This is a genomic window from Rhizobium sp. N122, from assembly GCF_002211295.1.
Taxonomy (GTDB): Bacteria; Pseudomonadota; Alphaproteobacteria; order Rhizobiales; family Rhizobiaceae; genus Rhizobium.
On sequence record NZ_LOKU01000026.1, the window covers coordinates 1 to 55,947 of the forward strand.

54 protein-coding genes and 1 pseudogene (1 of these 55 only partly in view) are annotated in these 55,947 nt (G+C 63.1%); 27 read left to right on the forward strand and 28 right to left on the reverse strand.

Translation table 11 applies throughout. From position 1 onward, the window contains the following. A pseudogene (locus ATY75_RS34030) lies at positions 1–127 on the forward strand (IS481 family transposase); the annotation flags it as partial. Between the two features lie 610 nt (positions 128–737). Here ATY75_RS34030 and ATY75_RS19450 read toward each other — a convergent pair. After that, on the reverse strand, positions 738–1,472 hold the full coding sequence (locus ATY75_RS19450) for a LuxR family transcriptional regulator (RefSeq protein WP_064836977.1): 735 nt from the start codon (positions 1,470–1,472) through the stop codon (positions 738–740). Positions 1,473–1,674: 202 nt separating this feature from the next. After that, positions 1,675–2,472 carry an IclR family transcriptional regulator gene (locus ATY75_RS19455; RefSeq protein ID WP_064841271.1) on the reverse strand — a complete coding sequence of 266 codons (798 nt, stop codon included), beginning with the start codon at positions 2,470–2,472 and terminating at the stop codon, positions 1,675–1,677. A gap of 104 nt (positions 2,473–2,576) precedes the next feature. Here ATY75_RS19455 and ATY75_RS19460 point away from each other — a divergent pair, with 104 nt between their 5' ends. The 5 genes from ATY75_RS19460 to ATY75_RS19480 all read left to right on the forward strand — a co-directional run bounded on the left by ATY75_RS19460 (position 2,577) and on the right by ATY75_RS19480 (position 6,632). After that, positions 2,577–3,338, forward strand: coding sequence for an SDR family oxidoreductase (locus tag ATY75_RS19460; protein ID WP_088938800.1), 762 nt, complete (start codon positions 2,577–2,579; stop codon positions 3,336–3,338). Beyond that, positions 3,338–4,252 carry a 2-dehydro-3-deoxygalactonokinase gene (locus ATY75_RS19465; RefSeq protein WP_088938801.1) on the forward strand — a complete coding sequence of 305 codons (915 nt, stop codon included), beginning with the start codon at positions 3,338–3,340 and terminating at the stop codon, positions 4,250–4,252. The genes ATY75_RS19460 and ATY75_RS19465 overlap by 1 nt, the downstream gene beginning before the upstream one ends. A 13-nt stretch (positions 4,253–4,265) precedes the next feature. Beyond that, positions 4,266–4,907 (forward strand): 2-dehydro-3-deoxy-6-phosphogalactonate aldolase, encoded by a 642-nt coding sequence (locus ATY75_RS19470; protein ID WP_088938802.1) that lies wholly within the window; start codon positions 4,266–4,268, stop codon positions 4,905–4,907. Next, positions 4,904–5,791 carry an SMP-30/gluconolactonase/LRE family protein gene (locus ATY75_RS19475; RefSeq protein WP_088938803.1) on the forward strand — a complete coding sequence of 296 codons (888 nt, stop codon included), beginning with the start codon at positions 4,904–4,906 and terminating at the stop codon, positions 5,789–5,791. Before ATY75_RS19470 ends, ATY75_RS19475 begins: the two co-directional genes overlap by 4 nt. A 232-nt stretch (positions 5,792–6,023) precedes the next feature. After that, positions 6,024–6,632, forward strand: coding sequence for a PRC-barrel domain-containing protein (locus ATY75_RS19480; protein ID WP_064836967.1), 609 nt, complete (start codon positions 6,024–6,026; stop codon positions 6,630–6,632). A gap of 153 nt (positions 6,633–6,785) precedes the next feature. On the opposite strand, the gene ATY75_RS19485 is transcribed toward ATY75_RS19480, so the two are convergent. Both ATY75_RS19485 and ATY75_RS19490 read right to left on the reverse strand, forming a co-directional pair. Next, positions 6,786–8,150 (reverse strand): EAL domain-containing protein, encoded by a 1,365-nt coding sequence (locus ATY75_RS19485; protein ID WP_088938804.1) that lies wholly within the window; start codon positions 8,148–8,150, stop codon positions 6,786–6,788. 182 nt (positions 8,151–8,332) lie between these two features. Then, entirely contained in the window at positions 8,333–10,057 is a 1,725-nt protein-coding gene (locus ATY75_RS19490; RefSeq protein ID WP_088938805.1) for a response regulator, read from the reverse strand. 184 nt (positions 10,058–10,241) lie between these two features. Here ATY75_RS19490 and mutL point away from each other — a divergent pair, with 184 nt between their 5' ends. Both mutL and ATY75_RS19500 read left to right on the forward strand, forming a co-directional pair. Beyond that, on the forward strand, positions 10,242–12,059 hold the full coding sequence (mutL, locus tag ATY75_RS19495; protein ID WP_088938806.1) for a DNA mismatch repair endonuclease MutL: 1,818 nt from the start codon (positions 10,242–10,244) through the stop codon (positions 12,057–12,059). Between the two features lie 68 nt (positions 12,060–12,127). Then, positions 12,128–12,358, forward strand: a complete 231-nt coding sequence (locus ATY75_RS19500; protein ID WP_064841270.1) for a DUF2093 domain-containing protein — start codon at positions 12,128–12,130, stop codon at positions 12,356–12,358. Between the two features lie 85 nt (positions 12,359–12,443). Here ATY75_RS19500 and lpxK read toward each other — a convergent pair whose 3' ends face one another. From lpxK to ATY75_RS19530, 6 genes are all read right to left on the reverse strand, one after another. Continuing rightward, positions 12,444–13,487, reverse strand: a complete 1,044-nt coding sequence (lpxK, locus tag ATY75_RS19505; RefSeq protein WP_088938807.1) for a tetraacyldisaccharide 4'-kinase — start codon at positions 13,485–13,487, stop codon at positions 12,444–12,446. Positions 13,488–13,671: 184 nt separating this feature from the next. Then, positions 13,672–14,394 carry an HAD family hydrolase gene (locus ATY75_RS19510; RefSeq protein WP_088938808.1) on the reverse strand — a complete coding sequence of 241 codons (723 nt, stop codon included), beginning with the start codon at positions 14,392–14,394 and terminating at the stop codon, positions 13,672–13,674. A 9-nt stretch (positions 14,395–14,403) separates the two neighbouring features. After that, positions 14,404–15,723, reverse strand: coding sequence for a lipid IV(A) 3-deoxy-D-manno-octulosonic acid transferase (gene waaA / locus ATY75_RS19515; protein ID WP_088938809.1), 1,320 nt, complete (start codon positions 15,721–15,723; stop codon positions 14,404–14,406). 171 nt (positions 15,724–15,894) lie between these two features. Beyond that, a complete protein-coding gene (locus ATY75_RS19520) occupies positions 15,895–16,137 on the reverse strand; it encodes a DUF4170 domain-containing protein (protein WP_088938810.1) in 243 nt (80 codons plus the stop codon). 61 nt (positions 16,138–16,198) lie between these two features. Next, complete coding sequence (locus tag ATY75_RS19525) at positions 16,199–17,008, reverse strand: 3'(2'),5'-bisphosphate nucleotidase CysQ (protein ID WP_088938811.1); 810 nt, start codon at positions 17,006–17,008, stop codon at positions 16,199–16,201. 178 nt (positions 17,009–17,186) lie between these two features. After that, on the reverse strand, positions 17,187–18,533 hold the full coding sequence (locus ATY75_RS19530) for a TldD/PmbA family protein (RefSeq protein WP_088938812.1): 1,347 nt from the start codon (positions 18,531–18,533) through the stop codon (positions 17,187–17,189). Between the two features lie 119 nt (positions 18,534–18,652). Here ATY75_RS19530 and ATY75_RS19535 point away from each other — a divergent pair, with 119 nt between their 5' ends. The 4 genes from ATY75_RS19535 to ATY75_RS19550 all read left to right on the forward strand — a co-directional run bounded on the left by ATY75_RS19535 (position 18,653) and on the right by ATY75_RS19550 (position 22,883). Continuing rightward, positions 18,653–20,467, forward strand: coding sequence for a monovalent cation:proton antiporter-2 (CPA2) family protein (locus ATY75_RS19535; protein ID WP_088938849.1), 1,815 nt, complete (start codon positions 18,653–18,655; stop codon positions 20,465–20,467). A gap of 82 nt (positions 20,468–20,549) precedes the next feature. After that, positions 20,550–20,957, forward strand: a complete 408-nt coding sequence (locus ATY75_RS19540; protein WP_088938813.1) for a hypothetical protein — start codon at positions 20,550–20,552, stop codon at positions 20,955–20,957. A gap of 86 nt (positions 20,958–21,043) precedes the next feature. Then, the gene (locus ATY75_RS19545; protein ID WP_088938814.1) at positions 21,044–22,417 is read left to right on the forward strand and encodes a PepSY domain-containing protein; all 1,374 of its coding nucleotides are present in this window, start codon (positions 21,044–21,046) and stop codon (positions 22,415–22,417) included. A gap of 13 nt (positions 22,418–22,430) precedes the next feature. After that, the gene (locus tag ATY75_RS19550) at positions 22,431–22,883 is read left to right on the forward strand and encodes a copper uptake system-associated protein (protein ID WP_088938815.1); all 453 of its coding nucleotides are present in this window, start codon (positions 22,431–22,433) and stop codon (positions 22,881–22,883) included. A 9-nt stretch (positions 22,884–22,892) separates the two neighbouring features. Here the strand turns inward: ATY75_RS19550 and ATY75_RS19555 are convergent, their stop codons facing one another. The 3 genes from ATY75_RS19555 to ATY75_RS19565 are packed head-to-tail and all read right to left on the reverse strand — an operon-like array spanning position 22,893 to position 26,374. Further along, positions 22,893–23,774 (reverse strand): patatin-like phospholipase family protein, encoded by an 882-nt coding sequence (locus tag ATY75_RS19555; RefSeq protein WP_088938816.1) that lies wholly within the window; start codon positions 23,772–23,774, stop codon positions 22,893–22,895. A 13-nt stretch (positions 23,775–23,787) separates the two neighbouring features. Further along, entirely contained in the window at positions 23,788–24,348 is a 561-nt protein-coding gene (gene rsmD / locus ATY75_RS19560) for a 16S rRNA (guanine(966)-N(2))-methyltransferase RsmD (RefSeq protein ID WP_064836941.1), read from the reverse strand. Next, complete coding sequence (locus tag ATY75_RS19565) at positions 24,329–26,374, reverse strand: pseudouridine synthase (RefSeq protein ID WP_088938817.1); 2,046 nt, start codon at positions 26,372–26,374, stop codon at positions 24,329–24,331. The genes rsmD and ATY75_RS19565 overlap by 20 nt, the downstream gene beginning before the upstream one ends. Positions 26,375–26,464: 90 nt before the next feature. On the opposite strand from ATY75_RS19565, the gene ATY75_RS19570 reads away from it, so the two are divergent. Beyond that, a complete protein-coding gene (locus ATY75_RS19570) occupies positions 26,465–26,902 on the forward strand; it encodes a nucleoside deaminase (RefSeq protein WP_088938818.1) in 438 nt (145 codons plus the stop codon). A 264-nt stretch (positions 26,903–27,166) separates the two neighbouring features. On the opposite strand, the gene ATY75_RS19575 is transcribed toward ATY75_RS19570, so the two are convergent. Further along, entirely contained in the window at positions 27,167–27,796 is a 630-nt protein-coding gene (locus tag ATY75_RS19575; protein WP_088938819.1) for a hypothetical protein, read from the reverse strand. Between the two features lie 131 nt (positions 27,797–27,927). Then, the gene (ileS, locus tag ATY75_RS19580) at positions 27,928–30,927 is read right to left on the reverse strand and encodes an isoleucine--tRNA ligase (protein WP_088938820.1); all 3,000 of its coding nucleotides are present in this window, start codon (positions 30,925–30,927) and stop codon (positions 27,928–27,930) included. A 343-nt stretch (positions 30,928–31,270) separates the two neighbouring features. On the opposite strand from ileS, the gene ATY75_RS19590 reads away from it, so the two are divergent. Together ATY75_RS19590 and ATY75_RS19595 are read left to right on the forward strand one after the other, a co-directional pair. Further along, complete coding sequence (locus ATY75_RS19590; RefSeq protein ID WP_088938822.1) at positions 31,271–31,534, forward strand: type II toxin-antitoxin system Phd/YefM family antitoxin; 264 nt, start codon at positions 31,271–31,273, stop codon at positions 31,532–31,534. Beyond that, positions 31,531–31,989: a type II toxin-antitoxin system VapC family toxin gene (locus tag ATY75_RS19595; RefSeq protein ID WP_088938823.1), complete on the forward strand. Its 459-nt coding sequence runs from the start codon at positions 31,531–31,533 to the stop codon at positions 31,987–31,989. Before ATY75_RS19590 ends, ATY75_RS19595 begins: the two co-directional genes overlap by 4 nt. A 23-nt stretch (positions 31,990–32,012) precedes the next feature. Here ATY75_RS19595 and ATY75_RS19600 read toward each other — a convergent pair whose 3' ends face one another. Together ATY75_RS19600 and ATY75_RS19605 are read right to left on the reverse strand one after the other, a co-directional pair. Further along, entirely contained in the window at positions 32,013–32,996 is a 984-nt protein-coding gene (locus ATY75_RS19600; protein WP_088938824.1) for a bifunctional riboflavin kinase/FAD synthetase, read from the reverse strand. A gap of 31 nt (positions 32,997–33,027) precedes the next feature. Further along, entirely contained in the window at positions 33,028–33,876 is an 849-nt protein-coding gene (locus ATY75_RS19605; protein ID WP_088938825.1) for a TIGR01459 family HAD-type hydrolase, read from the reverse strand. Between the two features lie 284 nt (positions 33,877–34,160). Between ATY75_RS19605 and groES the strand changes: the two genes are divergently transcribed. The 3 genes from groES to ATY75_RS19620 all read left to right on the forward strand — a co-directional run bounded on the left by groES (position 34,161) and on the right by ATY75_RS19620 (position 37,330). After that, positions 34,161–34,457 carry a co-chaperone GroES gene (gene groES, locus ATY75_RS19610; protein WP_003545797.1) on the forward strand — a complete coding sequence of 99 codons (297 nt, stop codon included), beginning with the start codon at positions 34,161–34,163 and terminating at the stop codon, positions 34,455–34,457. 71 nt (positions 34,458–34,528) lie between these two features. Then, a complete protein-coding gene (gene groL, locus ATY75_RS19615) occupies positions 34,529–36,169 on the forward strand; it encodes a chaperonin GroEL (RefSeq protein WP_065092133.1) in 1,641 nt (546 codons plus the stop codon). A 714-nt stretch (positions 36,170–36,883) separates the two neighbouring features. Next, positions 36,884–37,330, forward strand: coding sequence for a hypothetical protein (locus tag ATY75_RS19620; protein ID WP_088938850.1), 447 nt, complete (start codon positions 36,884–36,886; stop codon positions 37,328–37,330). A 179-nt stretch (positions 37,331–37,509) separates the two neighbouring features. Here the strand turns inward: ATY75_RS19620 and ATY75_RS19625 are convergent, their stop codons facing one another. Next, on the reverse strand, positions 37,510–38,220 hold the full coding sequence (locus ATY75_RS19625; RefSeq protein ID WP_088938826.1) for a glutathione binding-like protein: 711 nt from the start codon (positions 38,218–38,220) through the stop codon (positions 37,510–37,512). A 211-nt stretch (positions 38,221–38,431) separates the two neighbouring features. Here ATY75_RS19625 and ATY75_RS19630 point away from each other — a divergent pair, with 211 nt between their 5' ends. Then, positions 38,432–38,845 carry a DoxX family protein gene (locus tag ATY75_RS19630; RefSeq protein ID WP_003588305.1) on the forward strand — a complete coding sequence of 138 codons (414 nt, stop codon included), beginning with the start codon at positions 38,432–38,434 and terminating at the stop codon, positions 38,843–38,845. Between the two features lie 82 nt (positions 38,846–38,927). On the opposite strand, the gene hisG is transcribed toward ATY75_RS19630, so the two are convergent. The 3 genes from hisG to hisS all read right to left on the reverse strand — a co-directional run bounded on the left by hisG (position 38,928) and on the right by hisS (position 42,439). After that, entirely contained in the window at positions 38,928–39,623 is a 696-nt protein-coding gene (gene hisG / locus ATY75_RS19635) for an ATP phosphoribosyltransferase (RefSeq protein WP_088938827.1), read from the reverse strand. After that, on the reverse strand, positions 39,620–40,741 hold the full coding sequence (locus ATY75_RS19640; RefSeq protein WP_088938828.1) for an ATP phosphoribosyltransferase regulatory subunit: 1,122 nt from the start codon (positions 40,739–40,741) through the stop codon (positions 39,620–39,622). The genes hisG and ATY75_RS19640 overlap by 4 nt, the downstream gene beginning before the upstream one ends. A 174-nt stretch (positions 40,742–40,915) precedes the next feature. Next, complete coding sequence (gene hisS / locus ATY75_RS19645; protein WP_088938829.1) at positions 40,916–42,439, reverse strand: histidine--tRNA ligase; 1,524 nt, start codon at positions 42,437–42,439, stop codon at positions 40,916–40,918. A 134-nt stretch (positions 42,440–42,573) separates the two neighbouring features. Here hisS and ATY75_RS19650 point away from each other — a divergent pair, with 134 nt between their 5' ends. The 3 genes from ATY75_RS19650 (at position 42,574) to ATY75_RS19660 (ending at position 44,188) form a co-directional block, all read left to right on the forward strand. Then, a complete protein-coding gene (locus tag ATY75_RS19650) occupies positions 42,574–43,329 on the forward strand; it encodes a hypothetical protein (protein ID WP_088938851.1) in 756 nt (251 codons plus the stop codon). Between the two features lie 59 nt (positions 43,330–43,388). Further along, entirely contained in the window at positions 43,389–43,751 is a 363-nt protein-coding gene (locus ATY75_RS19655) for a hypothetical protein (protein ID WP_088938830.1), read from the forward strand. A 77-nt stretch (positions 43,752–43,828) separates the two neighbouring features. Continuing rightward, positions 43,829–44,188, forward strand: a complete 360-nt coding sequence (locus tag ATY75_RS19660) for a DUF305 domain-containing protein (protein ID WP_088938831.1) — start codon at positions 43,829–43,831, stop codon at positions 44,186–44,188. Between the two features lie 207 nt (positions 44,189–44,395). Here ATY75_RS19660 and ATY75_RS19665 read toward each other — a convergent pair whose 3' ends face one another. Continuing rightward, the gene (locus tag ATY75_RS19665) at positions 44,396–45,445 is read right to left on the reverse strand and encodes an aldo/keto reductase (protein ID WP_088938832.1); all 1,050 of its coding nucleotides are present in this window, start codon (positions 45,443–45,445) and stop codon (positions 44,396–44,398) included. Positions 45,446–45,717: 272 nt separating this feature from the next. Between ATY75_RS19665 and ATY75_RS19670 the strand changes: the two genes are divergently transcribed. Then, positions 45,718–46,422 carry an HAD family hydrolase gene (locus tag ATY75_RS19670; RefSeq protein ID WP_088938833.1) on the forward strand — a complete coding sequence of 235 codons (705 nt, stop codon included), beginning with the start codon at positions 45,718–45,720 and terminating at the stop codon, positions 46,420–46,422. Between the two features lie 28 nt (positions 46,423–46,450). Here the strand turns inward: ATY75_RS19670 and ATY75_RS19675 are convergent, their stop codons facing one another. Further along, the gene (locus tag ATY75_RS19675) at positions 46,451–46,957 is read right to left on the reverse strand and encodes a hypothetical protein (RefSeq protein ID WP_088938834.1); all 507 of its coding nucleotides are present in this window, start codon (positions 46,955–46,957) and stop codon (positions 46,451–46,453) included. After that, a complete protein-coding gene (locus ATY75_RS19680) occupies positions 46,954–47,583 on the reverse strand; it encodes a DNA-3-methyladenine glycosylase I (RefSeq protein WP_088938852.1) in 630 nt (209 codons plus the stop codon). The genes ATY75_RS19675 and ATY75_RS19680 overlap by 4 nt, the downstream gene beginning before the upstream one ends. Before the next feature lie 253 nt (positions 47,584–47,836). On the opposite strand from ATY75_RS19680, the gene ATY75_RS19685 reads away from it, so the two are divergent. The 3 genes from ATY75_RS19685 (at position 47,837) to ATY75_RS19695 (ending at position 50,205) form a co-directional block, all read left to right on the forward strand. After that, positions 47,837–48,586, forward strand: coding sequence for a L,D-transpeptidase (locus ATY75_RS19685; protein ID WP_088938835.1), 750 nt, complete (start codon positions 47,837–47,839; stop codon positions 48,584–48,586). Positions 48,587–48,721: 135 nt separating this feature from the next. Then, positions 48,722–49,408: a L,D-transpeptidase gene (locus ATY75_RS19690; RefSeq protein ID WP_064836904.1), complete on the forward strand. Its 687-nt coding sequence runs from the start codon at positions 48,722–48,724 to the stop codon at positions 49,406–49,408. A gap of 122 nt (positions 49,409–49,530) precedes the next feature. Further along, positions 49,531–50,205 (forward strand): outer membrane beta-barrel protein, encoded by a 675-nt coding sequence (locus ATY75_RS19695; RefSeq protein ID WP_088938836.1) that lies wholly within the window; start codon positions 49,531–49,533, stop codon positions 50,203–50,205. Between the two features lie 95 nt (positions 50,206–50,300). Here ATY75_RS19695 and ATY75_RS19700 read toward each other — a convergent pair whose 3' ends face one another. The 4 genes from ATY75_RS19700 to ATY75_RS19715 form a co-directional block, all read right to left on the reverse strand. After that, positions 50,301–50,741, reverse strand: a complete 441-nt coding sequence (locus ATY75_RS19700) for a hypothetical protein (protein ID WP_088938837.1) — start codon at positions 50,739–50,741, stop codon at positions 50,301–50,303. 39 nt (positions 50,742–50,780) lie between these two features. Then, positions 50,781–52,091, reverse strand: a complete 1,311-nt coding sequence (gene glcF / locus ATY75_RS19705) for a glycolate oxidase subunit GlcF (protein WP_088938838.1) — start codon at positions 52,089–52,091, stop codon at positions 50,781–50,783. 283 nt (positions 52,092–52,374) lie between these two features. Continuing rightward, complete coding sequence (locus ATY75_RS19710; protein ID WP_088938839.1) at positions 52,375–53,577, reverse strand: FAD-binding protein; 1,203 nt, start codon at positions 53,575–53,577, stop codon at positions 52,375–52,377. Beyond that, the gene (locus ATY75_RS19715) at positions 53,574–55,013 is read right to left on the reverse strand and encodes an FAD-linked oxidase C-terminal domain-containing protein (RefSeq protein ID WP_088938840.1); all 1,440 of its coding nucleotides are present in this window, start codon (positions 55,011–55,013) and stop codon (positions 53,574–53,576) included. The genes ATY75_RS19710 and ATY75_RS19715 overlap by 4 nt, the downstream gene beginning before the upstream one ends. A 142-nt stretch (positions 55,014–55,155) precedes the next feature. Between ATY75_RS19715 and ATY75_RS19720 the strand changes: the two genes are divergently transcribed. Further along, positions 55,156–55,947, forward strand: the 5' portion of a protein-coding gene (locus ATY75_RS19720; RefSeq protein WP_064836890.1) for a LysR family transcriptional regulator. The gene runs 105 nt beyond the window's last position; the window shows 792 of its 897 coding nt (coding positions 1–792); its start codon is at positions 55,156–55,158; its stop codon lies beyond the right edge, outside the window.

The following is a 55,947-nucleotide window of genomic DNA, read 5'->3' on the forward strand; positions in this document are numbered from 1 at the left end:
CGCCGCCGACCTGCCGCTCTGGCTCCACCGTTACAATTGGCATCGCCCGCACGGCAGCCTACAATCCAAACCGCCCGTCAGTAGACTCGGCCTGATCAAGGACAACCTGTTGAGGCTCCACAACTAGAGCGCCGCGCGTCTTTCAAGACCCACAAAGAGCGCTGTAGCACTTTGAATTACTGCATGATTTCAGCCTTCATCGATTCCGATCAAGACTGATATCATGCAGTAGAGATAGTGGAGACGGACGCCTTCGCCAAACAAAATCATCGGCGGGAAAATCGATTTGCCGGCCTGCGAAAAGCGCCCGGGGAGAACGGGCAATCCGTTGCGGCCATCAAGTCCGCCGGGCTTTCGCCCTGATGGCCGCAACGGTCTCCCCGAGAACCGGCGCAATCCGGGGCGAACTAGCGCAAGCCGACAAAAAGGCCAGCGAAAAATGAAGAGGGAAGGCCAAACGGCGCGCAGCCGTGCAAGCGGCGGTGCCAAAACGCAACAGCCGCCGCCGACACCGAGGGCTTGGGAAAGCGGCATCGGCGTCGGGCAGCGGTGCGCGGCCGCGCCATTTCCTGGCGCTGGTCCAAGTCCCCTCTGGGCCTTTGCCAAAAGAGAAGCAGAAAGCGTGCCAGACGGAAAATCGGCGGAAACGGCACAAACGCGGCGTGGGACGGCCCCCCACGGCAAGCATATGCCCAAGCACTGGGCGACCGGCGAAAACCCGCAGCGCCTTTTGCACCTTATTTGATCAGGCCGATCCGCAGCGCTTTGGCGACCGCCTGGGTGCGGTTGACCGTATCGAGCTTCTTGGTGGCGCGGTTGAGGTAATGATTGACCGTGTGCTCGGAGAGGGTGAGGATTTCGGCGATTTCGGCACTGGTCTTGCCCGCCGCCGTCCAGTTGAGGCAATCGATTTCCCGGTCGGTCAGCGTGTCCGTCATGCGGGTATCGAGGTTGCGGATCTCGGCGAGCCGGTCATAGACATGGATGGAGATATAGCAGAGCTCCCGCATCTCAGCCGGGCTGAAGGGCTCGCGGTCGCCGGCGAAAGAGATGGCGCCGCGCACGCCGGATGGCTCATGCGTCGGGAAATAGGCACCGCGCATCATCCGGAAACGTTCGAACAGCGAGGCGACGAGAATAGACTTGCCGTCGTCCCGCGACCAGTTCTCGCGCGACATGTCGTAGAAGAAGGGCCGCGCCGATGTTCTCAGCCGCCTCAGAACCGGGCTGTTGACCAGCAGGCTCTCCTGGTCGTAGAGCGCCAGAAGCTCGGCCGGCCAGCTGGTGATGACGGTGCTGCCCTGAATATCCAAGGAGGTGATCGGCGGCAGGTTGAGCACCAGGAAGGCACGGCTGCGATAGGCTTCCGTCACGCGTTTCAGGAAACGGAAGATATCGAACTGGGTCTTCAGGCCGGCTATTTCCTGAATGTAGTCGTCGTCTTCCGGGGATGTTTGCGACAAGGGTGCCATCACATTTCTTCATCTTCGGCGCAACGGCCGGCTCGATTGCATCGGGGAATGACGATCGCTGACTGGATCAAACGGAGCCGGCCTCGGCATGCAGCGTTCGGCCGGCAGGTGGTTAATCGATTTCGCGGACTATTTGCAGTTGTCGTGATTCGCCGGCAAATCTCAATATCGCCCTCATCATAAGCATGCTCTCTGATTGCATTTAGCGGCGCGGGCCGAGCCGGATGCGCATGCCTTCCATGATCCTTCCAGCTGCCAGCTGAACTGGAACGGCCCATTGGCGCAGAAGTTCCATCGACAGGCGATAGGCCGGGCCGGTAATCGAAATGCCCCCGATAAAGGTTCGATCCTGCGACCAGACGGGAGCGGCGACGCAGCGGATGCCGGCCTCATGCTCCTCGCGGTCGAAGGCATAGCCCTGGTCGGCGATCTCGCGGATTTCGGCAAGCAGCGAGTCGGCCGAGACATGGGTCGAGGCGGTAAAGCTGGTGAAGCTCAGGCCGGCAAGCAGATCGGTGAGCAGATCGGCCGGAAGCAGCGAAAGTGCGGCCTTGCCGACGCCGGTGCAGTAACAGGGGGAAGCGTTGCCGATCTGCGAATACATCCGCACCGGCTGCCGGCCGTCGACCTTATCGAGATAGATGATCGACTGGCCCCTTAAAACGCCGAGATGCACCGTCTCGCCGGTCGCCTGCTGCAACTCGGCGAGGTGCGGTTCGGCAATCAGACGGAATTCGTTGCGCGCCCAGCTGCGCGCGGCAAAATCGAGCAGGCGCAGGCCCGGCGCATAACGGCCGTCGCCGTCAAGCTCGAGCAGCCCCTCCTCCACCAGATGGCTCAGCTGCCGATGCAAGGTGCCGCGCGGCTGGCCGGCACGCGCCAGGATATCGGTGAAACGCAGCGGCGCATCGGCATGCGTGACGAGATCGAGCAGAACCATCAGTTTGCCGAGCGTGCCGGTCTCACGGCCCTGCGCCATGCTTTCGCTATTTGAAGTCATCGTCTCGTCCGCCCTTGACAGCAAGGCCAGCATAATTCGATAATTCCATATAGTCAAATTGAGTTCCAGATAATGGAACATATGAAATATCAAGGGCGACCGCGATGTCGGCACAATTTCCGGAGTTCAGAGAACGAACCGTGCTGGTGACCGGCGGGGGAGCAGGCATCGGCGCTGCCATCGTCGAAGGCTTCGCCCGCCAGGGCGCCAAGGTCTCGTTCATCGATATCGCCGAGGCCGCCGGCCAAGCGCTCGCCGAAAGCCTGTCGCGGGAGACGGCGCATCCCGTCTCCTTCCACCATGCCGACTTGCGCGACATCGAGGCGATCCAGCGCACTGTCGAGACCGTCGTTGCCAGCTCAGGGCCGATCCGGGTGCTGGTCAACAACGCCGCCTGGGACGACCGCCATGAATTCGACGCGGTGACCGAGGCCTATTGGGACAACAACCAGGCGATCAACCTGCGGCATGTATTCTTCACCTCGCAAGCGGCGGCGCCATCGATGCGGGCGGCCGGCGGCGGGGCGATCATCAATATGTCGTCGATCGCCTTCAAGCTGAACATGGGCGGTTTTCCCGCCTATGCGGCGGCGAAGGCCGCGGTCGTCGGGCTGACCAAGAGCATGGCCGGCCGGCTAGGGCCGGAGAATATCCGCGTCAACTGCATCCTGCCCGGCATGGTCGTCACCGAACGGCAGATGCAGCTGTGGCTGACCGAAGAGAGCATCGCGCGCTCGGTCGAGCAGCAGTGCCTGAAGGTCGCGCTCAAGCCCGACGCGATCGTCGGTCCCTGCCTGTTTCTTGCATCCGACTGCGCGGCCGGAATGACCGCCCAGTCCCTGATTGTCGATGGAGGCATTCTGTAATGGCTAATCCCGCTTATGTCGCGGTGGACTGGGGCACCAGCAGCTTTCGGCTCTGGCTGATCGCCGGGGACGGTAGCATCCTTGCCGAGCGCCGCAGCGGCGAAGGCATGACCAGTGCTGCAAAAACCGGCTTTTCCCAAGTGCTGGCAGGCCATCTCGCCGCCGTCGAGGCGCCGGAACAGCTGCCCGTGATCGTCTGCGGCATGGCCGGCGCCCGGCAGGGCTGGGTCGAGGCCGGTTATATCGACGTGCCCGCACCGCTCGCCTCGGTGCTGACGGCGGCGGTCTCTGTGCCGGGAGAAAGCCGCGACATCCGCATTCTGCCGGGCCTTGCCCAGCGGGATATGGCGACACCCGACGTCATGCGCGGCGAGGAAACCCAGCTTCTCGGCGCGCTCGGCACGGCAAGCGCGGGCGCCCAGGCGGTCTGCATGCCCGGCACCCATTCGAAGTGGGTACATGTGGGCGACGGCAAGGTCACCGGCTTTTCGACCTTCATGACCGGCGAGCTCTTCGACGTTATCAGCAAACACACGATCCTGTCGCATGCCGTTGCCGGCGCCGAAGAGCAGCCGGCTGATGCAGCGGCCTTCGAGGCGGCGGTATCGGCCGCTTTCCAGCGCCCAGCCCTTGCCTCCAATCTGCTGTTTACCGCCCGCTCGGGCCAGCTCCTGCACGGGATCTCGGCCGCATCAGCGCAAGCCCGGCTCTCCGGCACCCTGATCGGCCTCGAAATCGCCGGCGCGCTGCAGGATGCGGCCAACTCAGGCATCACCCTGGTCGCTTCCGGACGCCTGCAGGCGCTCTACGAACAGGCCTTCAGAACTCTCTCCCTGACCTTCACCGCCATCGATGCGGACGCCGCCGTGCGCCGCGGGCTTTCGGCCGCTGCCGAAGCCATCTGGCCGAATTGAGAAAGCCGACACGATGAACCGTATCCCCTTCCCCGACATGAAGCGTCCGCTGATCGCCATCCTTCGCGGCATCCGGCCCGACGAAACCGAAAGCGTCGTCGGCGCCTTGATCGACAACGGCCTGACGGCGATCGAGATCCCGCTGAATTCGCCGGACCCGTTCAAATCGATCGAGATCGCCGCCAAGATGGCGCCGGCCGAGGTGCTGATCGGCGCCGGCACGGTGCTGACGGTCGAGGCGGTCGACAGCCTGCATACGGCCGGCGGCACGCTGCTCGTCACGCCGAATGTCGAGCCCGAGGTGATCATCCGGGCACGCCAATACGGCATGGTGACGATGCCCGGCGTCTTCACGCCGACGGAGGCGCTCGCCGCCGCGCGCGCCGGCGCCACCGGTCTCAAATTCTTTCCGGCGAGCGTGCTCGGGCCTTCCGGCATCACGGCGATCCGGGCAATCCTGCCGCCGGAGCTGACGATTGCCGCCGTCGGCGGTGTGTCGGACAAGAATTTCGGCGATTATACCAAGGCCGGCATCTTCGCCTTCGGCCTCGGCACCAGCCTCTACAAGCCGGGAATGACCGCGGCGGAGGTTGCCGAGCGCGCCAAGGCGACCATTTACGCCTATGATGCAGCCATTGGGAGCGTGAGCGTATGACCGATATCTACGAGTTCGAGGGCAAGACCCTTTGCAACACCAATTCCGTTCTCGGCGAAGGCCCGACCTATGATCCGGACAGCAATACCGTCTGGTGGTTCAACATCCTCGGCAAGGAACTGCATGAGCTCAATCTTTCCAGCGGCGCCAAAAAGGTGCATCCGCTGCCTGCCATGGCGAGCGTGCTGGCCCGTATCGACGCCGGACGGCAGCTGATCGCGACGGAGGAAGGACTTTTCGTGCGCGATGTGGCGAGCGGCAATCTGACCTTCTATGCCGCACTCGAAAACGACCGCCCGGAAAACCGCTCGAACGACGGCCGCACCCATCCCTCCGGTGCGCTGTGGATCGGCACGATGAGCAAGCGGGCGGAAAACCAGGCCGGCGCCATCTATCATGTCGCCGGCGGCAAGGTGACGAAGATCTTCAATGGCATCAGCATCCCGAATTCGATCTGCTTCTCGCCTGACGGCACGATCGGCTATTATACCGACTCCCGTCTCAACCGGCTGATGCGCGTCATGGTCGATCCGCACACCGGCCTGCCCTCCGGCGAGCCGATCGTGCTGGTCGACAGCGCCGACGAACCCGGCGATATCGACGGCTCGGTGGTCGATGCCGACGGCTATATCTGGAACTCGCGCTGGGGTGCCGGAGTCGTCGATCGTTACAATCCCGACGGGCTGCGCATCTCGCGCTACAAGGTTCCCGCCGTCCAGCCCTCCTGCCCCGCCTTCATCGGCGTTAATGCCGACCGGCTGGCGGTGACCACCGCCTGGGAAGGGCTCGACGAGGATGCGCGTTCGGCGCAACCCAGCGCCGGCGCGCTGCTCGAACTCGGCATCGATGTCAAAGGCGTGTTCGATCCCGTCTATGTGATCTGACCGGCAGATCTGAACTTGCCTGCAAGCAGCCATCAGAGGCGTTCCCGACCGGGAGCGCCTTTTCCTGTTTTGGTGGGGTGACACGATAAAAGTTCCGTGAAAATCGAGAAATTTTCCGTGTTTTCAATCGGAACCAATCGGCGCACCAGTCATTGTCCTTTCGAACCGGCGTGGCAATAACACCCACGTTGCCGGGTCAGCGACCACTCTAGGAGATGAAGGTAGGTTCGAAATGACACGCAAACTCTTGACGACCGTTGCCGCTGGCGCACTGTTTGCCACGGCTTTCGCACCGGCGGCATTCTCGCAGGCGGCCCCGCAGCCGGCGGATCCAGCCGCGCCGACACAGGCGGCACCCGCCGATCCGGCAGCACCGAAACCGCCGGTCACCCCTGATGTGACCAAGCCCGCAGGCGATGCGGCACAGGCTCCGGCTCCGGCACCGACGGCAGACACGGCCCAGGCCGGTTATATCACCGAGCAGGCCCCGGACCAGATCAGCGCCAATACCTATATCGGCCAGTCGGTCTATAACGGCAACAACGAAAGCATCGGCAGCGTCAATGACCTGATCATGAAGAAGGATGGCGGCCTGGTCGCCGCGATCGTTGGTGTGGGCGGCTTCCTCGGCATCGGCGAAAAGAACGTCGCCGTCCCGATGGACAAGATCACCGTCGCCCAGAACACCCAGGACGGCAGCGTCAAGCTGACGACAAGCGAAACGGCTGAATCGCTGAAGGCCGCGCCTGAGTTCAAGACGCTGGCCATGCAGTCAGCCGAAAAGGCTCCGGCTGCGACCGGCACCGATACCACGGCAACCGGCTCGACTACGCCAAAGTAGGCAGAGCTGAAGTCAATTGGCGCCAAGGCTGGGGCCAAGCAAACCGCGCGGTAGTATAGCGTAGGCGATGGCGCTCCTGGGGGCGCCATCGTTTTTGCCGCACCATTGGCCAGAGCGTGATGTAAACCGCTCACACTTTGCGGCATCACTGCCCTATGCGCTGACACGCTCCACCATCGCTGGATCGTAGTAATTCTCGTGCAGGAAACGCAGCGTGGCGATGCCGTCGGCCGGCCGGCCGAAGTGATAGCCCTGACCCATGCCGCAGCCGAGCGTGCGCAGCTTCACCGCCTCGGCGTAATCCTCGATGCCCTCAGCCACCACTTCCAGTTCCAGGCCGTCACACATGGTCAGGATCGCCTTGATGATGTGTTCGGAGGCACGGTCGGAATTGATGCGGGAGACGAAGGCGCGATCGATCTTGATCTTGTCGAAGATGAAGTCGCGCAGGCGCCCGAGGCTCGACTGGCCGGTGCCGAAATCGTCGAGGGAAATGCGCACGCCGGCGGCGCGCAGATCGGCGATGATGCGGTGGGCGGTATCGGCCGAGCTCATCACCGCCGTCTCGGTAATTTCAAGTTCCAGGCGATGCGGATCGAAGCCGACGCGGCCGAGGATCGACAGGACGCTGCCGCTGGTGCCCGGATCCATCAGCTGGGCCGAGGAGAGATTGAACGACAGGAAGAGTTCGCGCGGCCAGGAGAGGGCTGCTTCCGCCGCCTTGCGCAGCAGCGCTTCCGACAGCGCATCGATGAAGCCGCGCTCTTCGGCGAGCGGCACGAAGACGCCGGGCGAGACGAAGCCGAGATCGGGATCGTTCCAGCGGGCAAGCGCCTCGAAGCCGACGACCTGATTATTGGAGAGCGAGACGATCGGCTGGAAATGCACGTCGATCGCGTCCGATATGATGGCGTTTCTGAGCGCCTGTTCCAGCTGCGTCGCGCGTTTCATTTCCTGGGCGATCTCGCGCGAATAGACGGTGATCTGGCCGCGGCCGCGGCGCTTGGAGCGGTAGAGGGCGGTTTCGGCGCTCTTCAGCAATTCCTCGCAATCTTCTCCGGCGAACGGGTAGATGGCAAAGCCGAGCGAGGCGGAGAGACGGACGTTGCGGTCGCCGAGGTCATAGGGAGCCGACAGCACTTCGCGGATCATCTGGCCGAATTTCTCGGCACTCGCCCGCTCGAAAATCAACGGCAGCACGAAGGCGAATTCATCGCCGTCATGGCGGGTAACCAGCGCGCCATCGGGGATGCAGGCTCTGAGGCGATGGGCGACCTGGCAGAGGATTTCATCGCCGGCGGTGGAGCCGAAGAGATCGTTGATCGGCTTGAAACTGTCGAGATTGGCGATACCGATGGTGAAGGGGGCCGGATCGTTGGCGCGCTCGGACGAGATCTGCAGGACCTTTTCCCGCATGCGATTGCGGTTTCCCAATCCGGTCAGCGGATCGGTATAGGCCATTGCCTGAAGCTCATTCTGACCGACGGTCAAGAAAGCCATGTCCGCCGATTTCATCATCCACCCGAGCTTTCCCGCGCCATGCAAAGAATGACCGGCATGTCTTAACAATTTGATAGTAAATCAGCTTGCATTGGCGTCGAACCACCCCAGAATCCAGGAGTTGACGGGCGGTCCGGCCAAATTTCTTTGTTTTTATGCAGGCCCTTAGCCTGGAAACGCTTTACATGCGCTGAGATGCATCAGCCGCGCGCTCGCATGACCTCATCCATCAGATGCCGCTGAAAGACGGCCTCGAGCATATCCGGGCTGACGGGTTTCATGATGACATCGTCCATGCCCGCTTTGACGCATTCGGCGCGGTCTCGTTCGAAGGCCTGGGTGAGCACGCCGATAATCGGCGTGCGGCCTCCCCCGCCGGTTTCCTCCATCTGCCGGATGAGGCGGGCGGCCTCGAAGCCGTTGAAGCCCGGCAGCGAAATATCCATCAGCACGATCTGCGGCCGGTGCTCGGCCCAGAGGCGCACGGCCTCGTCGCCGGTCGCCGCGATCATATGGCGATAGCCGAGGCCTTCGAGGATCTGCGAAAAAACTATCTGGTTGATATCATTGTCTTCGGCAACGAGAACCTGCAGGCCGACGACGTCTTCGGAAATGCTGATTTCCCAATCCGTATCCGCACCGGCGCCGCTGTTGCGGCTGTTGCGGTTGAAGTGGCGGGCGATCTGGAAGGTGAGCTCGTTGGCGATCTGGAAACCGTCCATGACAAGCGCCGGGATGCCGTATTGCTCTGACAGTTCGAGGCAGCGCATGCCCATCTGGTTGTCGATGATCAAAAGATCGAGCGAGATGCCGGAGGAGCTGGCGATTTCCAGGAACCGCTCCTCCTCGTCCTCGCCGCGGACCGCGCAGGATTCGAACCCGTATTTCGACAGCGTCCGCAGCGCGGCGGTCTCGGCGGCGAGGTCGGCGGTGACGACCAGGACCTTGCGGCCGGAGAAATTCTCCGGAACGATCGCTTCCATCGCCGCCGGCTCGCGGCGCTCGACGGCGCTCGGCACCGGAACATAGGCACGGCGATAACTTTGATTGCTCGAGGTGGTGATCGCCGAGGCCCGGCCGAACTCGTCGAGATCGGCGCCGTCGCGCGGCAGGTCCTGCATGGTCGACACCAGGAAATAGCGGCCCGGCTTGCCGATGCGGTGCTTGCGGCTGACGATGTCGCGCTCGATGCCGTCGCGGGAGATCTGCCGCTGGCGGGAGATGGACATCTCGCCGGTCTCCAGCACATGACGGTCGCTCTCTTCGAAGCGCTTGGCGATCTCTTCCGAAAAAAGATCGCTGCTCTTGCGCCCGAGCACCTCGTCGGCAGTCGTCTGATATTTCTCGCAGAAGGCGAGGTTGACCGCGACATAGGTGAGGTTGCGGTCCTTGACGAAGAGCGGGAAAGGCAGGTTGTCGAGAATGTCCTCGGTGAGCTGCACCCGTTCCAGATCCGAGCGCCATTGCTCTTCGCGCTTCTTGTCCTCGGAAATATCGGAAATGATGGTGACGCCGTAACCGCCGGGCAGCCTGCGTTTGGCGAAACGGACCCAGCTGTCGGCGCCGTGGCGCTCGACGGATTCGAAGCGCTCGCGCCAATGCGAGGCGATCTTCTGCGACAGCCAGTCCTCGCGGCTGAGCGAGCCGCGCTGCTTCACGTCATATTGCTGGCGAATGCCGGTGTCGTAGACCGCGCCGAGGAAATCGCGAAGCCGCGTGCCGGGCTTCAGCATCTCCAGGGGCAGCGGGAAGAATTCCAGCGTTTGGCGGCTGGCGAAAATCAGATGATCGTTCTTGTCATAGATGATGAAAGCTGCCGAAAGGCTGTCGCACACCACATCGAAAAGCCCCGTCTGCAGATCGGCCCCGGCGGAAATCCCGTCGGCTTCCGATGATGGGTCCGCCTTTTCGAAGCCGGCACTCATGCAATTGCGTCCCACATCTGTTCGATTTCGAAAGCTTCCGGAGGTATGTGAATAGAAATGCCATTTTTATGTTAAAACCGGCTTAACATTACCTATCCCCGAATTTGGCGGAGGCCGGAACTACGCTTTGGGAAAGTATATCGAAAGCCCTTCCCTCCGCCCCGCGAATCCTCGAAAATAGCCCATGGCCATCAGACAGCTTTCCGAAACGCTCATCAACCAGATCGCCGCCGGCGAAGTCATCGAACGGCCGGCGAGCGCGGCCAAGGAACTGATCGAAAACGCGCTCGATGCAGGCGCCACGCGCATCGAGATCGCCACATCGGGCGGCGGCAAGGCACTGCTGCGGGTCAGCGACAACGGCTCGGGCATGGACGCGGCCGATCTGGAGCTGGCGGTCCGGCGCCACTGCACCTCGAAGCTTTCGGACACGCTCGAGGATATCCGCACGCTCGGCTTCCGCGGCGAGGCTCTGCCCTCGATCGGCTCGGTCGCCAGGCTCAGCATCGCCAGCCGCAGGCGCGACAGCGCCGGCGGCCACGAGATCGCCGTCAACGCCGGCAAGATTGCACATCTACGCCCGGCGGCCGCCAATCCCGGCACGATCGTCGAAGTGCGCGACCTGTTCTTCGCCACACCCGCCCGGCTGAAATTCCTGAAGAGCGAAAAGGCCGAGGCTGGCGCCATTACCGAGATCGTCAAGCGCATGGCGATCGCCTTTCCCGCTGTGCGCTTCGTGCTGTCGGGCTCGGACCGCACGACGCTGGAATTTCCGGCGACCGGCGACGATCATCTGGCGCGCATGGCGCAGGTGCTCGGCAAGGACTTCCGCGACAACGCCATCGCGCTCGACGCCGTGCGCGAAGAGATTGCGCTGACCGGCTTTGCCGGCGTGCCGACCTTCAACCGCGGCAACTCCGCCCACCAATATGCCTTCGTCAACGGCCGGCCGGTGCAGGACAAGCTGATCCTGTCGGCGATCCGCGGCGCCTATGCCGAGACAATTCCTTCCGGACGCTATCCGGTGGCGGTGCTGTCGATCAGCCTCGATCCGGCCCTCGTCGACGTCAACGTGCATCCGGCCAAATCCGACGTGCGCTTCCGCGACCCCGGCTTGGTGCGCGGCCTGATCGTCGGCGCCATCCGCGAGGCTCTGGCGCGCGACGGCAGCCGGGCGGCAACGACCGGTGCCAGCGACATGCTGCGCGCCTTCCGTCCCGGTTTTCAGTCCTATGCGCAGCGGCCGCAGACGGCATGGTCGGCCGAGACCTCGCCCTCCCGGCCCTACCAGCCGGCAAGCGGTCTCGGTGAACGACCGCAGGCCTCCTTCGACGGGCTATCGATGCCGACGGCGCGGGCCGAACCACAGTTTTCACCGCAGCCGGCGGCATCCGCCAGCCCCTCTGCCGAAACAACCGGGCGCTATCCGCTCGGCGCCGCACGGGCGCAGATCCACGCAAACTATATCGTCGCCCAGACCGAGGACGGGCTCGTCATCGTCGACCAGCATGCCGCCCATGAGCGGCTGGTCTTCGAGGCGATGCGCAAGGCGCTGCATTCGAAGCGGCTCGCCTCGCAGGTGCTGCTCATTCCCGAGATCATCGACATTCCGGAAGAGGATTGCGACCGGCTGATGCAGCATGCGGCCGAGCTTTCGGAGCTTGGCCTGGCGATCGAACGTTTCGGCCCCGGGGCGATTGCCGTGCGTGAGACGCCGGCGATGCTCGGCGAGGTCGACGCCCATGGCCTGATCCGCCAGCTTGCCGACGAGATTGCCGAATGGGACACGGCGTCGGGCCTGTCGGCCAAGCTCGAATATGTGGCGGCGACCATGGCCTGCCACGGATCCGTGCGCTCCGGCCGGCGGCTGCGGCCGGAGGAAATGAACGCGCTGCTGAGAGAAATGGAAGTGACGCCCGGCTCCGGCCAGTGCAATCACGGCCGGCCGACCTATATCGAATTGAAGCTCAGCGATATCGAGCGGCTTTTCGGCAGAAGCTAAAAAAGCTGGAAAAGCCGCCCTTGCGGGAGTATGGCAGACGGATGATAGGGCTGCAGGGAACGGAGCGCATGAATTTGTTCGAAGGGCACGGAAACCGCGAGGCGAAGATCCGCTATCTCGATGGCGATTTCCAGATTGTCTCGCCCGGCTCCTATGTCATTTGTGCGATGACCGGAAAACAGATCCCCCTCGACGAGCTGCGTTACTGGAGCGTCGCCCGCCAGGAACCCTATGCCGACGTGATCTCGGCGATCGAAGCCGACAAACGCGCCGGCGTATTGCCGAACCAGCGGCGATAAAGCGCGTCGCGATCTTTCAGTTTAGCTCCTTGCGCTTTAACTCTTTGTTTTCACGCATGTCGTTGCCGCAAAAGCGCTGCGCGCTTTAGCTTTTCGCCTTCATCTCCCGCAGCCGCCGCTCGCGGCAGGCGACGATCGCCCGGTCGATGATCAGGCTCGGGGCGAGGTGATCCTCGAAGACCATGTCGACCTCGATCACCCGGCACTTTTCGGCAAGCTCTGCCGCTTTGCCGGGATGGCCGGAGAGGCGGACGAAATCCTTGGATGTCGTGACGATCGCGAGACCCTGACGCTCGGCGGTCGTCAGGATGTCGTCAATCTCCTCCTCGGTCAGATGCTCGTGGTCGCCGAAGGACTTGGCGACGGTGATTTCGGCGCCGCGCGATTCGACCGTTCGGAAGAATTTGGCGGGATCGGCGATGCCGGCGAAGGCTAGCACCTTCATGCCGGCGAGCGTATTGTCGCCGCGCACTTTCAGCGATGCGGTGAAATAGGGCTTTGCGGCGCGCGCCGCCATGCGGACGATCCGGTCGGCGGCATTGCCGCCGCCGACCTTCAACAGCGCCGTCGCAGACCGAAGCTGCTGGCGGATCGGGGCGCGGACCGGGCCGCCGGGCACGATATGGCCGTTGCCGAGGCCGCGGGTCGCGTCGATGACCAGCAGGGCATAGTCGATCGCCAGCCGGGCGCTCTGGAAACCGTCGTCCATGATGATGAGATCGGCGCCCTCCGCCACCAGGCGCTGAGCCCCATCGACGCGCCGGCGGGAAATCACCGTCAGCGCTTCCCGGGCAAGCAGCAGCGGCTCATCGCCGACGGCAACCGCCCGGTGGTGATCGGGATCGACCATCGTGGTCACATCGAGCGAGCCGCCGTAACCGCGGCTGAGAAAGCCGGGTTTCAGCCCTTTCGCCTTGGCTGCGCGGGCGATCGTCAGCGCCGTCGGCGTCTTGCCGGCGCCGCCGACGGTGAAATTGCCGATACAGATGACCGGAATGGCAACGGAGGCGCGGCGCGCATGGGCCATGCGGTGGCCGGCGATGCGGCCGTAGAGAAAGGAAACCGGCAACAGCAGCCAGGCCCGCCAATCGGCTTTCCTCCACCAGAACGGCGGCGCTTCGGATATCATCTTGCCGTCCCGCTCCCCTGCCCGCCATTGTTGCGGCCAGACCCCTGCTTTTTTCGACAGGCCGGATTGAGAAGCCAAAACCGATGAAAATGCAAGTCTTTACCGACCGAAGCATGTCGCGCAAAAGTGTGCGCGGTTTTGCGATCACGACATGCGTAAAACAAAACCTGAAGCGCGACGCGCTTTAGGCAGGCTGCAGATCCGGCAGCAGCATCTCGATGGCGGTGATATCGTCGAGCACATGATCGGCCGCCGCGGCAAGCGAATCGCGCGACCCGGTGCCGGTCAGCACCGCAATCCTCAGCCCCGTCCCGGCATTCAGGCCCATGTGCAGATCGTGATTGTTATCACCGACCATCGCCACTTCCTCAGGCGAAAGACCGGTCGCGGCGCAGAAACCGAGCACCATGCCCGGCTCCGGCTTGACGCCGAAACCGCTGTCGTAGCCGGCGATATAATCGACATAGCGGGCAAAACCGAAACGCTCCGCCGTCTGGCGGATCGAGCGTTCATTGTCGCTGGAAGCGACGCCGAGTTTGAAGCCGCGGCGATGCAGCCGCGCGAAGAAGCCGGCGAGATCGGTCACCGGCACGGAAAATTCGGCGGCGCCGGCAAAGAGGTCGTCGAGGCGAAGCGTCAGTTCGCCGACATCGACCATCGAGCCCGCGGCAACCAGACCCTCGGCAATCTGGCGGGTATTGCCGGCGGCAAGCAGGCTGTCGGGAACGATATGGCCGGTTACCGGATCCATGCCGCAGGCCGCCAGCAGCCGGTCGGCGAGAAGCGGGTCTCCTTCGGCGGCGATGCGGGCAAGCTCGCGGTTTACCGGCAGCCAGCTCTCGTCATAGTCGAGCAGCGTGCCGTCCTTGTCGAAGAGAATGCCTTTGATAACGGACGCTGCCGCCATGCTCTATCCTCAAACCTGGGCCACGGCCTTGGGCAGCAGCCGCGCCTTGACCGTCAGCGGATTGATATAGGGTTCCAGCCCCTTGACGGTCGCAGTCAGCGCCCCGCGCATCTCGTGCACGGCGGTGATGCCGGCGTCGATCATGTTGCGGCGGGCGTCGTCATTGGTCAAAAGGTAATGCACGCCCTTGGCCAGCATTTCGGTATCGCGCACCATGCGGGCGCTGCCGCTGCGGGCAAGCTTCTGATAGGCCTCGCGGAAATTCTGCACATGGCCGCCCGAGAGAACGGCGCAGCCGAGCATGGCGGGCTCCAGCGGGTTCTGGCCGCCTTCGGCAAAGAGCGAGCGGCCGACGAAGGCGATTTCCGTAAGCCTCAAATAGAGGCCCATTTCGCCGATCGTATCGCCGAGGAAGATATCGACATCGGCCGACAAGACATCGTCGCGGGTGCGGCGGGCGACCTTCAGCCCCTGCTTGACCAGGGCCGCCTCGATCTCGTCGCAGCGCTCGGGATGGCGGGGCACGATGATCGTCAATTGCCGATCGCGCTCCCTCAGGGCCCGATGGACGATGGCGGCGGCATTCTCCTCGCCGTCGAAGGTCGAGATCGCCGCCCAGGTCATGCGGTCGCCGATCTGCTTCTTGTAGCGGGCGAGGACAGCGCTGTCATAGGGCGGTGCGTCGGTATCGACCTTCAGATTACCGGAGGTGATGACGGGAACGGCGCCGAGATCGCGGAAACGTTCGGCATCGATATCCGACTGGGCGATGACGAGGGCCAGATTCTCGAACAAGGCTTCGGCGATTGCCGGGCGGCGGCGCCAGCGGGCGAAGGAGCGATCCGACATGCGGGCATTGATCAGGATCTGAGGGATGCGGCGGCGGCCGAGCTCCAGCACCGTTGCCGGCCAGATCTCGGATTCGGCGATGATGGCGCAATCGGGCTGCCAATAATCGAGGAAGCGGCTGACCGAGGGCTTCAGGTCGAGCGGCACATATTGGTGGATCGCGTCGCTGCCAAGGCGCTCGGCGGCGAGTCTCGCGGAGGTGATGGTGCCGGTGGTCAAAATCACATGGATGTCGCGGCGGCGGATTTCGCGGATCAGCGGGATGACGGCATTGGTTTCGCCGACACTCGCGGCATGGAACCAGACGAGCGGGCCCTGCGGCCGGTTGGCGCTCGGATAGCCGAAGCGTTCCAGGCGGCGCGCCCGGTCTTCCTTGCCCTTGGCCGTGCGGTAGGTGATATAGAGGCCGACGACAGGAGAGGCCACTGTTCCCGCCAGACGGTATGCGCTCAGACCGAAGCGCGCCATCCGGGAGCTCATCGCGCCAGTCTCCGATCCAAGATCGACATCAAACCCATTCCCTCATTATCGTTGCGGCCGCAATGACCGATCAATTTGTTCAGAATGCGTCAAACGATCCGGATCGACCGGCGCCCGATGCACGAAAGGCCGCCCGCCGAGCGGTCGATCGGCCGACGGCACCTGCCAGGGTCAGTTGCCCTTGGCCTGCGGATCGAGCAAACGATGCATGTGGACGATGAAGTAGCGCATATGCGCATTGTCGACCGTCTGCTGCGCCTTCGACTTCCAGGCCGTCAGCGCCGTGGCATAATCCGGGAAAATGCCGACGATATCGAGACCCTTCAGATCGCGGAACTGGACGTCATCGAGGCTTTCCAGTTCGCCGCCAAAAACGAGATGCAAAAGCTGCTTCTTGTCACCGGAGTCAGTCATTTTTTGTTCTCTTTCTGCTATTCTCCTCCGCCATCCCATCTGCGGGATTTTGACGGAAACGTCAACTGTCTCGTCGTCCCGCAAAGGCCGCGAGGAACTCGCCGATGCGGGGCGTCGGCGCTGCGCAGAGGATATTGTGGGTCACGTCGGCACTGTTGTAGACGACCGGCCTGCCTTCGAGATCGACGAGGCGGCCGCCGGCGCAGCTAAGGATCAGATCGGCGGCGGCGAGATCCCAGTCATGCGAATTGCTTTTGACGAAGGTGGCTTCGAGGCGACCGTCCGCCACCATGGCGATGCGATAGGCCAGCGAGGGAATGTGTTTCTGGCGGCTGACCCGATCGCGAAATTCAACCGGAAAGGTCTTCAACAGGTCCTCGCCGATCGCCAGACGGCTCGGTTCCTCCGGTCCCGCGGCGGAGACGATGAAGGGCACGCCGTTCTTCAGCGCGACGCCGCCGTCGACGGCCTCATAGAGTTCCTCGAGCGCCGGGGCATAGAGCACGCCGGCGACCGGCCGGCCGCGATGAACGACCGCGACGCTGACGCACCAGACCTTCTGGCCGCCGAGAAAGGCGCGTGTGCCGTCGATCGGGTCGACGATGAACAGCGTCTCGCGCAGGAGGCGGCCGGCATCATCGTCGGTCTCTTCGGACAGCCAGCCATAATCCGGCCGGGCCTTGCGCAGAATGGTTTCGAGCGTCTTGTTGGCGGCGAAATCGGCGGCACTGACGGGCGAGCGGTCGCCGTTTTTCCACCAGACCTCGGGAGATTGGTTGAAGAAGCCGAACGCGACCGCCCCGGCCTCTTTCGCAGCATCGGCGATCAGCGTGAGATCGCTCTGCCAGCGGGCCTTTTCCGTATCGCTCATCGCATCAATCCGTCCAACTTTCGTGTGAGCATGATGTCGTCCGAAAACCGCACACACTTTTCGGCATCATGCTCTAAAGCGCGTCGCGATCTTTCAGATTCGCTTGCCACGCTTTAGGTCTTTCCTTTTTCCGCATGTCTTTATCGCAAAACCGCTGCACACTTTTGCGAGACATGCTCTAGCGCCCTGCCAGCGTCATGCCTTCGATGGCGAAGGTCGGAGCCGCGACGCCGAACTTGCGGTCGATGTCGTTTGCCGGCGTCAGGCGCATGAACATCTCCTTGAGGTTCGAGGCGATCGTCACCTCGGAGACCGGGAATGTCAGTTCGCCGTTCTCGACCCAGAAGCCGGTGGCGCCGCGGCTGTATTCGCCGGTGATCATGTTGACGCCATGGCCGATCAATTCGGTGACATAAAAACCATTGCCGACGTTGCGGATCAGCTCCTCCGGCGTGATATCGCCGGGTTCCAGCGCGAGGTTGGTGGAGGACGGCGAGACGGCGGTGCCGCCGCGCACGCCGCGGCCGTTGGTCTGAAGACCAAGTTCGCGCCCGGTCGAGGTCGACAGGAACCAGTGTTTGAGGACGCCGTCCTCGATCATCACCAGCCGCTCGCCCGATACACCCTCGCCGTCGAAGGGGCGCGAGGAGGGGCCGCGCACGATCAGCGGATCGTCGGTGATCGACAGGCCCGATTTCAGCACCTGCTGCCCTATCCGGTCGCGCAGGAAGCTGGACTTGCGGGCGACGGCGGCACCATTGATCGCGCCGGCGATATGGCCGACGAAGCCGCGGGCGACGCGCGGATCGAAGATGACGGTGACGTCCTTGGCGGTCGGCACCTGGCGCGGATTGATGCGCTTGACCACCCGTTCGCCGGCGCGGCGGCCGATTTCAGCGGGATCGTCGAGCTCGGCATAATAGAGCCGGCTGTCGAAATCATAATCCCGCTCCATGCCGGTGCCTTCGCCAGCGATAACGCTGACGGAATGGCCGAAACGCGAGGCCATGTAGCTGCCTTCGAAACCGTGCGAGGTGGCGAGAACCAGGCCGCCCATGCCGGCCGAGGCGCCGGCGCCGGAGGAATTGGTGACACCCTTGACCGCAAGGGCCGCGGCCTCAACGGCAAGGCCCGCCTCGCGCAGCATCTCGGAGGAGACCTCGGTGGTATCGAGCAATTGCAGGTCGGGATAGGATTTCGCAAGGCTCGCCTCATCCGCGAGGCAGGCGAAGGGGTCTTCCGGCGAGACTTTGGCCATGGCGACGGCACGTTCGGCAAGCGCCTGCAGATCGAAGCCCGGATTGGCCGAAACGCTGGCGACGCGCTTGCCGATGAAGACGCGCAGCGAAAAATCGTCGCTTTCGGAGGATTCCGTGCCCTCGACCTTGCCGAGGCGGACGCTGACCGATTGCGAGCGCGATCGTACGACGACGGCATCGGCGGCATCGGCCCCTGCCTTCCTGGCCAGATCGATCAATTGACTTGCGCGGGAAAGAAGTGTCGAGGAATCGATTTCTGAGGACATGATTTGGCCTTTCCTTCGGCTTCCATTTATTGTGCACTCTCCCAAGCATCAAGGCCGCCGCCGCCGATTCTTTGTCGGGGCTGCCGGCCTGTTTCCCGCCGTCGAAAGAAATCGCCCTGATGTCCGCGCCCAATGCCTTTTTTTCCGAAACGATCCTGCTGCTCGGCGGAGCGGTGGTCGCCGCGCCGATCTTCAAGAAGCTCGGGCTCGGCACGGTGCTCGGCTATCTCGCAGCCGGCATCGTCATCGGTCCCGTCTTCCATGGCATCACCGATGGCGAACAGATCCTTGCCGTCGCCGAGCTCGGCGTCGTCTTCCTGCTCTTCATCATCGGGCTGGAACTGAAACCCAGCCGTCTGTGGCAGATGCGGCGCGACATTTTCGGCCTCGGCACGGCGCAGGTGGTGGTGACCGGGCTGGCGCTGACCGCACTCGCCTGGTTTTCTCAAGTGCTCGACTGGCGCGGCAGCATCGTCGCCGGCTTCGGCCTGGCGCTGTCTTCGACGGCCTTCGCCATGCAGATCCTCGAGGGCGACGGCGACGTCAATACGAGATACGGGCAACGCTCCTTCTCGATGCTGTTGTTCCAAGACCTGGCGATCGTGCCGCTTTTGGCGCTGATCACCGTGCTCGATGGCGGCGGCAAGAGCAGCCATGCGCCGCTTGCCGATTTCGCAGTCGCCGTCGGCGCGGTCGCGGCGATGGTCGTCATGGGGCGTTACCTGCTGACGCCGCTCTTCCAGATCATCGCCAGGACCGGCGCGCGCGAGGCGATGATTGCCGCGGCCCTCTTCGTCGTCATGGGATCGGCAAGCCTGATGCAGCTCGCCGGGCTTTCGATGGCGATGGGCGCTTTTCTCTCCGGGGTGATGCTCGCCGAATCCTCCTACCGGCACGAGCTGGAGGCCGATATCGAGCCCTTCCGCGGCGTTCTGCTCGCCATCTTCTTCATCGCCGTCGGCCTGTCGCTGCAGCTCGACGTGCTCGCCGAAAACGCGCTCTTCGTCATTGTCGCCGTACCAATCGTCATGGCCGTCAAGGCGATCATCATCTATGGGCTCTGCCGGGTCTCCGGCTCCCCGCACGACGATGCGATACGCATTGCCTTCCTGCTGCCGCAGGGCGGCGAATTCGGCTTCGTGCTGTTTACCGCGGCGGCAACCGTCGGGCTGATGGCGGCGAGCACGGCATCGCTGCTGGTAGCGATCGTCACGCTGTCCATGGCGCTGACGCCGATCGGCGCGGCTCTTTCGAAGCGGCTGCTCAGCGGCGATGAGCATGAGGAGTTGAACGAGGACTTCGAAGGTGCGGGCGCCGATGTTCTGATGGTCGGCTTCTCGCGTTTCGGCCAGATCGCCGCCCAGATCCTGCTTGCCGGCGGCCGCAGCGTCACCGTCATCGATTTTTCGGCGGACCGCATTCGCCAGGCCTCCGCCTTCGGATTCCGCATCTATTTCGGCGACGGGGCCCGCAAGGACGTGCTGCGCTCGGCCGGCATCGACCGGGCAAAGATCGTCCTCGTCTGCACCCAGAAGAAGGAGATCACCGACAAGGTGGTCGAGCTGGTGCAGGCGGACTATCCGCACACAAGGCTCTATGTGCGCTCCTACGACCGCATCCATTCGATCGAGCTGCGCAACAAGGGTGTCGATTACGAACTGCGCGAAACCCTGGAATCCGGCCTGCTGTTCGGGCGGCGGACGCTGGAGGCGCTCGGCGTCTCCGAAGTCGATGCCTATGAGATCGGCGAGGATATCCGCAAGCGCGACGAGGCGCGGCTGGTGCTGCAGGTGTCCGAAGGGCTGCAAGCGGGCCGCGACATGCTGTTTTCCCATCCCGTCCGCCCCGAACCGCTGGTCAAGCCGAAGCGCGCCGCCGATCCCTTCGAGGACGATCCGCTGGCGGGAACGGTGGATGCGACGGCGGAGGCCTGATCGCCGCTGGGCCGGTTTGTTAAATTGACGCATTGAATATGCGCTCGGCGGCGTCTATCAGCAGACGATCGGAGAGGGACAGTTGATCAGACGGGCGAGCCAGATCGAGCAATGGGCACTGCGCATCCTGTGCGCGGCCGCGCTGGTTTTTGTCGCATTCGCCCATCAGGCTCCCGTCGCAGCCCCCGGCGAGTCCGGTCCGGCCGAACTCGCCCAATATGTGCTGCCCGACGGAACGCTGCCGTCGCTTTGCGTCACCGTCAGCGACACTTCCGATCAAGGCCAGCACGACAAAACCCATTCGCATGGTTGCGAGGCCTGCCGGATCGGCGCCTCGATCCTGCTGCCGGCGCCGGCTGATGTCGCCGGTGCTCCGATACCCTTTGCGGTCGCAGTCGAACGGCCGATCCGGCCCGAAAGCGTCCCTCGCCGGCTTTTCCCGCCCAATAGCGGTCCCCGCGCTCCGCCTTCCGATCCGATCCTCGCCTGAACCTCGTGTTGCGGCAGGCGCCGTGACGCCTTTCAACGCCGGCCGAGCTGCCTCCCGCAGCCGGCCGCGGATACGGATCCATCCTCATGTCGACTATCGCTGCCGCCGGGCCGGCGGAAGACGCCGCCAGCGGCGTTTCGCTCTACCGCGCCATCTGGCGCTGGCATTTCTTTGCCGGACTTCTCGTCATACCCTTTATGCTCAATCTGGCCGTGACCGGATCGCTCTATCTCTTCAAGGACGAGATCAACAACAGCTTCTTCGGCTACCGTTATATCGTCCAGCCCTCCGGCCAGGCGCTGCCGGCGGAGCGGATCGCGGGAATCGCCGCTGCCGCCGTGCCGGGCTCGGCGGCGACCTCCTACAAGGAGCCGGCCGGGCCTGAGCGATCGGCCATCGTCACCGTCGCCAGCGATGCCGGCGCGATGCTGGTCTTCGTCGACCCTTATGCCGGCAAGGTGCTCGATGTGGTCGAATCGACCGACGAGTTCAACTATGTCGTCAAGCGCATCCACAGCCTGGCCTATTTCGGCGGTATAGCGAACCGGCTGATTGAGATCACCGGCGGCTTTGCCATGGTGCTCGTCGTCACCGGCATCTATCTCTGGTGGCCGCGCAGCCAGACGGGCGGTGTCGTCAGCGTGCGGGGAACGCCGGGCCGCCGGGTTTTCTGGCGCGACCTGCATGCGGTGACGGGCGCCTTCGCCGGCGTGTTGATTTTCTTCCTGGCGATAACAGGGATGCCGTGGTCGGGCTATTGGGGGGCGAACGCCAATGCCTGGCTGACCGAACACGGCCTCGGCTATCCCGTCCAGCTCTGGGACGACCTGCCGAAGTCGCAGAAGGTCACCGAGGATATCCTGCCGAAGAGCGGCTGGATTGTCGAAAAGGCGCCGGTTCCGCTTTCCGATATCGCCGCAGCGCAATCGGCCAAGCCGATCGGCCTCGACAAAGCCGTGGAGATCGCCAGGCGGCTGGGCATGGCGCCGGGCATCGACGTGGCCATTCCCGCCGACGAGACCGGCGTCTACACCGCCTCGCTCTATCCCGACGATCTCGCCGACGAACGCACCATCCATATCGATCAGTATTCCGGCAAACCGCTGATCGACATCGGCTTCAACCAATATCCGTTCCTCGGCAAGGCGATCGAGTGGGGCATCAATGTCCACCAGGGACAGGAATGGGGGCGTTTCAACCAGCTGCTGATGCTCGCGACCTGCCTGGCCATTGTGCTCAGCTGCGTGAGTGCCGTCGTCATGTGGTGGAAACGGCGCCCGGCCGGCCGGCTCGGCGTGCCGCCCATGCCGCCAAAACGCTCGGTCTATTACGGCCTGTGGCTGATTGCCGCCATCTTCGCCGTCGCCTTCCCGATGAGCGGGCTCGCCATTGTCGCCATGATCGCCTTCGATCAGATCGTCGTGCGCTTCGTGCCCGTGTTGAAACGCGTTCTCGCTTGAAGGAGACCAAGAGATGAAGACGATCATTGCCCTTCTCGCCTGCGTGCTTTTCGCATCCATGGCATCTGCGGACAACGATCCGCAGCAGGTGATCCCGGCAAGGCTGAAGCTGATGTTCGAAAGGCCCGATAAGCCCTTGGACATCGCCCCGGTCGTCGTCCAGGCCGATTGGGCGATCGCCGGCTGGCGGCAGGCCGGGCGCGGTGGGCGCGCCTTGCTGAAAAAGACGCATCATGGTTGGAGCATCTACCTCAGCAGCGGCGACAGCCTGAAGGATGCCGCGACGCTGGAAAAAATCGGGCTCTCGGCAGGTGACGCAGCCGCGCTGGCTGCGAGGCTGAAAGAGGCCGAGGCAAGCCTTGACCCCTCCGCGCTGGCGCTGTTTTCGAGCTTCGAGGGCACGGTCACGATGATGAACGAAGCATCGAACGGCGCGGGCGGCGGCCATGAGGGCCACACCCAATGACACTGTCTTCTAGCGCTTCAGCCGCGCTTCGATTTCCCGGTCGAGGGCGAATTTCAGCTCGTCCTTGACGCCGGCGGACATGGCCAGCACCTCGCGGGCCTTGAGGAAATCCATGACGCCGGTGCGGCCGACGGCCGGGCGCAGGAAGATGTGCGGCTGGCAGAGCTTCAGCTTCAGCGTGATCGCCGTCTGCATCATCAGCTGGCCGGAGCCGAAGATGCTCTCCATGCGGTTCGGAATATGGGTGCCGTCGCCTTCCGGCGCGCCGACGACATCAATGCCGACGACGATATCGGCAAGATCCATCAGCGGTTCATAGGGCACCGGATTGCTGATGCCGCCGTCGATCATCACCCGGCCGCGCAGGCGCACCGGCATGAAAACGGCGGGAATGGCGGAAGAAGCCGCGAGTGCGGGAAACAGCTCGCCCTCTTCGATGATCACTTCGTTCTGCCCGTAATAATCCGTGGTGATGACCTTCATCGGCACCAGCAGATCCTCGAAGCGGGCCGGCAGTTCGGAGGGCAGGAAGGCTTTCAGGATCCGCTCCAGATTGAACTGGCCGATGCGGATGCCCTTGGCCACCGCATCGCGCACCGTCGCCGGCCGCAGTCCCCAGATGCGGGCGACGACAGCCGTCTTGTTGCCGACGGTCGTCAGCGCATGTTCGCGGATTTCGGCCCCCGACATACCGGCGGCCATGCCCGCCCCCATGATCGCGCCCATCGACGAACCCGAAATCGCCACCGGGCGGATGCCGAGCTCGTCGAGCGTCTCGATGATATGGATGTGGGCAAGTCCGCGCGCGCCGCCGCCGCCGAAGGCGACAGCGACCGTCGGAAGGTCGCTGATCGCAGGCAGTTTGGGGCTGATGATCTCTGCCTGCTGCACGCCCCGCCCCCGCTTATTGCGGCTGATACCGGAAGAAATGCACCCTCGTATCGCCAAAGATGCGGTCTTCGAGGAAAACATAGGAAGGATGCACGGAAACGACAATATCGGCGCGCTCTTCGAGCACCGCGATCGCGCCCGGCCTGATCCAGCCGCCCTGGGCCGCCGCCGCCATCGCCTTCTCGCCGAGCCCCTTGCCATAGGGCGGGTCGGCAAACAGCACGTCGAAAGCTTCGAGATTGCCGACGCTGCCGAGATCGGTCGCATCGCGGCGCAGGATGCGCGTGCGGCCGTGCAGACCGAGCGCATCGATGTTTTCCCAGAGCAGCGCCCTGCCCTCGACGCTGTTTTCGACGAAGAGCGCATGGCGACAGCCGCGTGACACGGCTTCAAGGCCGACAGCACCGGTTCCGGCAAAAAGGTCGAGGATCCGGGTGCCGTCAACGCATTCCGGATAGGCATGGCTCAATATGTTGAACAGGCTCTCGCGCGTCCGGTCGGCAGTCGGCCGGATCTCGTTGGATTTTGGCACGGCGAGAGGCCGTCCGCGAAACTCACCGCCGACGATCCGCACCGCGCGTCATTCCCTTTCCTTTTGCACCACCTCTGGACGGGCCGCCCGCAGGCCTGTCTCCGCCTGGCCTGTCACCGCCGGGCCTGTCGCTGCCGGATTTGCCGCCCTTCGGCTTACCGGAAAAATTCTTCGCCCCGCCCGGCTTGGCGCCAAAGCCCTTGCCGCGCGGCTTATCGCCCGAAGGCCGGCCGCCCGCAGATTTGTCGCCGAAGGATTTTTCGCCACGCGGACGCTCGGAGCGGCCTTCACCGGCAAAACTTCTGGCGGCGCGCGGGCGCTCGTCACCGTCTTCGCGCGGCCTGCGGTCGCCCCGCGGCTTGTCACCGAAGGCCCGGTCGCCACGCGAAGGACGGTCGCCGAAAGGCCGATCGCCGCGCGGACGCTCCCAGCGGGCCTCGCCTGCGGAGGCTCTGGCGGCACGCGGCCGTTCGTCGCCATCGCCACGCGGTTTGCGATCCCCGCGCGGCTTGTCGCCGAAGGGCCGGTCGCCACGTGAGGGTCGATCACCGAAAGGCCGGTCGCCGCGCGGACGCTCCGGCCGGCCTTCACCGGCAGAGCTTCTGCTACCCGGACGTTCGTCACCACCTTCACGGGGGCGGCGGTCGCCGCGGGCCGGGCGGTCGCCAAAACCGCGCTCTTCGCGGCCCGGACGATCCCCGAACGGACGCTTGCGGCCGCGGCCTTCGCCCTCATCCTTGCGGTTGGGCTGCTCGCTCGAGCGGATCCATTCGCCGTCCTCCTCGCGCACGCGATTGATCTGCGTGCGCGGGCGATCCTCGATATGGTGGGAACCAGCGCTCTTTGCCGGCGCCTGCTCGCCGCGCCGGCGCGCGGTCTGCTCATTCTTGGCGGCTTTCGCCGCAGCTTTTTCACCGAGCGGCCGGGCACCCGGCGCCATCCAGACATTGGCGCTGCGGCGCTGGCCGAGCGGCTGGGGACGTTTCGGCTTGTCGTCGTCGAAGCGGCCGCCATCGCGGCGGTCGTCGTCTTTGCGCCCGCCACCGCGGCGATCGTCGCGCTTGGTGTCGAGGCGGCTCAGCGCCCGTTCGCGCTTGTCCTCGTCGCGGCGCGGACGCTGCTCGCGCTTTTCCGGGGCTGCGGCTTCAGCCTCTTCCTCGGCGGCAACAGCCGGCGCATTGTAGATCGGCGCGTCGAAATTCGCCTTGGCTTCCTCGATCAGGCGCGGGCCGAGCTGGTCGCGAAGCGTGCGGCCGCGTACCTCGATGACATGGCCTTCCGGCAAGTCGCCGAGCTGGAAAGGGCCGTAAGAGATGCGTATCAGACGATTGACGTCGAGTCCGAGCGCGCCCATCACGTTCTTGATTTCGCGGTTCTTGCCTTCACGAAGACCCATGGTGATCCAGACGTTCGAGCCCTGCGTGCGGTCGAGCGTCGCCTCGATCGAACCATAGAGCACGCCGTCGACGGCGATGCCGTCCTTCAGTCTGTCGAGCGCGTCCTGATCGATGTCGCCATGGGCGCGCACGCGATAGCGGCGCAGCCAGCCGGTCGCCGGCAGCTCGAGCGCGCGGGCAAGACCGCCGTCATTGGTGAGCAACAGCAGGCCTTCGGTGTTGATATCGAGACGACCGATCGACATGACGCGCGGCAGTTCCTCCGGCAGATTGTCGAAGACGGTTGCGCGGCCTTCCGGGTCGGCGTTGGTGGTCACCAGCCCGGCCGGCTTGTGATAGAGCCACAGCCTGGTGCGCTCGATGCCGCGGATCGGCACGCCGTCGACCTCGATACGGTCGGCGAGCGTGACGTTGACGACGGGGGTTTCGAGAACCCTGCCGTTCAGCGTCACCCGGCCTTCCATGATCATGCGTTCGATGTCGCGGCGGGAGGCGACGCCGGCGCGCGCCATCACCTTGGAAATGCGTTCGGCCTTGGCCTCGCCTTCGGTTTCGGCCGCGGTCGCAGCCTTCGCCGGCTTTACGCCGCCCGACTTCGCGCCGGCCTTCGGCCCGGCGTCGCGTGAAAAGGGCTTTGCGCCCGGGCGTTTTGGCTTGTCTTTGGGTGTCATTTGTTGTTTGCCTGCCTTTTGGGCCTGTCTATCAGGTCACGCATCTGCGGTTAAGTGGAAATTCGTGCGATCGTGAAGACAAATCGTTTCATGGAGATGGCGCTCGAAGAGGCGCGCGCCGCCGGAGAACGCGGCGAAGTGCCGGTCGGCGCCGTCGTCGTCATCGACGATATTGCCGTTTCACGCTCGGGAAACCGCACGCGCGAGCTCAATGACGTGACCGCGCATGCCGAAATCGCCGCAATCCGGCTGGCCTGCGACGCGCTCGGACAGGAACGCCTTGTCGGCGCCGATCTCTATGTGACGCTCGAGCCTTGCACCATGTGCGCGGCAGCCATCTCGTTTGCGCGCATCCGCAGGCTCTATTACGGCGCCGAGGACCCGAAGGGCGGCGGCGTCGACAATGGCGTGCGGTTTTACGCGCAGCCCACCTGCCACCACGTCCCGGAGGTCTATTCCGGCTTCAACGAGGTGCAAGCGGCGGAGATCCTGCGGACGTTCTTTTCGCAGAAGAGAGAAGTGCCGTAAGCCTGAGCCGCACACCACTGCCGCCGGTTTGTGCCGATGGCTGCCCCGCACCCTAACCCGACCGGGGTCGAGCCACGGGTCTCGACCCGTCCTTCGCCCCCCGTAAACGGGGCGAGGGGACGTGGCCTGCAAGACGTTGGCGAGGGAGGAAAACGTTGCGGCATATCCCCTTCGCCCCGCGAGCGGGGAGAAGGTGCCGGCAGGCGGATGAGGGGCTGGCCTCGCCGGTCTCCTGGGGCGGCGCCTAAGCGCCTAGACAAGCCGCTATTGCAGGAAGTTCCACCACTGCTTGCCGCTGTTGGCGATCGCCGCGTCCTTCTTGCGCTTCTTCTGCTTCTTCAGCTCGGGCTCGCCGACATCGTCGAGCTTTGCCGGGTCGTCGACGGTGCGGTAGCCGGGCGGCGGGTCGGAAATATAGCGGCGCTGATCGACGTAGGAACCCTTCTGCAGGGCGCGGGCTTCGCGATAGGCCTTGGTCTGGGCTTCCGTCGTGCGCCGGCCGCCTTCGATGGCAGAGCTTGCAAGCGGCGAGCGGTAGTTCGGATTGTCGGAATTGGCGTCGGCCTCGGAAACCAGACGGGCGCGGGTTTCCTCGGGCGATTCAATCCATTGCGGATTGTCCTTGTTGGCGACCGTCGGCTGCGGCGCGACGAGGGTTTCCCTCTGCGCCTCGGCCGGCAGCACCAGCGTCGGGCGCGGCGTGTACTTGACGCCCTTGTTCTTCGGGTCCGGTCCGGTCAGCGACACGGACTGGCCGAGATCGTCGGTCAATTGCTCCATGGCGGTCTTGTCGGTGCCGTAGGTCGGGCTGCTGGCGCAGCTGGACACCAGAGAGCATCCCGCCATGACAACAGACAGGCAGGCGCCCATACGGAACCAATGCGTTGCGAACATGAAAACCCTTCCAGCCACCGGTGCAATCGTTGCCCAACCGGACAACCGTCCCCCTGACGCAAAAATCCGGCCATTTTCAGGCAGCTTTTACCGGATGAACCGCGAAAACGCAATTCACCCGGTAATATTCTTCACTTGAGCAGCGCCAGCTCGCGAAGGGCGGCAGCGTCACGGGCCGAGACCTCGGGATAGTCGGGATCGGAACCGACATCCCGCGTGATGCGCCAGGAGCGGGCGCATTTTTCGCCCTCTGCCAGCTTCGGCACGACGCTGACCTGAGGCACCTCGGCAAGGCGGAAAGCCTCCGCCGGGCCTTCGCCGGCCGCAATCTCGATGGCCGAAGTGATGCAGACTTCAGTGAAGTCCTGGCCTTCCAGTGCCTTGATCAGTTCCGGATCGGCGATGTGGACGACCGGTGCTGCTTCCAGCGAGGAGCCGATACGCTTATCCTTGCGCTCGATTTCCAGGGCGCCGGTGACGACCGAGCGGACCGTGCGGATCTTCTTCCACTTCTCGGCCAGGGCATCGTTGCGCCATGCCTTTTCAACCGGGGCAAACTGCTCCAGATGCACGGACACGGCGGCGGGGTTGCGCGACAGCCAGGCTTCCTCGGTGGTGAAGGGCAGCATCGGCGCAAGCCAGGTCACCATGCAGTCGAAGATCTGGCGGATGACGTGCAGGCTGGCGCGCCGGCGCAGGCTCGACGGCGCGTCGCAATAGAGCGCGTCCTTGCGGACATCGAAATAGAAGGCCGAAAGCTCGACATTGGCGAAATCGATCAGCGCGCGGGCGATCTTCTTGAAGTCGAAGGCATCGTAGTTCTCGCGCACCAGCTCGTCGAGTTCGGCAAGCCGGTGCAGCATCAGCTGCTCCAGCTCCGGCAGATCGGCAAAGGCGATCTCCTCGCCCTTGTCGTGGGCGAGCGTGCCGAGCATCCAGCGGATGGTGTTGCGCAGCTTGCGATAGGCGTCGACATTGGTCTGGATGATCGTCTTGCCGACGCGCAGGTCGTCGGCATAATCGGAGGTCATCACCCAGAGACGCAGGATGTCGGCGCCGGCATCCTTCATCACTTCCTGCGGCGCGGTGACATTACCCTTCGACTTCGACATCTTCTCGCCCTTCTCGTCCATGGTGAAACCATGGGTGAGGACGGCGTTGTAAGGCGCGCGGCCGCGGGTGGCGGCCGATTCCAAGAGTGAGGAATGGAACCAGCCGCGATGCTGGTCCGAGCCTTCGAGATAGACGTCGGCCGGCCACTTCAAGTCCGGGCGGTCTTCGAGCGTGAAGGTATGCGTCGAGCCGGAATCGAACCACACGTCGAGGATATCCATGACCTGCTTCCATCGGGAATGGTCATGGTCGTTGCCGAGGAAACGCTCCTTGGCGCCATCGGCGAACCAGGCGTCGGCGCCCTCCTGTTCGAAGGCTTCGAGGATGCGGGCGTTGACGGCTTCGTCGACCAGGACCTCACCCTGTTCATCTGCAAAGACCGCGATCGGCACGCCCCATGCCCTTTGACGGGAAAGAACCCAGTCCGGGCGGCCCTCGATCATGGCACGCAAGCGGTTCTGGCCGGCGGCCGGCACGAAGCGAGTGTCGTCGATCGCGCCGAGCGCGCGCGAACGCAACGTCGTGCCGTCGGCAAGGGTCTTGTCCATATAGACGAACCATTGCGGCGTGTTGCGGAAGATCACCGGCTTCTTCGAGCGCCAGGAATGCGGATATTGATGCTTCAGCCGGCCGCGGGCAAAGAGCGCGTTGCGCTCGATCAGCGCCTTGATGACGCGGTCGTTGGCATCGCCCTTCTTGCCGTTGTCGTCGATGACGCGGGCGCCCTCGAAGCCGGGGGCGTCCGATGTGTAGAAGCCGCCGTCGTCGACCGGGAACGGGATTTTCGTTTCGATGCCGCAGGCCTCGATCTCACGGCTATGCGCCATCCAGACATCGAAGTCCTCGCGCCCGTGGCTGGGCGCCGTGTGCACGAAGCCCGTACCGGCATCGTCGGTGACATGGTCGCCGACCAATAGCGGGACGGCAAAGTTGTAGCCGTCACCCAACCCTTTCAACGGATGTTCCACGCGGTAAATCTCGGCAAAATCGGACTGCGTAACGTCACGCAGACGTCTGAACTCCAATTTTGCTTTTGCAAAAGCATCCGCAGCCAAGGCATCGGCGAGGATGAGTTTCTCGCCGGCACGTGGACCGAAATCATTCTGCACTGCCGTAACCTCATAAAGGCCATAGGCTACCTTGGGCGAATAGGCGATCGCCCGATTGCCGGGGATCGTCCAAGGCGTGGTCGTCCAGATGACGACTGACGCACCAAGAAGATCACGGTTCCTCATTGACTGTTCACGATAGGAGACGGCCGACACATCGACAGCCTTCGCCTCTTCAAGCGAAACGTCATGGTACATGCGTCCGTCGGGGTGCTGATATTCAACAACCTCGACGACTGGGAATTTCACCCAGATCGTGTCGCTCTCATAATCATGATACTCGACCTCGGCCTCGGCCAGCGCCGTGCGCTCGACTACCGACCACATGATCGGCTTGGAGCCGCGATAAAGCTGGCCGCTTGCGGCGATCTTCAAAAGTTCGCCGGCGATGCGCGATTCCGCGTGGAAGTTCATCGTTGTATAGGGATTGTCGAAGTCGCCCTCGATGCCGAGACGCTTGAACTCTTCCGCCTGGGTCTTGATCCAGCCGGTGGCGAATTCACGGCATTCCCGGCGGAATTCGTTGACCGGGACCTCGTCCTTGTTCCTGCCCTTCTCGCGATACTTCTCTTCGATCTTCCATTCGATCGGCAGGCCGTGGCAATCCCAGCCGGGCACGTAATTGGCGTCGTAACCACGCATTTGGAACGAGCGGTTGATGACGTCCTTGAGGATTTTGTTCAGCGCGTGGCCGATATGGATGTTGCCGTTGGCATAGGGCGGGCCGTCGTGCAGCACGAATTTTTCGCGGCCGGCGGCAGACGCGCGCAGTTTCTTGTAGAGGCCCATCTCCTGCCAGCGCTTGACCAGCTCCGGCTCCTTCTGCGGCAGGCCGGCGCGCATCGGGAAATCGGTTTCGGGCAAATAGAGGGTCTTCGAATAGTCGATCTTTTCGGCTGTGTCGGTCATATCGGGACAATCGTTTCTGGCGGCCCAGGAAGGGGCGCAACGGCGTGAAAAAGCTGGTGACGGAAGCGCTCATATCCAAGCGCCAAAAACCCGGACCTCCCGGCCGCTTAGCGCGCGCGGAAGGCCGGGCCGATAATTCGCATCGTCATCGCCAGCCGAAATTTCGTCATAGGGCCGGTTCATAGGCGTTTTTGCCCGGAAAAGGAAGAGCAGAATTCGCGGAGCCGCAATCGGCACCGCTAGCTGGAATTGCCGCAGATTCATCTGTCAAGAAAGTGGAGAGGCTGGAAAATCCTCGCAGCCTGCGCTATGATCTGACTATCTGACTAGCAGGCGGAGACGCATGAAAAAAATCACGAAACAAAGCTGGAAGCTCGAAGAGGCGAAAGCACGTTTCAGCGAGGTGGTTCGCCGGGCACACAGCGAAGGACCGCAACGGGTGACGGTTCGCGGCCGCGACAGCGTCGTCGTCATCAGCGTCGAAGAGCTCGACCGGCTGACCAAGGCCGAACCGAAGATGCCTTTCGTCGCTTTCATGGAGAGCCTCGATCTCAAGGATCTCGATCTCGAGCGGGAGGCCGATTACGGACGGGATGCCGAGTTGTGATCGGCTGGCTGCTGGATACGAACGTCATATCGGCGCTGATCAATCCGAACGGCGCTCCCTCCGTCAAATCCTGGGCTGCGGCTCAAGACGAGGAGCGGATGTTCATCAGCATCCTCACTCTGGCGGAATATGACAAGGGCATCGAGAACCTGCCCGAGGATGATCAGAACCGCTATCGTTATATCGCTTCACGCGATGCGCTCGCAGAGAGGTTCTCTGAGCGCATTCTCTCGTTGAGTGATGCGGCCATCAGGCGCTGGGGCGTCATTTCGGGACGCGCGAAACTGAGGACCGGACATGCACCGTCAGTGGTCGATACGATGCTCGCCGCTACGGCCATCGAGCACAATCTCTATCTGGTGACGCGAAACGTCAGGGACACACGTTTCGCCGGCGCTGATGTCTTCGATCCGTGGACGAACGATCCCGCTCAGTTTCCCTTGAGCCGGAGATAGCGGCAGCCACACTCACGGCGGCGTCAGGAAAAACAAAGCTTCCGGTCGAGTTCGCCGAGCGGCGTCACACCCGATAGCAGCGCCCTCGCCTCCTCCTCGTCGCGCTTGATCTGGGCAACCAGCGGATCGAGGCCGTCGAATTTCAGCTCGGGTCTGATATAGCCGAAGAAGGAGACGGCGCAGCGCTGGCCGTAGAGATCGCCGCTGAAATCGAAAAGATAGGTTTCGAGCAGCGGCGCGCCGTTTTCCGTCACCGTCGGACGGCGGCCGTAGCTCGCGACGGCGTCGTGCAGCGTGCCGTCCTGGCGGCGGAAGCGGACGGCGTAGATGCCGGCGGCGAGTTCCACCTCCGGCGGCAGGCGCATGTTGGCTGTGGGAAAACCGAGCTGCCGGCCGAGCTTTTCGCCGTCGATCACCTCGGCCTCGACCGTATAGCGGTAGCCGAGCATGCCGGCGACTTCGCTGACGCTGCCTTCTTTCAGCAACGCGCGGATATGGCTCGAAGAGACGACATCGGCGTTTTCGTCGCGGAAGGCATCGATCAGAGTGACGCCGAAGCCATAGGTCTGGCCGGCATTCATCAGGAAGGCCGGACCGCCCTCGCGGCCGCGGCCGAAATGGAAGTCGAAGCCGGTGACGACCTCGGAGGCGCCGAGCCAATCCTTGAGGATCGAATGGATAAAATCATCGGCCGAGCGCTGCGAGAACTCGTAGTCGAACGGATATTCGATGACGGCGCTGAAACCGAGCGTTTCCAGGATGCGGGCCTTCAGCGGCGCCGGCGTCAGACGGAAGACCGGCGCCTCAGGCCGGAAGACCGTGCGCGGATGCGGCTCGAAGGTCAGCACCAGAGCGGGAATGCCGCGCGCCCTGGAGATTTCCAGCGCGCGGCTGAGCACAGACTGGTGGCCCCGGTGCACGCCGTCGAAATTGCCGATGGCGATGACACCGCCCTTAAGGTGGGCGGGCAAGGGTTCCCGGGTTTCATTGCGGTGGAAGACGGTCATCGGCTGGCTTCTCTTTATGCGAGGCGTGTCTTCATGCAAGGCGGGGCATCCACCACTTCGGCGCGGCTTTTTCCCGATCGAGATAGGCGTTGAGGATCGCCTCGTCGGTCTCGCCGTTCAAGGTATATTCCTTGGCGTGGATACCGCCGCTGATGTAGAGAAGGTCGAGGCCGTAATTCAAGGCGCCGCGCACATCGGTCGGCATGCCGTCGCCGATTGCCAGCACGCGCTCGACCGGGAAATCGCCGCGCAGCTCGCGGGCCGCGGAGAGCGTCGCCTCATAGATCGGCCGGTGCGGTTTGCCGGCGATGCGGGTGCTGCCGCCCAGCTGCTCGTAATAGGCGGCCATGGCGCCGGCGCAGGGAATGATGCGGTGGCCGCGCTCGACGACAAGGTCGGGATTGGCACAGATCATCGGCACCTGGCGGGCTTTGAATTCCAGAAGCATCTCGGTGTAATCTTCCGGCTTCTCGGTCTCATCGTCGAAAAAGCCGGTGCAGACGAGCGATTGCGCTTCTTCAGCCGGCCGGCGCTCGACGCCGATGCCTTCGAGAAGCGCCTTGTCGCGCTCGGGGCCGAGCAGAAAGACCGTCTTCGGCCCTTCGGCGATCAGCCGACGGGTGACGTCGCCCGAGGTGACGATCCGGTCATAAGCGCCGTCGGGAACGCCGATCTGGCGCAGTTGCTCGACCACCTGCCAGGAAAGGCGCGGCGAATTGGTGATGAGGACGACGGCGACGCCGCCGGCGCGGGCCGCTTCAAGGGCAGCGGCGGCCTTCGGAAACGGATCGACGCCGTTGTGAACGACACCCCAGACATCGCAGAGCACCACGTCATAATGACCTGTTATCTCCGAGAAGTTTTCGATCCGCCTGGCCATTCCGATTTCCCGATTTGCTTCAGTCACCGGTGACATTGCAAAGGCGCAAGGCGATGGCAAGGCATTTTCTTCGCCATTCTGCAACGGGCCGGATTTCGGCGGCAATCTCTGCAATTCTCCGGCCTCTTCACAATTCCGGCACAAAAATTCGTGATGGCTCTCATTGACTCCTCTTGGAGCCATCCCTAAATGCTCGTCGCTAGCACTCACCGCAAGGGAGTGCTAACATCTATCCATGTGGGCCGCTCCGGTCCGCGAATGTCATTCGATCGAGGGATTAGACAATGGCAAGCACCAACTTCCGCCCCCTTCACGACCGCGTCGTTGTTCGCCGCGTTGAGTCCGAAGCCAAGACCAAGGGTGGCATCATCATTCCCGATACCGCCAAGGAAAAGCCGCAGGAAGGCGAAATCGTCGCCGTCGGTTCCGGCGCTCGTGACGAGTCCGGCAAGGTCGTCGCACTCGACGTCAAGGCTGGCGACCGCATCCTGTTCGGCAAGTGGTCCGGCACCGAAGTCAAGATCGACGGCGAAGACCTTCTGATCATGAAGGAAGCCGACATTATGGGCATCATCGGCTGATCAGCCGCTGGCCTTTCCGACGTAGCCGACGGGTCCCAGAACCCGGACACTCGAATTGAGGAGTTTCAATCATGGCATCTAAAGAAATCAAGTTTGGTCGCACCGCGCGCGAAAAGATGCTGCGTGGCGTCGACATTCTCGCCGATGCAGTCAAGGTAACGCTCGGCCCCAAGGGCCGTAACGTCATCATCGACAAGTCCTTCGGCGCTCCGCGCATCACCAAGGACGGCGTTTCCGTCGCCAAGGAAATCGAACTCGAAGACAAGTTCGAAAACATGGGCGCCCAGATGGTCCGCGAAGTCGCTTCGAAGACCAACGACATCGCCGGCGACGGCACCACGACTGCAACCGTTCTTGCCCAGGCGATCGTTCGCGAAGGCAACAAAGCCGTTGCAGCCGGCATGAACCCGATGGACCTGAAGCGCGGTATCGACCTCGCTGTTGCCGACGTCGTGAAGGATCTCCAGGCCAAGGCCAAGAAGATCTCCACCTCCGAAGAAGTCGCACAGGTCGGCACGATCTCGGCAAACGGCGACAAGCAGGTCGGTCTCGACATTGCCGAAGCCATGCAGAAGGTCGGCAACGAAGGCGTCATCACGGTTGAAGAAGCCAAGACCGCCGAAACCGAACTCGAAGTCGTCGAAGGCATGCAGTTCGACCGCGGCTACCTCAGCCCCTACTTCGTGACCAACCCGGAAAAGATGATCGCCGACCTCGAAGACGTCTTCATTCTCCTTCACGAGAAGAAGCTCTCGAACCTGCAGTCGATGCTTCCGGTTCTCGAAGCCGTCGTTCAGACCGGCAAGCCGCTCCTCATCATCGCTGAAGACGTCGAAGGCGAAGCTCTTGCTACGCTCGTCGTCAACAAGCTGCGCGGCGGCCTGAAGATCGCTGCCGTCAAGGCGCCTGGCTTCGGCGACCGCCGCAAGGCCATGCTCGAAGACATCGCCATCCTGACCGGCGGCACCGTGATCTCCGAAGACCTCGGCATTAAGCTGGAATCCGTCACGCTCGACATGCTCGGCCGTGCGAAGAAGGTTTCGATCTCCAAGGAAAACACCACGATCGTCGACGGTTCGGGCGCCAAGTCCGACATCGAAGGCCGTGTTGCCCAGATCAAGGCCCAGATCGAAGAAACCACCTCCGACTACGACCGCGAGAAGCTGCAGGAACGTCTTGCCAAGCTCGCCGGCGGCGTTGCCGTCATCCGCGTCGGCGGCTCGACGGAAGTCGAAGTGAAGGAAAAGAAGGACCGCATCGACGACGCGCTCAACGCGACGCGCGCTGCCGTTCAGGAAGGCATCGTCCCCGGCGGCGGTATCGCTCTGCTGCGCTCCTCCACGAAGATCACCGTCAAGGGTGCAAACGACGACCAGGAAGCCGGCATCAACATCGTTCGCCGCGCCCTCCAGTCGCTGGTTCGCCAGATCGCTGAAAACGCAGGCGACGAAGCCTCGATCGTTGTCGGCAAGGTCCTCGACAAGAATGAAGACAACTTCGGCTACAACGCCCAGACGTCTGAATTCGGCGACATGATCGGCATGGGCATCGTCGACCCGCTCAAGGTCGTTCGTACCGCGCTGCAGAACGCCGCTTCTGTCGCATCGCTGCTGATCACCACCGAAGCCATGATCGCCGAACTGCCGAAGAAGGATGCCCCTGCCGGCATGCCTGGCGGCATGGGCGGCATGGGCGGAATGGACATGATGTGATAGGCCATAGGCCTTTCACAGCATCGTTCATGAATCCGCCCATCATCTAAAATGGTTCAGCGCGTCAAGCGCGCTGAACTGGCGGAATGGACATGATGTGATAGGCGAAAGCCTGCACACATTCCGATATCCGGAACAGGAAGGGCGGCCCTCGGGTCGCCCTTTTCTTTTTGCCGCAAGCTTTGCTCGAAACGATTCGATCCGTTGCGCGCTATTTTGTGCCGCGCATCGTATGCGCCGACCGGCCAAGCTTTCGCGAGGCTTGCGCCGCTGTTTGTTTTTCTCTCCACGCAACATGCGGGCAATCGTCGGCTTGCGGGGATTTATCTCCCGCCAAGTGAGGCGAAACGGGGGGAAAACGCCTAAAATTGAACTCCCGGCCTCCATTCTCCCCAAGTGGCGCGGGGCTGCCGACATCTCCGGCAAAAGGATCTCGATCCGAACACCCCTTAAAAAGCCGTTGCCGTTTGTGCAAAAGTTCCTATAAATCCGCGCTGCAATTGAGCGCGCCCGGCGATCATTTTCGCTGTCAGACGAGCGCGGGAAGGCGATGCCAGAATAGTCGGTGTCGACGGGCTCCGGTTTGGAGGCTCGGATAGCCGTGGCAATGATCGCTGCTATGGGTGCGGGCATTATGCCCGCTGCTGCATAAGCCTGTCTCTAGTGTTTGCCGAGCGTGCGGCGGAGGAGCCGCATGCGAACGAGGGAACGCCTGTGTTTAAGATTGCCAAAGCCAATGCAGCCGTGCCGTTGCTGCCCGGCTCGATGAACGACAATAATCAACAGCACGAGATGCTGGCGCAGTTTTCCGTTTCCGAAAGCTGGACCGGCGATCTGGCGAGCGGCGTGCTTCGTCTCGGCAAGTGGAGCGCCATGCTGCACGGCCTCTCCGCAGAGGAATGCGGATTGCTGAACCTGATACGATGCTACGATTCCGGAGACCGCAGTCACGTGCTGGAACTGTTCGAACAGGCGGCAACACACTGCTCCTCCTTCTGCTTTTCGACGACGATCATCATGCCCAACGGCCTGCGCCAGCCGCTGTTCTGCATGGGCGAGTCAAACGGGCTCGAGGAGAAATACAGCGGCAGCATGGCCGGCGTCTTCGTCTTTCCGCGCTTCAAGCTCGAAGGTGCGAGGCAGATTGCCAACCGGCAATAGAGGCGGGCGGGAACGTCTGCCCCTCACCCTAACCCTCTCCCCGTTTTACGGGGAGAGGGGACGTGCCCTGCGCGAGGTAAGTGGCTAACAGAGAGGTAGCGGCATATCCCTTCGCCCCGCGTGCGGGGAGAAGGTGCCGGCAGGCGGATGAGGGGCAGGCGGCGATCTCTGGCCGTCAACTACTCCGGCTTGACCGGAATATTGAGCCCCTTCTCGCTGGCCGGGCGGGCGATGCAGCGTTGCAGCCAATCCGAAACGGCGGGGAAACTCGCATAGTCCAGAACCTCGCGGCCACCATAGAAGATGTCGGCGCCGCGGACCCAGGTGAAGGTGGTGATGTCGGCGATCGTATACTGATCGCCCATGATCCACTGCCGGCCCTTCAGCCGGCCTTCGAGCACGCCGAGCAGCCGCTTGGACTCATCGCGATAGCGCTCCACCGGATAGGAATTGTTGGCGACCTTGTCGGCGGCGAATTTATAGAAATGGCCGAACTGGCCGAACATCGGGCCGATGCCGGCCATCTGGAAAAACACCCACTGAATGCATTCGTAGCGGCCGCCGGCATTCTCGGGGATGAGCTTGCCAGTCTTTTCCGCGAGATAGAGCAGGATGGCGCCGGATTCGAAAAGGCCGATCGGTTTGCCATCAGGCCCGTTCGGATCAATGATCGCCGGAATGCGGCCGTTCGGATTGAGAGATTCGAATTCGGGCGACTTCTGCTCGTTGACGGCGAAGGAAATATAATGCGGCTCATAGGCGAGCCCGAGCTCTTCGAGAGCGACCGAAACCTTCACCCCGTTCGGCGTCTGCAGAGAATAGAGCTGGATGATGTCGGAATTTTTAGCGGGCCAGCGCGTCGTGATCGGAAAAGCGGAAAGATCTGCCATCGGATTCTCCTTGTTGGGTGGCGACCATAAAAGACCGGCTTTGTGAAAGGCAAGCGACGACGGCAGGACATTGTTTCATATTATTGAACAAACTGTCCGCTTCCGTTTATCTTTCCACAATAGAAGAAAAAAGCGACATAGGAGGCATCCGAGGTCCATCCGGTGCCGGGGCACCAAGATCTCCAGAGTCCTTCAAACGGAGACAATATCCATGTCGAACGCCATCATCCTGATTGCCCGCATTCTTCTTTCCTTCATGTTCATCCTTTCCGGCTTCATGAAGCTCACCGATCCTGCCGGTACTGCGGGCATGATCGCCGGTGCCGGCCTGCCGGCAGCAACCCTGTTGGCCTATGTCGCAGGCCTTTTCGAACTGCTGGCAGGCCTTGCGGTTCTCACCGGCTTCCAGGTCCGCATCGCCGGTTGGCTGCTCGCCGCCTTCTGTGTCTTCACGGGCGTTGCCTTCCACCTGCCCTACGCAAGCGGCACGGAACTCGTGAACATTCTCAACCAGATCATGGTCATGAAGAACATCACCCTGGCCGGCGCGTACATCCTGCTCGCCACCGTCGGTGCTGGCGCCTATTCGATTGACGCCCGCCGCGGCGCCTATGCGGCTGCCTGATCCAGCAGACATCCTCCCAGACATGAGAGAACCCGCCGTCATTGAATTGACGGCGGGTTCTCTTATGCATTGACGGCTAGGATCAGAGGGCGGCGCGCACTGCGTCGATGATTGCCTGGACAACCGGCTCGTCGGCATGGCTCTGCTTGCGGGCGCGCACGAGGCAGGCCTGCGAATGCAGGATGACGCCGTCCTGGAGCACCTTCAGGTGGTTGGCGCGCAGGGTCGAGCCGGTGGAGGTGATGTCGACGATGATATCGGCCGAGCCTGAGGCCGGAGCACCCTCGGTGGCGCCGAGGCTTTCGACGATGCGATAAAGCTGGATGCCGTGCTGGCTCGAAAAGAACTGCTGGGTCAGGCGCCAGTATTTGGTGGCGATGGCCAGACGCCTGGAATGACGGGCGCGAAAATCGGCGGCGACGTCGCCGAGATCGGCCATGGTCTCGACATCCAGCCAGATCTCCGGCACGGCGACGACGACATCGGCATGGCCGAAGCCGAGGCGGGCGCAGAATTCGACGCGCTTGTCGACTTCGGCAAAACCCTCCCGCATCAGATCCTCGCCGGTGACGCCGAAATCGACGGTGCCGTTGCCGAGTTCGCGGGAAATCTCGGAGGCCGAGAGGAAGGCGACTTCCACATCGTCCCAGCCTTCGACGCGGCCGCGATAGGAGCGGTCGTTGCCGACGGCCGTGATCGGCATGCCGGCCCGCTCGAAGATCGCCGAAGCGTCGTCCTTCATCCGGCCTTTGGAAGGAAGCGCGATGGTGATGGTCATGCGGCTGCCCTTTCGGTTTCGATGCGGTCGAGCCAGAAGGAGAAGCCGACGGCCGGAATGCGGTCGGTCGCGCCTAGGAAGGTCAAGAGCCTGTCGAAGCGGCCGCCGCCGGCCAGAACCGCGCTCGATCCCTCAGCCGTCACCTCGAAGACGAGGCCGGTATAATAATCCAGCGGCCGTCCGAAGGCGGCGCGATAATCCAGGCACGACAGATCGACGCCGGCATCGGCAAGGGCGCCGACGCGACCGTTGAAACGGGAGAGTGCATTGCCGAGCTTCAGGCCGGCAGCATCGGCAAAACCGGCGAGCGCCGCCGACGCATTGACGAGCGGCACGTCGAGCGACAGGAACTCTTCCAGCACATGGAAGGCGGCATCGTCGAGACGCGTCTCGGAAAGGATGAGCTTTTCCTTGAGCCGCCGGGCAATCTCCAGCGGCGAGCGGCTGGCATTGGTCGAATAGCCCGTCGCCTGCATCTCCTGCTCGATATGGGAGACCAGCGCCTGCTCGTCGCCTGATGCGACAAGCTTTGCGATATCGTCGTCCAGCCCGGTGACGAATTGCGGGCTGACGAGACCGGCCAGCAGCGCTTCGAGCTGCGTCATGTTGCCGAAGGCATGGATCAGCCGCTTCTGCCAGCCGAGCGGCAGGCCGAGAGCCTGAACGACCGCCTCGAACACCGCCTGGTCGCCGAGCGTCACCGACAGGCGCCGGCCCGGCAGCAGGCGGGCGAGAATGCCGGTGGCGTCGCCGATGGCGCGAGCGTCGGCGCTCGGTATGTTGATATCGCCGAGATCCTCGATGCCGGCCTGGTAGAATTCGTTGGCGCCGTCGCGGCGCTGGCGGAAGACCTCGCCGAGATAGGCGTAACGCTTCGGCGTCCCGGTCGCCGTCTCGATGTGGCGCAGACAGACCGGGATGGTGAATTCGGGACGCAGGCAGAGGCTGGCGCCAGTCTCGCTCTCCGTCATGAAGATGCGGCGGCGCAGATCCTCGCCGGCGATATCGAGGAAGGGTTCGGCCGGCTGAATGACCGGCGTATCGATGCGCTCGGCCTTGCGGGCGTCGAATTCGGCAAGCAGCTCAGTGGAGAATTCGGGGAGATTGATCAGGGGCATGGTGTCGCTCCCGGGAAAAGTCCCCTCCCCAACCCCTCCCCACAAGGGGGAGGGACTAATTCGCGGCGGTCGTCGAAACAAATCGAGAGGACCTCCGATGAAGCGAATGCTGCGTTGGGCACAGCGGCGCCACGTAAAGCCCCTCCCCCTTGTGGGGAGGGGTTGGGGAGGGGTTTACTGCGCATCACCCGCCCTCTTCCGATCCTCCGCCTGCGCCGCAAGAATTTCCCTCACCTTGGCGACCAAGTCGGGTTCCGGCACCGTCTCCTGCGCCACGCGGGCTTCGCGCCAGCTGGCATTGTCCTCGATCTCGCCGGAGAGCCGCTTGCCCTCGATCAGATCCTTGATCTGCACGACGCCGGTGGCGCGCTCGTCGCCGCCCTGGATGATGGCGACGGGGCAGCCGCGGCGGTCGGCATATTTCAGCTGGTTGCCGAACTTCTTCCAATTGCCCTGGAACATCTCGGCGCGGATGCCGGCGGCGCGCAGCTGCTGCGTCATCTTCTGATAGCGGCCCATCGCCTCGACATCGCCATCCATGACGGTCACCAGCACCGGCTCGATCACTTCGCTGGCGCCGAGTTTGCCGAGGTTCTTCAGCGCCGTCATCAACCGGGAGACGCCGATCGAAAAACCCGTCGCGGGAACCGGCTGGCCCATGAAGCGGGAAACCAGGCCATCATAGCGCCCACCGCCGCCGACCGACCCGAAGACGACCTTTTCGCCCTTTTCATTGGTGACGTCGAAGCTCAACTCGGCCTCATAGACCGGGCCCGTATAATATTCGAGGCCGCGCACGACGGAGGGATCGATCTTGATACGATCGGACTGGTAGCCGGCGCTCGCAACAAGCGCGCCGATGAAGTTCAGTTCCTCGACGCCTTCGCCGCCCTTCGACGTTCCGGCAACGAGTTCGGCGAGCTGGGCAGCGCTTTCGGCATAATCCTTGATGCCGACGAAGAAAAGCACCTTGTCGATCTGCGCCTGGTCGAGACCGGCGCCCTTGGTGAAGTCGCCGGACTCATCCTTGCGGCCGGGCCCGAGCAGCAGGGCAACGCCCTCAGGCCCGAACTTGTCGAGCTTGTCGATGGCGCGCAGCACGTTCAGCCGCTGGCCCGCCTTGTCGTCGCCGCCGAGGCCGATCGCCTCCAGCACGCCGTCCAGGACCTTGCGGTTGTTGACGCGGATGATGTAGTCGCCGCGCTTGATGCCGAGCGCTTCAAGCGTATCGGCCATCATCATGCACATTTCGGCATCAGCCTGGACACCCGGCGCGCCGACGGTATCGGCATCGAACTGCATAAACTGGCGGAAGCGGCCGGGGCCTGGCTTCTCGTTGCGGAAGACGTAACCGGCGCGATAGGTGCGGTAGGGCAGTTGGATTTCGTTGAAATTCTCGGCGACATGGCGGGCGAGCGGCGCCGTCAGATCGTAGCGCAGCGACATCCATTGCTCGTCGTCGTCCTGCAGCGAGAACACGCCCTCGTTCGGCCGGTCGCTGTCGGGCAAGAACTTGCCGAGCGCATCGGTATATTCGAACTGCGGCGTTTCGAGCGGGTCGAAACCATAATGCTCGTAGACTTCCCGGATCTTTGCCGTCATCTCGTTGACGGCGCGGATATCGCCGGCCGTCCGGTCGACGAAGCCGCGCGGCAGGCGGGCCTTGAGCTTTTGCGGTTTCTTCTGCTTGTCGTTCATTTCCGGGAATTCCGCTGACTGTGACAGTGGCGGTTTCCTAGCGGATTGGGCGGGGAGCGGCAAGGGCGAAGGGTCTTGAAGCCGCAAGCCGAATCGATTGAAGCAGAGGCGCCTATCAGAATGCGGATATGCTCATGATCACCGAAACGCTTCTTTATGCCGCGACATGGCCGCTGACCGGCAATCCGCATCGAAAGTTCATCCGCTATTCCGTCAATCTCTGGTCACGGGCCGGGCGCTGCGCCCGGGATTGGGCCGAACATGAGACGATGAGCCGGAACGCGATCCGCGCGGCGGCGTCTGGTCTCAGGCAGAAGCGCACCGCCGTCGTGCTCGGCTCGGGCCTGCTGCGCGACGTGCCGACCGAGGCTCTGGCGCACGAGTTCGACACCGTCGTGCTGGTCGATCTCGTTCATCTCGCCTCGGTGCGCCTATGGCTTGCGGCCAAGGGCTATCGCAATATCAGGCTGATCGAGCGCGATCTCTCCGGCTATGACGATCTTGCCGCCGGCAGAGCGCCCGAACCGCTCGGCTTCCTGCGCACCGTGCCCTATCTCGATTTCGTGGTTTCGGCCAATCTCCTGTCGCAGATCGGCCGGGGCGTGAAACGGCGCTACGACACCGAGGCCGCCGGAATGCCTGAAGATACGGTGGAAAGGCTGATTGCGGCGCATCTGGCCGGGCTTTCCGGTCTCTCCTGCCGTCATTGCCTGGTGACCGACACCGCCTATGCCGTCATCGACCGCATCGGCCGGACGCATGAGGAGGCCGACCTGCTGCACGGCGTTTCGCCGCCGCCGTCAAAGGCGGCCTGGACATGGCCGGTGGCGCCGCTCGGCGAGGAGAGCCGGGATTACCGGATCGAGCACAAGGTGATTGCCACCTGGTGACCAGGATGTGACCGCCGATCGGCTTGGCTTGCATCCGGCATTCCCCTATATGAGGGACCATGCGCACGCTTGCCCTCATCACCATGGTTCTCGGTTGGCTGGTCTACAGCGCCATGTCTGCTTGGGCAGGCTGTCCGACCTGTGCGTCGATGAATGCACCCGCCGCCGAAACCGGGATGCATCATCAGATGGCCGGCATGCAGATGCCTGACGCGGCGAGCAAGGCCGATCCCTTGAAAGACCCCTGCTCTACCGGCAACGCCGCGCATATGCCGCTTTGCAGCGCCTGTCTGCTGCTGCCGCCGGCCATCATGGTCGTCGATAGCGCAAAGCCTGTTTTCGCCTATCCCACCCCGGCGCTTGCCCGCGCCCTGGATGACGATCGGCCCGCTCCGCAGGCTCCCCCTCCCCGACTGTCCTGACGCTACGCTTAATTCACGCAGAAACGAGCGGCTTTAGCCGGCCGCAACCCTATTGTCAGACAGAGGAAGGAATTCTCATGTCTCTGAAAATCATCACTCTTACCGTCATGCTCGCCATCATTGCCGCTCCCGCCCTTGCCGAAGACAAGGCCATGGATATGAGCAAGCCGATGGGCAGTCACGACGCGGCAAGCCATGCCTTCACCGAGGCGAACGACAAGATGCACAAGAATATGATGATCGAATATAGCGGCGATGCCGACGCGGATTTCGTCCGCGGCATGATCCCGCATCATCAAGGCGCGATCGACATGGCAAAGATCGAGCTTCAATACGGCAAGGATCCGGAAATCCGCAAGCTTGCCGAAGCCGTGATCAAGGCGCAGGAAGCCGAGATCGCCGAGATGGACGCCTGGCTCAAGGCCCACGGCAAGTAGTCGATCACTCGCGAAAGGGGAACGCCGGAGATGACCGGCGGTCCAGACTCTTTTACGTCATGCTCGACCAGCCCCTCATCCGGCTGCCGCAACCTCTCCGTTCCCCGCATATCTTTCGCAGGGCACGTTCCCTCTCCCCGTTTCTACGGGGAGAGGGTTAGGGTGAGGGGCAACTTTCGTCATCCGAGTGGCACAGCGCCGGTGTTCTCAGCCTTTCGGCTCGAAATCGGCCGGGCGGCGGCCGGCGCCCTGACGCGACAGCATCCAGCCCGGATATTCCGGAGCAAGGGCGCTCACCTCGTCGAGCCTACCCATGTCGTCTCCGTCGAGCTTCAGCTTGACGGCGGCAAGATTCTGGTCGAGCTGGTCGACATGCTTGGCGCCGATGATGACGGTGGTGACGAATGGCTTGGCGAGGATATAGGCGAGCGCCACGGTGGCGACGCTGACGCCATGCTTTTCGGCGATCTCGCGCATGACGGCGACGCAGGCCCAGGCCTTGTCCTTATCAACAGGCGGGAAGTCGAAACTGGCGCGGCGGCCCTCGCCGTTACCGGGCGCGCCGGGACCGTATTTGCCGGACAGGAGACCCCCGGCGAGCGGCGACCAGACCATCAGGCCGAGCTTTTCCTCCTGCATCATCGGCACGATATCGCGCTCGAGATCGCGGCCGGCGATGGAGTAATAGGCCTGCACCGTCTCGAAACGGGCAAAGCCGCGGCGTTCGGAAAGACCGAGCGCCTTGGAAATGCGCCAGGCCTGCCAGTTGGAGACGCCGATATAACGCACGAGGCCGCGGGAGACGAGATCGTCGAGCGCGCGCAGCGTCTCCTCGATCGGCGTCACCGTATCGGTCGCGTGGATCTGATAGAGATCGATATGATCGGTTTGCAGGCGCTTGAGGCTCGCCTCGACCGAATCCATGATGTGGCCGCGCGAGGCGCCGCGGTCGTTCGGCTTGTCGCCCATGACGCCATAGACCTTGGTGGCGATGACGACGTCCTTGCGGGGCACGCCGAGGTTCTTCAGCGCCTGACCGAGCAGCCTTTCGGACTCGCCGGATGAATAGACGTCGGCCGTGTCGACGAAGTTGACGCCTGAAGCCAGCGAGCGCTCGACGATCCGGTCGGCGGCATTCTGGTCGACATCGGCGATGGCGCCCCACATGGTGCCCTGTTTGGCTTCGCCGAAGGTCATGGTGCCCAGGCAGATTTCGGAGACGAAAAGTCCCGTATTTCCGAGTTGGTTGTAACGCATGGTCGAAAAAATCCTTTGTGTCTGCCGCAAGAGGGGCTTGCGAACGGAAGAACTTCATTTTTTGATTATTGGCCTGCGCGCGACAGGCACAGCCGTGGCTGGCTGTAAGGTGAGGCGATTTTCATGTAGTGCGGCAGCGAGGCTTTTCAACGCCGTGCCTTGCCGCAGCGGAGATGAGCGCTCTCGTCTCGACGCAGCCCTTGTCTAGACGCAGCCCTTGTCTAGACACAGGCGGCCGATAGATTGCCAGTCATATTTTAAGAGGTACGCATATGGCGACGCGACCACTGACCACCATCGGCTTCGATGCCGACGACACGCTCTGGCAGAACGAACAATATTACCGGCTGACGGAAGCGCATTTCACCGGGCTTCTTGCCGATTTTGCCGAAGGGCCCAAGATTTCCGAGCGGCTGCTGGAGGCCGAGAAGCGCAATCTTCGCCATTACGGCTTCGGCATCAAGGGTTTCACGCTGTCGATGATCGAGACGGCGATCGAGATCACCGAAGGCAAGATTCCCTCGAGCGTGATCGCCAAGATCCTCGATACCGGCCGCGATCTTCTTTCCCATCCCGTCGAGACCATGCCGCATGTGCGCGACACGCTGGAGGCGCTTGCCGGCAAATATCTGCTGGTCATGATCACCAAGGGCGATCTGTTCGACCAGGAGCGCAAGCTCGCCCAATCCGGCCTCGGCGACTTCTTCGATGCCGTCGAGATCGTCTCCGACAAGACGGCCGTCACCTATCGCCGCATCTTCGCCAAGGTCGGCGACGGGCCGGAACGGGCGATGATGGTCGGCAATTCGCTGAAATCGGACATCGTGCCGGCCATCGCCGCCGGCAGCTACGGCGTGTTCGTGCCGCATGAGCTGACCTGGGTGCTGGAACATGTGGACGAACCGACGGAAGCGCCGCGTTTCCGCAAGATCGGCCATCTCGGCGAATTGCGCGACCTGATCGACCGGCTGACATAGGCCGGACGTTCCGTTATTTGGCAGGGGCTTATTGCTGTTTGACAGGCGCCTTCGGAAACAGCGACGGCTGCTGCGGCTCGGCCGGCGGCTGCTGCTTCGGGGCAGCAGCCAAAGGCTCGATCAGGATGCTGAAGGGAGCGCCGAGGCCGCGGCGCGGCGACACCTTGGAATAATAGGGGCGCATCAGCCAGGTGGTGTTTTCCTTGACCGTCGTCTCGAATCTCATGCCGTCCTCGTCGGTGCCGAAGAAGGCCTCGTCATCCGGTTTCGACAGGTCGAAGATCGCCAGGAAGGCGAATTTGCTCTTGGTGGCAAAGTCGATCTTCACATGCTGGCCGGCGCGCACCGGCAGCGTGTAGACATGGCTGTTGCCGAACTTCGTCCAGCCCTTGAGCTGCATGGTGACGGCCGGGAACTGCAGCTTCTCCAGCTTCTCGCCCGGATCGAGCTGCGGCGTCTGCGCCAGAGCGGGGACCGTCAGGAGGAAAAGGGTGGCGGCTGAGATCAATGTTCTCACGGATGCATCTTCTTTCATGGTCGCACCAGCACGGCGCGCATTTCCTCGACCTCGGGCCGGCAGAAGCAGCCCTCGAGATGATCGTTGACGAGACCCATCGCCTGCATGAAAGCATAAACTGTGGTCGGGCCGACAAAGGTCCAGCCGCGTTTCTTCAGATCCTTCGAAATGATGACCGAGGTCGGCGTCGTCGGATTGGCGACGATATGCTCCCGGTCGACCACCGCTGGCCGGTCGTTGTGGCCGGGTTCATAGCGCCAGAAATAATGGGCGAGCGAGCCGAATTGATCGCGCAGCGCCAGAGCGCGCCTGGCATTGTTGATGGTGGAGACGATCTTGCCGCGATGGCGGATGATGCCGGCATCGCCAAGGCAGCGAGTGACATCCTCGTCGCCGAAAAGCGCGACCTTTTCGAAATCGAAGCCGGCAAAGGCGGCGCGGAAATTCTCACGCTTGCGCAGGATGGTCAGCCAGGAAAGACCGGACTGGAAACCTTCAAGACAGATCTTCTCGAAGAGGCGGATGTCATCAGTGACAGGGCGGCCCCATTCCTCATCGTGATATCTCATATAATCGGGCAGATTGGCGTGCCAGTGGCAGCGGCTCCTGCCGTCCTCGCCGATGATAATGCCTGTCTCGCTCATGTCCGCTTCATTCCCGGGTTCGTCCGCTCCGCCTGGTTTTCCGGTCATGATTCCGGCTTTACCATTTGCAAACCGTCTTTCCAAACCGAACCGTAACCCTGACGAAAAGTTTATCCCACGGGTCGGGTTTTCATGAATCGATCTTTACCATTCGCTGGCGGATTGGATGGCAGCGTCTTTCGCGGGCGGAACATCTCCGCCCGGGCGGACGCCTCCGCCAGCGCATTTTCGGCCATTGTAGAGAGTCCGTCCGATGATGAAACAGTTTGTTCTCGCCGCAGCCGTCTTCGGCATTTTCTCCACGGCCGCCCTTGCAGACGACCGCTACGCCACCCGCCCGCCCGTCGTGCTCAGCCCCGACCTGACCGCGCCCTGGATCAACCAGCTCGGCGGCGGCGCGGTTCGTCCCGTCGTCTACCAGCGGCCGGTCGTCCAACAGCAGCAGCGCGGGCTTTTCCAGCGCCGGGTGCTGCGCCAGGCGCCGCAAGTCGCACCGCAGACCGTCTCGGCGATAAACCCGGGCATACCGTCGATCCGCCATCCGATCGAGCCGCAATTCCTGCCGCAGATGGTCGATTACGACACTCAGGAAAAACCCGGCACGATTGTCATCGATGCCAACAACCGCTTCCTCTATCTGGTGATGGATGGCGGCAAGGCGCGGCGTTACGGTGTCGGGGTCGGCAAGCCCGGCTTCGAATGGGCCGGCGCCCACAAGATCACCCGCAAGCAGGAATGGCCGGACTGGACGCCGCCTTCCGAGATGATCAGCCGCGAAGCCGCCAAGGGCCATTACCTGCCGGCGCGGATGGACGGCGGCGCGGAAAACCCGCTCGGCGCCCGCGCCATGTATCTCGGCTCGACGCTTTACCGCATCCACGGCACCAACGCGCCCTGGTCGATCGGCAGCGCCGTCTCCTCCGGTTGCATCCGGTTGCGCAACGAAGATGTCGTCGATCTCTATGACCGCGTTCGCGTCGGAACCCGCGTCGTCGTCATGTAACGGCACATACGATATCTTGGAAGCCGCAAGAACAGGCGGCTTCCTTTCCCGAAATTGCTTTATCCGGCCGGGCCGATCTTGAATCGGGCAGAAGTTCATGTAGCTTCAGGCGGATTTGCTTGAGGGGAATCGATCATGATCAAATTGATGCCAGGTCTGGCCGCGGCCGGACTTGTCCTGTCCTTGATGTCCACATCCGCCTTTGCGGCGCCTGCCGGCTCCGACAACACCCAGCGTCCGGCGCAAGTCGTGCGTGTGGCGCAGATGCCGAAATATGTGAAGCCGCAGTTCAAGCGCAAGAAGGTGCGGCTGGTGACGACGGAAGCCGCCGGCACCGTGATCATCGATACCAACAACAAATATCTCTACCTCGTCGAAGGCAACAACCGCGCCACCCGCTACGGCATCGGTGTCGGCCGCGACGGCTTCGGCTGGTCTGGTATCGTCAAGATCGGCCGCAAAGCCGAATGGCCGGCATGGACACCGCCGGCCGAAATGCGTCGCCGCGAAGCCGCCAAGGGTCACATCATCCCGGCTTACCAGGAAGGCGGCGAGGACAATCCGCTCGGTGCGCGGGCCATGTATCTCTATCAGGGCGGCCGCGATACCATCTTCCGCATCCACGGCACCAATCAGCCCTGGACGATCGGCCTCAACATGTCTTCCGGCTGCATCCGGATGATGAACGAGGACGTAACGCATCTTTACGATCGCGCGCCCGTCGGCACCAAGGTGATCGTCATCGGCCCCGGCAACAAGCAGGGCAAGGTCGCTTTCGAGGACAGGGGCATCGACGTGCTGCGCACCATGTTCGGCGGCTGAGCAACACCTATTAAAAAACGAAGGCGCTTTTTAGAAGCGCCTTTTATTTCTCTTGGACTTTGCGGCGGAAAGCTGGCAGACGTGCCTAGGAGTCGACATATTTGCAATATCGGGGCTATTCAATGACATATGCGCTGCGTTCCTCCGCCTCCCTGCTTGCGGGCATCGCGTTTTTCACCATCTGTTCGGCAGCCTCCGCCTCGGCGGAAGACCTGCAATTCTCCATCTACGGCGGCTATCAGACGGCACCGCACAGCGGCGTCGATCTTTCCGACGGCACGCATTTCACCGCCGGCTGGGAAGGCAAGTCCTTCGGCAGCCCGCCCTACTACGGCGGCCGCGTCACCTGGTGGCTGGAAAATTTCAACAAGCCGAACTGGGGTATTTCGCTCGATTATACCCATGACAAGGTCTATGCCGACGACGATACGCTGGCCAAGACCGGCTGGTCGCATTTCGAATTCACCGACGGCCTGAACCTGCTGACGGTGAACGGGCTCTATCGCTTCCAGGATCCGACCCGCCGCTGGACGCCCTATCTCGGTGCCGGTGTCGGTGTGAACATTCCGCATGTCGAAGTGATTCGCCCCGAGGGCAAGACCTGGGCTTATGAATTCGGCGGCGTGACGCTGCAGGCCCAGGCCGGCGTCGACTTCAAGGTGACCGACCGCTGGTCGACCTTTGTCGAATACAAGGGCACCTATTCACGTGTCGACGTTCCGATCGACAGCGGCGTGGATCTGAAGACCAACATCTTCACCAATGCCGTCAATGTCGGCGTTTCGTTCCACTGGTAATCGAATCATTGAGCGGTCCAGCTTTTCGGGCCGCTCTATTTTTGCTGTGGCGCAATTCCGGACGGAAGACCGCTTCACACTTTTCCTGAAATTGCTTATTTGGTGCCGCAGCTGACCTTGCCCTCGACGGCAAAGGGTTTTTCACCGCCTGCGATCGTCAGGGAATAGGTGCCGCTGAAATTTGCCGCCGGCTTGCCGCGTTCGCCGGCAACCACGACGAGATCCAGCGTTGCTCCGCCGGTGTCATCTTCGCCGCCGTCGAAGACTTCGAGCAGCAGATCGCCATCGCGCGACCAATGGTTGGTCAGATGCTGCGATTCGAAAACACGTTTGCCGAACACGGTCGCTTGGGCCGGGTCCTTGACGACAAGCGCGCCGCGGAAATGGTTGAGCTTGTGGCCGGCTTCGCTTTCGAAGCCGCTCTCGAGCGTGAAGCGCGCTTCCTTGTCATCGGCAGAACAGAAAAAACGGCTGTCGGCATGGGCGGTGCCCGCCGCACCGAGCAGTCCGGCAAATACGATCATTCCCCGCCACATCGTCCAAACTCCCGAGACAGGCCCGACAGGCCTTTCACGTCAGCCTAACGGCAAATCTCTTAATTTTTCCGGCACAGCGCCGCCATAAGCCCAATCGAGCAGCTCGACCGTATGCAGGATCGGCATGCCGGTGGCGGTGGCGATCTGGGTGATGCAGCCGATATTGCCGGTGGCGATGACATCGGCCTTGGTGGCTTCGATGTTTTTGACCTTGCGTGCCTTCAAGGCCGCCGAGATCTCCGGCTGCATGATGTTGTAAGTGCCGGCCGAACCGCAGCAGAGATGGCCTTCGGCCGGATCGCGCACGGTAAAACCCGCCGCTTTCAGCAATTGCTTCGGCGCGAGGGTGATGCGCTGGCCGTGCTGCATGGAACAGGCGGAGTGATAGGCGACGGTGATGCTCTTCGGCATGTGCGCCGGCAGCTCGAGGGTTGCGAGATATTCGGTGATATCCTTGGCAAGGCCTGAGACCCTCGCCGCCTTTGCCGCATAGGCGGGATCGAGGCGCAGCATATGGCCGTAGTCCTTGATCGTCGTGCCGCAGCCCGAGGCGGTGATGATGATGGCGTCGAGCCCCTGCCCGTCGATTTCGCGTGTCCAGAGATCGACATTGACCCGCGCGCTTTCGAGCGCCTGTTCGGCGCGGCCCATATGATGAACAAGCGACCCGCAGCAGACCTCGCCTTCCGGCAGTACCACCTCGACGCCAAGCCGCGTCAGCAGCCGGATCGCCGCCGCATTGATGCCGGGATCGAGCACCGGCTGGGCGCAGCCGGACAGCATCGCCACCCGGCCGCGCCGTTCGGTTTCAGGCAGATAGCTGCCGGGTTTTGCCAAGGCGGACACTGCGGGCACGCGGCGCGGCGCAAGCGCCAGCATGGCGGCGAAGGGTTTGAGCGCCGCTCCCCGCATCAGCCCGGCGAAGGGCCGGCCGAGACGGGCGAGATTGAGCGCCAGGCGGAAGCGGCCGGGATAGGGCAGCACGGCGGCAAGGATGGCGCGCGTCAACCTGTTCATGAAGGGGCGCTTGTAGGTCTTTTCGATATGGGCGCGGGCGTGGTCGACCAGATGCATGTAGTCGACGCCGGAGGGACAGGTGGTGACGCAGGCCAGGCAGGAGAGACAGCGGTCGATATGGGTGACGACCTCGGCATCGGCCGGCCGGCCGTTTTCCAGCATGTCCTTGATCAGGTAGATCCGACCGCGCGGACTGTCGAGTTCGTTGCCGAGCGTCACATAGGTGGGACAGGTGGCGGTGCAGAAACCGCAATGGACGCATTTGCGCAGGATCTGCTCGGATTCGGCGACATCCGGGTCGAGGAGCTGGGTCGGGGTGAAGTTGGTTTGCATTTATGCGGCCTCCAGCGGGGTTCCATTGCGCTGGAGCGAGGCAGTAGCCACTTGCTCCCTCTTCTCCCCAGCGGGGAGAAGTGCCGAGCAAAGCGAGGCGATGAGGGGGTGAGCGACGAAAGGAGCGAGCATCTGAGCGGCAAGCGAAGATGACTTCTGCCGTGCCGCCCCCCTCATCCGACCCTTCGGGCCACCTTCTCCCCGCTGGGGAGAAGAGGGAGCAAGCCCAGCCTTAGTACCATCTCTCAAGGCCGATATTCCCAGATAGCTCGAAAACGACATCTCAGCCACCCATCTTCCCCGGATTGAAAATCCCCGCCGGATCGAACTTCTCCCTCACCCGCCGCGACAGCATCGCCACAGCCTCGGGCTCCGGATGAAACGCCGCGGTTGTCGCCCTCGCCTCGCCCGAGGCACGGATCAGCGTCGCGTGGCCGCCGCCCAGAGCTTTGATAAAGCGGCGGACCAGCTCGCCTTCGGGGCCGGCCTCCATGCGCATCCAGACGAGACCGCCCTGCCAATCATAAAAGGCGTCGACGCCGGCTTCGAGGCGGAGCGCCGCGACCAGCTGGTGGCCGGTGCCGGGGGCGACCGAGACGCGCCAGACCGGCCGCGACGTCGCATCGGCGTAGGGCACAACGTCACGGATTTCCTGCCAGAGCCTGCGGCTTTCCGGCTCGTCCAGCCGCGTCACCGCTGCGAAGGCCGACATTGCAGCCGTAAGCTTTTCCAAACGCACAGCGACCGAGCCGGCGAGGCCTTCGATACGCAGCACCGTCGCCTCGCCCTCCGGCAGTTTGCCGGCGAGGAATTTCCACGTCACCGTCAAGGGCAGATGGGCCGCACCCGAGACCTCGACCGGCAGCGCCATGGCCGCCGCCATGGCCTTTGCCGCCTCGGCGTCGTTGAGGCCCGACAGCACCACTGTGCGCTCGGTCTTCGGACGCGGCGGCACCCGGAAGGTGACTTCGGTGAGGAAACCCAGCGTGCCATGCGAGCCGGCAATCAGTTTGACGAGATCGAGGCCGGTGACATTTTTCATCACCCGGCCGCCGGCCTTGATGATCTCGCCTTTGCCGTTGACGAAGCGTATACCGAGCAAGCTGTCGCGGGCGGCGCCCGCAATCAGCCGGCGCGGGCCGGAGACATTGGCGGCAAAGACGCCGCCGATGGTCGGCTCCCCCGAGGTGCCCATCACCGGGCGATGATCCATCGGTTCGAAGCCGAGCATCTGACCGCTTTCGGAAAGGGCCGCCTCGACCTCGGCAAGCGGCGTTCCCGATCGCACCGTCATGACCATTTCGCCGGGATTATAGGCGACGATTCCGGTAAGCCCGGTCGAGCGCAGCCGCTCCTCGCAGGCGACGGCATTGCCGAAGCCGGCGCGGCTATCGCCGCCGCAGATGGCGAGCGGCCGGCCGCTCTCGGCATGTGTGCGGACGATCGCTGCCGCCTCCTCCTCGCTCGTCGGCATCAGATCGATCATGCGGCGGGACGCCCTTCGAGCGGGAAGACCTTCGATGGATTGAGAAGCCAGCCGGGATCGAAGGCGGCGCGCGCCGCCATCTGCTGGGCGAGATCGGCTTCGGAATATTGATGCCGCATCAGGTCCCGCTTCTCGATACCGACGCCATGTTCGCCGGTCAGGCAGCCACCGGCATCGACGCAGAGTTTGAGGATATCGTTGCCGGCGGCCTCGGCGCGGGCGGCATCCTCGGGATCGTTGGCGTTGAACAGGATCAGCGGATGCATGTTGCCGTCGCCGGCATGGAAGACGTTGGCGACCCGCAGACCGTAATGATCGATGATCTCGGCTGTCTTCTTCAGCACATGCGACAGCTGGCTGAGCGGCACGGTGCCGTCCATGCAGATATAGTCGGCGATGCGGCCGGTGGCGCCGAAGGCGGATTTGCGGCCCTTCCAGATCAGCGCCGCTTCGGTCGCCGACTGGCATTCGCGCACGGTCTTGACGCCGTGCCGGCGGGCGATTGCGACAATGTCCGTCAAGGTGGCGTCCATTTCCGCTTCCGAACCTTCGACCTCGACGATCAGCAGCGCGCCGACATCGAGGGGATAACCGGCATGGGCAAAGGCCTCGCAGATCTCGATCGCCGGCTTGTCCATGAATTCGATCGCAACCGGGATGATGCCGGCGGCGATGACATCGGCGACACAGGCGCCGGCTTCTTCCGAAGCTTCGAAGCCGAAGAGCACGGGGCGCGCGCCTTCCGGCTTGGCGATCAGCCGCACCGTCGCCTCGGTGACGATGCCGAGCTGGCCTTCGTGGCCGCAGACGAGGCCGAGCAGATCGTAACCGGCGGCATCCAGCGCCTTGCCGCCGAGTTCGATCACGGTGCCGTCGACCAGCACCATCCGAACGCCGAGCAGATTGTTGGTGGTGACGCCGTATTTCAGGCAGTGGGCGCCGCCGGAATTCATGCCGATATTGCCGCCGATGGTGCAGGCGAGCTGCGAACTCGGATCGGGCGCGTAGAAGAAGCCCTCCGCCGAGACGGACTCGGAGATATTGAGATTGGTGACACCGGCCTGAACCACGGCAACGCGGTTCGGCAGATCGATTTCGAGGATGCGGTTCATCTTCGACAGGCCGAGCACGACGGCATCTTCCTGCGGAATGGCGCCGCCGGAAAGCGAGGTGCCGGCACCGCGCGGCACGACGGGAATGCCGTAGCGGTGGCAATAACGCATGATGGCAGAGACCTCGGCCGTGCTGCGCGGCAGGGCGACGGCGAGCGGCAGGCGACGGTAGGACACGAAAGCATCGGTCTCGAAGGGCACCAGCTCGCGCGCCTCATGCACCAGGCATTCCGGCGGCAGCAGATCTGTGAGATCGGCGACGATCTGGGCGCGGCGGGCCAGGACATCGGCGCGGGGTTTGAGAAACGATATGGCGTCGGACATGGCGCTCTCAGGCCTTTGACATCGTGACGACGGGAAATGACGGCCGAAAACCTCCTGCCGCCGACAGATCGGCTTAGCACTTTCCCGAAAGGGGCGCAAATGCTAAGCACTTATGTCAAAAGGGGAAAAAATCGAAAACCGCATGACCAATCTCGGCGATCTCGAAATCTTTGCCAAGGTCGTTTCGACCGGCAGCATGTCGCTTGCCGGGCGGGCGCTCGGCTTTTCCCCGGCCGTCGTCTCCAAGCGGATCAAGCGGCTGGAGGACCGGCTCGGCACCCGGCTGTTGCAGCGCACGACGCGGCAGATCTCGCTGACGGAAGCCGGACAGGGCTTTTACGACCGCGTTCTCGGCATTCTCGCCGGGCTGGAAGAGGCGGAATTCTATATTTCCGGCCGCTCGGCGCAGATGCACGGCACGTTGAAGATCTCGGCGCCGACCTCTTTCGGGCGCATGCACATCGCGCCGCATCTGAAGGCGTTCATGCGGGCGCATCCGGAGCTGGCCATCAATCTGGTGCTGACCGACGAATTCAGCGACATCGTCGGCGGCGGCTTCGATCTGGCGATCCGCATCGCCGAGCTCACCGATTCGAGCCTCGTCGCCCGCCGGCTGGCGCCGGTGCGCCGGCTGCTCTGCGCCTCGCCGGACTATCTCGCGGCACATGGCGAGCCCGGCCACATCGACGAACTGAAACATCACCGCTGCCTGCCGGCGCATAATGGCGATACCTGGCGCCTGAACGGGCCGGACGGGATGCTCAGCCTGCGGCCGGAGGGCCTGCTGATCACCAATTCCAGCGAGGTGATCCGCGAGGCGGTCATCGCCGGCCTCGGGATCGCCCTGCGCTCCACCTGGGATATCGGCGAAGAGCTCAAGGCCGGCCGTCTGGTGCAGGTGCTGCCGGCCTATGAAGGCTCGCACAATGTCGCG

Coding starts and splice junctions, on each gene's coding strand:
- ATY75_RS19695 (WP_088938836.1), top strand. CDS start 49,531: ATGACATATGCGCTGCGTTCCTCCGCCTCCCTGCTTGCGGGCATCGCG.
- ileS (WP_088938820.1), bottom strand. CDS start 30,927: ATGACCGACACAGCCGAAAAGATCGACTATTCGAAGACCCTCTATTTG.
- ATY75_RS19520 (WP_088938810.1), bottom strand. CDS start 16,137: ATGACTGACTCCGGTGACAAGAAGCAGCTTTTGCATCTCGTTTTTGGC.
- ATY75_RS19630 (WP_003588305.1), top strand. CDS start 38,432: ATGTCGAACGCCATCATCCTGATTGCCCGCATTCTTCTTTCCTTCATG.
- ATY75_RS19465 (WP_088938801.1), top strand. CDS start 3,338: ATGGCTAATCCCGCTTATGTCGCGGTGGACTGGGGCACCAGCAGCTTT.
- ATY75_RS19650 (WP_088938851.1), top strand. CDS start 42,574: ATGATCACCGAAACGCTTCTTTATGCCGCGACATGGCCGCTGACCGGC.
- ATY75_RS19545 (WP_088938814.1), top strand. CDS start 21,044: ATGTCGACTATCGCTGCCGCCGGGCCGGCGGAAGACGCCGCCAGCGGC.
- ATY75_RS19600 (WP_088938824.1), bottom strand. CDS start 32,996: ATGACCGTCTTCCACCGCAATGAAACCCGGGAACCCTTGCCCGCCCAC.
- ATY75_RS19455 (WP_064841271.1), bottom strand. CDS start 2,472: ATGACTTCAAATAGCGAAAGCATGGCGCAGGGCCGTGAGACCGGCACG.
- ATY75_RS19490 (WP_088938805.1), bottom strand. CDS start 10,057: ATGAGTGCCGGCTTCGAAAAGGCGGACCCATCATCGGAAGCCGACGGG.
- hisS (WP_088938829.1), bottom strand. CDS start 42,439: ATGAACGACAAGCAGAAGAAACCGCAAAAGCTCAAGGCCCGCCTGCCG.
- ATY75_RS19625 (WP_088938826.1), bottom strand. CDS start 38,220: ATGGCAGATCTTTCCGCTTTTCCGATCACGACGCGCTGGCCCGCTAAA.
- ATY75_RS19575 (WP_088938819.1), bottom strand. CDS start 27,796: ATGTTCGCAACGCATTGGTTCCGTATGGGCGCCTGCCTGTCTGTTGTC.
- ATY75_RS19715 (WP_088938840.1), bottom strand. CDS start 55,013: ATGTCCGACGCCATATCGTTTCTCAAACCCCGCGCCGATGTCCTGGCC.
- ATY75_RS19535 (WP_088938849.1), top strand. CDS start 18,653: ATGTCCGCGCCCAATGCCTTTTTTTCCGAAACGATCCTGCTGCTCGGC.
- ATY75_RS19565 (WP_088938817.1), bottom strand. CDS start 26,374: ATGACACCCAAAGACAAGCCAAAACGCCCGGGCGCAAAGCCCTTTTCA.
- groES (WP_003545797.1), top strand. CDS start 34,161: ATGGCAAGCACCAACTTCCGCCCCCTTCACGACCGCGTCGTTGTTCGC.
- ATY75_RS19675 (WP_088938834.1), bottom strand. CDS start 46,957: ATGAAAGAAGATGCATCCGTGAGAACATTGATCTCAGCCGCCACCCTT.
- lpxK (WP_088938807.1), bottom strand. CDS start 13,487: ATGATATCCGAAGCGCCGCCGTTCTGGTGGAGGAAAGCCGATTGGCGG.
- ATY75_RS19670 (WP_088938833.1), top strand. CDS start 45,718: ATGGCGACGCGACCACTGACCACCATCGGCTTCGATGCCGACGACACG.
- mutL (WP_088938806.1), top strand. CDS start 10,242: ATGGCCATCAGACAGCTTTCCGAAACGCTCATCAACCAGATCGCCGCC.
- ATY75_RS19510 (WP_088938808.1), bottom strand. CDS start 14,394: ATGGCGGCAGCGTCCGTTATCAAAGGCATTCTCTTCGACAAGGACGGC.
- ATY75_RS19700 (WP_088938837.1), bottom strand. CDS start 50,741: ATGTGGCGGGGAATGATCGTATTTGCCGGACTGCTCGGTGCGGCGGGC.
- ATY75_RS19450 (WP_064836977.1), bottom strand. CDS start 1,472: ATGGCACCCTTGTCGCAAACATCCCCGGAAGACGACGACTACATTCAG.
- ATY75_RS19690 (WP_064836904.1), top strand. CDS start 48,722: ATGATCAAATTGATGCCAGGTCTGGCCGCGGCCGGACTTGTCCTGTCC.
- ATY75_RS19680 (WP_088938852.1), bottom strand. CDS start 47,583: ATGAGCGAGACAGGCATTATCATCGGCGAGGACGGCAGGAGCCGCTGC.
- ATY75_RS19485 (WP_088938804.1), bottom strand. CDS start 8,150: ATGATGAAATCGGCGGACATGGCTTTCTTGACCGTCGGTCAGAATGAG.
- ATY75_RS19480 (WP_064836967.1), top strand. CDS start 6,024: ATGACACGCAAACTCTTGACGACCGTTGCCGCTGGCGCACTGTTTGCC.
- ATY75_RS19530 (WP_088938812.1), bottom strand. CDS start 18,533: ATGTCCTCAGAAATCGATTCCTCGACACTTCTTTCCCGCGCAAGTCAA.
- ATY75_RS19525 (WP_088938811.1), bottom strand. CDS start 17,008: ATGAGCGATACGGAAAAGGCCCGCTGGCAGAGCGATCTCACGCTGATC.
- ATY75_RS19570 (WP_088938818.1), top strand. CDS start 26,465: ATGGAGATGGCGCTCGAAGAGGCGCGCGCCGCCGGAGAACGCGGCGAA.
- ATY75_RS19550 (WP_088938815.1), top strand. CDS start 22,431: ATGAAGACGATCATTGCCCTTCTCGCCTGCGTGCTTTTCGCATCCATG.
- ATY75_RS19475 (WP_088938803.1), top strand. CDS start 4,904: ATGACCGATATCTACGAGTTCGAGGGCAAGACCCTTTGCAACACCAAT.
- glcF (WP_088938838.1), bottom strand. CDS start 52,091: ATGCAAACCAACTTCACCCCGACCCAGCTCCTCGACCCGGATGTCGCC.
- hisG (WP_088938827.1), bottom strand. CDS start 39,623: ATGACCATCACCATCGCGCTTCCTTCCAAAGGCCGGATGAAGGACGAC.
- ATY75_RS19685 (WP_088938835.1), top strand. CDS start 47,837: ATGATGAAACAGTTTGTTCTCGCCGCAGCCGTCTTCGGCATTTTCTCC.
- ATY75_RS19710 (WP_088938839.1), bottom strand. CDS start 53,577: ATGATCGATCTGATGCCGACGAGCGAGGAGGAGGCGGCAGCGATCGTC.
- ATY75_RS19470 (WP_088938802.1), top strand. CDS start 4,266: ATGAACCGTATCCCCTTCCCCGACATGAAGCGTCCGCTGATCGCCATC.
- ATY75_RS19660 (WP_088938831.1), top strand. CDS start 43,829: ATGTCTCTGAAAATCATCACTCTTACCGTCATGCTCGCCATCATTGCC.
- groL (WP_065092133.1), top strand. CDS start 34,529: ATGGCATCTAAAGAAATCAAGTTTGGTCGCACCGCGCGCGAAAAGATG.
- ATY75_RS19655 (WP_088938830.1), top strand. CDS start 43,389: ATGCGCACGCTTGCCCTCATCACCATGGTTCTCGGTTGGCTGGTCTAC.
- ATY75_RS19460 (WP_088938800.1), top strand. CDS start 2,577: ATGTCGGCACAATTTCCGGAGTTCAGAGAACGAACCGTGCTGGTGACC.
- ATY75_RS19640 (WP_088938828.1), bottom strand. CDS start 40,741: ATGCCCCTGATCAATCTCCCCGAATTCTCCACTGAGCTGCTTGCCGAA.
- ATY75_RS19500 (WP_064841270.1), top strand. CDS start 12,128: ATGAATTTGTTCGAAGGGCACGGAAACCGCGAGGCGAAGATCCGCTAT.
- ATY75_RS19665 (WP_088938832.1), bottom strand. CDS start 45,445: ATGCGTTACAACCAACTCGGAAATACGGGACTTTTCGTCTCCGAAATC.
- ATY75_RS19590 (WP_088938822.1), top strand. CDS start 31,271: ATGAAAAAAATCACGAAACAAAGCTGGAAGCTCGAAGAGGCGAAAGCA.
- ATY75_RS19605 (WP_088938825.1), bottom strand. CDS start 33,876: ATGGCCAGGCGGATCGAAAACTTCTCGGAGATAACAGGTCATTATGAC.
- waaA (WP_088938809.1), bottom strand. CDS start 15,723: ATGAGCTCCCGGATGGCGCGCTTCGGTCTGAGCGCATACCGTCTGGCG.